At 46.3% G+C, this 42,097-nt stretch carries 32 protein-coding genes; 14 read left to right on the top strand and 18 right to left on the bottom strand.

The annotated features are described in order from the left end of the window. Positions 1–112: 112 nt before the first annotated feature. Positions 113–757, bottom strand: a complete 645-nt coding sequence (locus QUA54_RS27760; RefSeq protein WP_333417524.1) for a hypothetical protein — start codon at positions 755–757, stop codon at positions 113–115. A gap of 275 nt (positions 758–1,032) precedes the next feature. Then, positions 1,033–1,263, bottom strand: coding sequence for a DNA-directed RNA polymerase subunit omega (locus QUA54_RS27765; protein WP_172188796.1), 231 nt, complete (start codon positions 1,261–1,263; stop codon positions 1,033–1,035). Between the two features lie 80 nt (positions 1,264–1,343). Between QUA54_RS27765 and QUA54_RS27770 the strand changes: the two genes are divergently transcribed. The 3 genes from QUA54_RS27770 to QUA54_RS27780 all read left to right on the top strand — a co-directional run bounded on the left by QUA54_RS27770 (position 1,344) and on the right by QUA54_RS27780 (position 5,424). Continuing rightward, on the top strand, positions 1,344–2,036 hold the full coding sequence (locus QUA54_RS27770; RefSeq protein ID WP_333417526.1) for a GDSL-type esterase/lipase family protein: 693 nt from the start codon (positions 1,344–1,346) through the stop codon (positions 2,034–2,036). 156 nt (positions 2,037–2,192) lie between these two features. Continuing rightward, entirely contained in the window at positions 2,193–3,764 is a 1,572-nt protein-coding gene (locus tag QUA54_RS27775) for a GmrSD restriction endonuclease domain-containing protein (RefSeq protein WP_333417528.1), read from the top strand. A gap of 406 nt (positions 3,765–4,170) precedes the next feature. Continuing rightward, the gene (locus QUA54_RS27780) at positions 4,171–5,424 is read left to right on the top strand and encodes an S-layer homology domain-containing protein (protein WP_333417530.1); all 1,254 of its coding nucleotides are present in this window, start codon (positions 4,171–4,173) and stop codon (positions 5,422–5,424) included. A gap of 115 nt (positions 5,425–5,539) precedes the next feature. Here the strand turns inward: QUA54_RS27780 and QUA54_RS27785 are convergent, their stop codons facing one another. The 5 genes from QUA54_RS27785 to QUA54_RS27805 all read right to left on the bottom strand — a co-directional run bounded on the left by QUA54_RS27785 (position 5,540) and on the right by QUA54_RS27805 (position 10,225). After that, positions 5,540–6,049 carry a pentapeptide repeat-containing protein gene (locus QUA54_RS27785; protein ID WP_333417532.1) on the bottom strand — a complete coding sequence of 170 codons (510 nt, stop codon included), beginning with the start codon at positions 6,047–6,049 and terminating at the stop codon, positions 5,540–5,542. Positions 6,050–6,148: 99 nt separating this feature from the next. Continuing rightward, positions 6,149–7,495, bottom strand: coding sequence for an LCP family protein (locus QUA54_RS27790; RefSeq protein ID WP_333417534.1), 1,347 nt, complete (start codon positions 7,493–7,495; stop codon positions 6,149–6,151). A gap of 14 nt (positions 7,496–7,509) precedes the next feature. Then, entirely contained in the window at positions 7,510–7,857 is a 348-nt protein-coding gene (locus tag QUA54_RS27795; RefSeq protein ID WP_333417536.1) for a DUF6717 family protein, read from the bottom strand. Between the two features lie 516 nt (positions 7,858–8,373). Then, on the bottom strand, positions 8,374–9,549 hold the full coding sequence (locus QUA54_RS27800; protein ID WP_333417538.1) for an aminotransferase class V-fold PLP-dependent enzyme: 1,176 nt from the start codon (positions 9,547–9,549) through the stop codon (positions 8,374–8,376). 70 nt (positions 9,550–9,619) lie between these two features. Continuing rightward, positions 9,620–10,225 carry a molybdenum cofactor guanylyltransferase gene (locus tag QUA54_RS27805; protein WP_333417540.1) on the bottom strand — a complete coding sequence of 202 codons (606 nt, stop codon included), beginning with the start codon at positions 10,223–10,225 and terminating at the stop codon, positions 9,620–9,622. Here QUA54_RS27805 and QUA54_RS27810 point away from each other — a divergent pair. Continuing rightward, positions 10,214–10,411 (top strand): hypothetical protein, encoded by a 198-nt coding sequence (locus QUA54_RS27810; protein ID WP_333417542.1) that lies wholly within the window; start codon positions 10,214–10,216, stop codon positions 10,409–10,411. The two genes, QUA54_RS27805 and QUA54_RS27810, sit on opposite strands and share 12 nt — an antisense overlap. Positions 10,412–10,476: 65 nt before the next feature. Here QUA54_RS27810 and QUA54_RS27815 read toward each other — a convergent pair whose 3' ends face one another. Further along, complete coding sequence (locus QUA54_RS27815) at positions 10,477–11,541, bottom strand: anthranilate phosphoribosyltransferase family protein (protein ID WP_333417544.1); 1,065 nt, start codon at positions 11,539–11,541, stop codon at positions 10,477–10,479. Between the two features lie 196 nt (positions 11,542–11,737). Further along, positions 11,738–12,712 carry a LysR family transcriptional regulator gene (locus tag QUA54_RS27820; protein ID WP_333417546.1) on the bottom strand — a complete coding sequence of 325 codons (975 nt, stop codon included), beginning with the start codon at positions 12,710–12,712 and terminating at the stop codon, positions 11,738–11,740. A 612-nt stretch (positions 12,713–13,324) separates the two neighbouring features. Between QUA54_RS27820 and QUA54_RS27825 the strand changes: the two genes are divergently transcribed. From QUA54_RS27825 to QUA54_RS27835, 3 genes are all read left to right on the top strand, one after another. Continuing rightward, positions 13,325–16,711 (top strand): PAS domain S-box protein, encoded by a 3,387-nt coding sequence (locus QUA54_RS27825; protein WP_333417548.1) that lies wholly within the window; start codon positions 13,325–13,327, stop codon positions 16,709–16,711. Between the two features lie 296 nt (positions 16,712–17,007). Beyond that, a complete protein-coding gene (locus QUA54_RS27830) occupies positions 17,008–17,268 on the top strand; it encodes a hypothetical protein (RefSeq protein WP_333417549.1) in 261 nt (86 codons plus the stop codon). 468 nt (positions 17,269–17,736) lie between these two features. Next, complete coding sequence (locus tag QUA54_RS27835; protein ID WP_333417551.1) at positions 17,737–18,306, top strand: DUF3611 family protein; 570 nt, start codon at positions 17,737–17,739, stop codon at positions 18,304–18,306. Positions 18,307–18,836: 530 nt separating this feature from the next. Here the strand turns inward: QUA54_RS27835 and QUA54_RS27840 are convergent. Further along, the gene (locus QUA54_RS27840; protein WP_333417553.1) at positions 18,837–20,135 is read right to left on the bottom strand and encodes a HEAT repeat domain-containing protein; all 1,299 of its coding nucleotides are present in this window, start codon (positions 20,133–20,135) and stop codon (positions 18,837–18,839) included. A gap of 219 nt (positions 20,136–20,354) precedes the next feature. Between QUA54_RS27840 and QUA54_RS27845 the strand changes: the two genes are divergently transcribed. Then, the gene (locus tag QUA54_RS27845) at positions 20,355–21,224 is read left to right on the top strand and encodes a lipid kinase (protein WP_333417555.1); all 870 of its coding nucleotides are present in this window, start codon (positions 20,355–20,357) and stop codon (positions 21,222–21,224) included. A gap of 171 nt (positions 21,225–21,395) precedes the next feature. Here the strand turns inward: QUA54_RS27845 and QUA54_RS27850 are convergent, their stop codons facing one another. The 4 genes from QUA54_RS27850 to hemW form a co-directional block, all read right to left on the bottom strand. After that, a complete protein-coding gene (locus QUA54_RS27850) occupies positions 21,396–22,961 on the bottom strand; it encodes an FAD-dependent oxidoreductase (RefSeq protein ID WP_333417556.1) in 1,566 nt (521 codons plus the stop codon). Positions 22,962–23,228: 267 nt separating this feature from the next. Further along, on the bottom strand, positions 23,229–23,501 hold the full coding sequence (locus tag QUA54_RS27855; protein WP_172188826.1) for a DUF1830 domain-containing protein: 273 nt from the start codon (positions 23,499–23,501) through the stop codon (positions 23,229–23,231). Positions 23,502–23,603: 102 nt separating this feature from the next. Further along, complete coding sequence (locus tag QUA54_RS27860) at positions 23,604–23,864, bottom strand: hypothetical protein (protein ID WP_333417558.1); 261 nt, start codon at positions 23,862–23,864, stop codon at positions 23,604–23,606. Between the two features lie 227 nt (positions 23,865–24,091). Further along, positions 24,092–25,438, bottom strand: coding sequence for a radical SAM family heme chaperone HemW (gene hemW / locus QUA54_RS27865; RefSeq protein WP_333417560.1), 1,347 nt, complete (start codon positions 25,436–25,438; stop codon positions 24,092–24,094). 375 nt (positions 25,439–25,813) lie between these two features. Here hemW and QUA54_RS27870 point away from each other — a divergent pair, with 375 nt between their 5' ends. Next, a complete protein-coding gene (locus tag QUA54_RS27870) occupies positions 25,814–26,893 on the top strand; it encodes a PIN/TRAM domain-containing protein (RefSeq protein WP_333200585.1) in 1,080 nt (359 codons plus the stop codon). Positions 26,894–27,274: 381 nt separating this feature from the next. Further along, the gene (locus QUA54_RS27875) at positions 27,275–28,321 is read left to right on the top strand and encodes an NAD(P)-dependent alcohol dehydrogenase (protein ID WP_333417562.1); all 1,047 of its coding nucleotides are present in this window, start codon (positions 27,275–27,277) and stop codon (positions 28,319–28,321) included. Here the strand turns inward: QUA54_RS27875 and QUA54_RS27880 are convergent. The 4 genes from QUA54_RS27880 to QUA54_RS27895 all read right to left on the bottom strand — a co-directional run bounded on the left by QUA54_RS27880 (position 28,282) and on the right by QUA54_RS27895 (position 33,190). Then, the gene (locus QUA54_RS27880; protein ID WP_333417576.1) at positions 28,282–28,557 is read right to left on the bottom strand and encodes a Uma2 family endonuclease; all 276 of its coding nucleotides are present in this window, start codon (positions 28,555–28,557) and stop codon (positions 28,282–28,284) included. The two genes, QUA54_RS27875 and QUA54_RS27880, sit on opposite strands and share 40 nt — an antisense overlap. Positions 28,558–28,716: 159 nt before the next feature. Continuing rightward, positions 28,717–30,927: a Tex family protein gene (locus QUA54_RS27885; RefSeq protein WP_333417564.1), complete on the bottom strand. Its 2,211-nt coding sequence runs from the start codon at positions 30,925–30,927 to the stop codon at positions 28,717–28,719. Positions 30,928–31,286: 359 nt separating this feature from the next. Next, the gene (locus QUA54_RS27890; RefSeq protein WP_333417566.1) at positions 31,287–32,147 is read right to left on the bottom strand and encodes a class II fructose-bisphosphate aldolase; all 861 of its coding nucleotides are present in this window, start codon (positions 32,145–32,147) and stop codon (positions 31,287–31,289) included. Between the two features lie 188 nt (positions 32,148–32,335). Beyond that, positions 32,336–33,190, bottom strand: a complete 855-nt coding sequence (locus QUA54_RS27895; protein WP_333417568.1) for a phosphoadenylyl-sulfate reductase — start codon at positions 33,188–33,190, stop codon at positions 32,336–32,338. 866 nt (positions 33,191–34,056) lie between these two features. Here QUA54_RS27895 and QUA54_RS27900 point away from each other — a divergent pair. The 4 genes from QUA54_RS27900 to QUA54_RS27915 form a co-directional block, all read left to right on the top strand. Beyond that, on the top strand, positions 34,057–34,422 hold the full coding sequence (locus QUA54_RS27900) for a response regulator transcription factor (protein ID WP_172188840.1): 366 nt from the start codon (positions 34,057–34,059) through the stop codon (positions 34,420–34,422). Between the two features lie 258 nt (positions 34,423–34,680). Then, a complete protein-coding gene (locus QUA54_RS27905) occupies positions 34,681–35,178 on the top strand; it encodes a chemotaxis protein CheW (RefSeq protein ID WP_333417570.1) in 498 nt (165 codons plus the stop codon). A 90-nt stretch (positions 35,179–35,268) separates the two neighbouring features. Continuing rightward, positions 35,269–41,058 (top strand): PAS domain S-box protein, encoded by a 5,790-nt coding sequence (locus QUA54_RS27910; RefSeq protein ID WP_333417572.1) that lies wholly within the window; start codon positions 35,269–35,271, stop codon positions 41,056–41,058. Between the two features lie 203 nt (positions 41,059–41,261). Next, a partial coding sequence (locus QUA54_RS27915; RefSeq protein ID WP_333417574.1) for an Hpt domain-containing protein occupies positions 41,262–42,097 on the top strand: 836 nt, incomplete at its 3' end.

A 42,097-nucleotide genomic window follows, 5' to 3' on the forward strand; every position in this document is an offset into this window, starting at 1 on the left:
TTTGAGCCAAAATTCTCATGAAACTAATGATCGATCGAACCCTCGCTCGATTTATGAATGATTTGCGATCGCTATATTCCCGTAAAAAACCCGGTTTCTGTATCCATGAGTATTAAGGTGCCAGCAACTTCGCATCTCCCGGCTGCGGCTGCGGTATCTCCGGGGAATTCGATCGCCCTTGTGGTTTTTCCCCCGCCGTTGTGCGCCCACCCCCGGAACTTTCCGTAAAAACATCAACCAAAGCTTGAACCAAAGCATCCCGCTGCGCTCTATTTAACCTTTGAATAGCAGCACGATCCTGTTCCATTGGATTTGAGCGCAAAACGTCGTTTCCCGGATACACGCTTTCCACCAAATAATCGGGAGTCGCCCCCAAATAGTCAGCTAAACTCAACTTCCAATCAAATCGGTAATTGGGCGGGCGTCCTTTGACAAATACGTGATATCGAATCAACCGCCCGACTAAAGTATTGGTAGGATCGACTTTTCCAGTTTCCTTAGAAATGTAGTTATTCTCGATCGGCAAATCCGGCAATTTTTCATACACCAATTTCCACGCATCTTGCACCCTCACTTGCAATGGCGCAGATTGTTGAGCCACCTGCTGCACGGACGCAGACTCAGGACTCCGCAGCAGCGAAGGTTCCAAAGCCGACAGACTCAATTCGCCCGATTCCAATACCCAACTCAAAAGCGTGAAAATCGCCACACTCAAAGTAACGCACAGAAAACTTAAGCCCTGCTTTAATTTATTCACGGTTTTGACACTTTTAAACATAGAAAAATTTCATAATCTTACGACCAGCAAAGTCCTACTTTCTAAGTTTATGAATTAGGAAAAGAAATCTGGTTGGCAGCATCCTGATTTTATAAAAAGCGTTTTTTAGCAGTGCGAGCTTCCGGCTCAGTTGCTTATATAAAATAAACCGAGTTTTTCGCCTAGGCGCGCCAGTCTAGTTTAAAAAAGTTTTGGGTTTTGAGTTGACAAAAATTGCTGGCAACTCACCACTCAAAACCCAAAACTCCCGAAGTCTAGATATCTCCGATTATTTCCGGCTGAGTCAGTTCGTCCGACATCTCAAATATCGCCCGCATTACAGGTTTCATTTGATGGTCGTCCATATTGTCAAAATCTTCATAGCGACGGCGTTTTGCGCGGTTCGCCACCTGTACCGTAATCCGATAGCGGTTGGATGCAGCACCGATCAACTCTTCCGCCCGACGGGTTAGCTGAGTTGAATCGAAGGTTGGACGCTTAACCATGAGACTACCTACTTTATGTAATGTTACATTCTAGTCTAGTATGTCAAGATTCATAATTTATTAACTGAGTATCATTGCTTATGCAGGCAGCAACAGCCTATTCCTTTGGTCACTTGCATCGGGGAAATTCTCATCCCCTCAAATTGGTTGCTTTCGGTGACAGCTTAATCTACGGTTTCGGCGACGGTGTAGGCGGTGGCTGGGTAGAAAGACTGCGCCGACAGTGGATGTTACCGGAGAGTGCAGGACACGTTTTATACAATTTGGGCGTTCGGGGCGATCGCACCTATCAAGTCTCCCAGCGCATGGAAAACGAGTTTCGCCACCGTGGCGAACTCAGAAACCGCGTCCCGGATGCGATTATTCTTTCCGTCGGCCTCAACGATTCGGCAAGAGTGCAGTCGCCTACCGGGCGCAGCTACACTGAGTTTGAACATTTTAAAAATGTTTTGGATAATTTATTAGACACTTCCCAACAACTTTGTCCGGTGATATTTGTCGGGATGGTGCCGGTGGATGAAAGTAAAATGCCTTTTCAAGATTGTTTGTACTACAGTCATGCCGACCAATATCGGTATAAGGAAGCAACCAAATTAGCTTGTCAGTTGCGGGGAATTCCCTATTTAGATATTTTTGATAAATGGGTAAATCGGGGCAGTGATTGGTGGCGATCGCGCCTGATTGCAGACGGGCTGCATCCCAATGCAGCAGGGTATCAATCTTTATTTGAAGATGCAACGAGTTGGGAACCGCTAGCCTCTATTAGTCATTAGTCAGTAGCCATTAGTCATCAGTGCTAACTTTCGCGACATTCTGAAGGGGCGCTTAGCCTCTAGATTGAGCGAAATTCGCCTGACTTGCACCGCTCAAACGGAAGATTATCTAGCGAAAACTCAAGAAATACTAAAAAGTAACAATCGGTACTTAAAATGGTCAAATCATCCAAAAATTCCCCAGTTAGTCTAGATGCACTTATTCCCAGAGACGCATTTGAAATTAAAGATCAGCAAGAACGCAATATGGGAAGAAGTATCCTCACTATAGGTATTCGCGATCTAGAACAAAGTTCTTTTTTCTATCCGTTTTTGCGAAAACCGGATTTTCAAAGAGAAACTAATGAATGGGATGCAGCAAAAATATGCGAGTTTATTGAAAGTTTTTTAGATGGAGATTTAATCCCCGCAGTTATTCTTTGGCGAGGTAGTAGCCACTATTTTGTCGTTGATGGTTCTCATCGACTGAGTTCGTTACTTGCTTGGATTAATGATGATTATGGCGATGGTAAGATTTCTAAACAATTTTATGACGGTAACATCACTGACGAACAGAAAGAGGCGGCAAAAGAAACTCGAAAACTAATTAAAGAGAAAATAGGAGCTTACAAAGATTATCAATCATTGACTTCACAAGCAGGTCAAGTTAATCCTAAAATGCTGGAAAGAACCAGGAACTTAGGGGCCTCAGCGATTTCACTTCAATGGGTTGAAGGTGATGCTAGGAAAGCGGAGGAATCTTTTTTCAAAATCAACCAGAAAGCAGCCCCGATTAGCGAGACTGAGATGAGGTTGCTACTAGCACGTAAAACACCTAATGGTGTGGCTGCGCGTGCGATCGTGAGAAGTGGTAATGGTCATAAATATTGGTCGGAGTTCTCTGAAGAAAAACAGGATGAGATTGAAACAGTAGCGCAAGAAATACACGAACTTATATTTCAGCCCAAACTTTCAAATCCCATTAAAACCTTAGATGTACCAATTGTGGGGAATCTTTCATCTTCGGATAAGCTGGAATTGATTTTAGAATTTATAAATATTGTCAATAACATATCAACCGATAATCAGTTGGGAGAAGATTCAACAGGCGATAAAACTATTGAGCTACTAAAGCAGTGCAAAAAAGTGGCTCAAAGAATCAATAGCAAAGATCCTTCATCTCTGGGTTTACATCCATTGGTATACTTTTATACTCAACAAGGAAAGCCAAAAATTGGTTCCTTTTATGGGGTGGTTAGTTTAATTTTACATTTACAACAGACTAAATCTTGGTCTAAATTGATCGAGGTAAGAAAAGACTTTGAATGGGTAATTTGGAATTATGATATGGTTCCACAACTTGTTGCCAAGAAGAGTGACGCATTACAAGCTAGAGAGTTAGTGAGAGACTTCTACTTAGAAGTTATTAATAAGTTGTCAGGAGGTATAGATAAAAAGAATGTTATCACAGAAATAAGATCCGGCGATAAAAGATTTGCGACTCTGAAAATTCCAAAGAAAGCCGACACTGGGGAAATTCAGAGTAAAGAATTTTCGAGAGAAACCAAAGCATCTGCGTTTATCAGAGAGGCTCTACCAGGCTGGCCAGTTTGTAAAATTTGTAAAGGGTATCTGCCTTGCAGATTTAATAGTATCGATCATATTACAAGAAAAGCTGATGGGGGTTTAGGAACTTTAAAAAACGCACAATTAACTCACCCATACTGCAATACTACCTATAAAAATTGAAAAAAAACTTGTGTTCTATTTAATGTAGAGCCAAAATATTGCGATCGCCGACAGTTAAATTTTAGCGACAGGCAATTGCTTTTTTGTTAAATCAATCTCATACAATTTGGTATGCGCTCGCGATCGCATATCAAACCGCTTTGTCCGTAAATCCTATTAATTGCAGAGACAAGGTAGATAAGGGAGATAAGCAACATAAGGATTTTAAGGAATTTAAGCCTGTTAAAATCCACACTAAGAATAAAAATATTTATTTTAAAAAACCGTATCTTCCCCCCACAAAAAATAAAAACATTCAACAATGATTACATAAGTGAGGGAAAGAGCAAGTTCGGCAGGAATCAATCAGCCTATTAACAGCTTGCTTCTCCTCAATAAAAAACTTGTGTAAATTGGAGAATCAAAAATGTCTGTATTACATCGTATTAAATCCGGTACATCTGTTTTATTAACACTGGGAACAGTTGCCGCAACCGCAGCGCCGATGCTAGCTCCCGCGCCTTCTTTTGCTCAGACAGCTTTTTCGGATGTTAATAATAACTACTGGGCAAAAGATTTTATTCAAGATTTGTCAGAAAGAGGAATTATCAAAGGATTTCCCGATGGCAGTTTTCGCCCGGATGCACCAGTAACGCGGGCTGAATTCGCGGCAATGATCCGTTCTGTGAAAAAGGCAAAAACCCGGGCTGCTGTAGGGTTTGCCGATGTTCCGTCTAATTTTTGGGCAAGCGGGGCGATCGCAGAAGCTTACGAAATGGGATGGATGTCTGGCTATCCCGGCAATGTTTTCAGGCCGGCACAGCAGATTCCTCGCGTTCAAGTTGTAGTGGCTTTAAATAACGGCATGGGCTATGAGCCTACCTGCAATTTTCAAGATGTTCTCAGCTACTATAATGATGCTAGTGAGATTCAAAGTTATGCTGTCAAAAGCGTTGCTGCTGCTACTGAAAAACAGTTAGTTGTCAGCTATCCCAATCCTAAATCTCTCAAACCGAACAAATCAGCAACGCGAGCTGAAGTAGCTGCTTTTATCTATCAAACATTAGTGAGTACCAATCAAGCAAGAGCAATTAATTCTCCTTACATTGCTAAGATTGATGTTAGCGAGTCTGTTGCTGTGAAAATTCCCAGCGGGGCGACTATTCCAGTAGAGTACGCAAAAGGCAAGATTTTGCTCGGCCCCAATGACAAGTCTCCGATTACGCTGACTGTAGCTGCGGATATCACGGGCAATAATGGCCAAGTGCTCATACCGGAAGGCTCGAAAATTAGCGGCGAATTGCGATCGACTGCTTCGGGCGTTCAGTTTGTGGCTCAAGAATTAAGTATCATCAACGGCAGCAGAGTGCCTCTCAAGGCCACTTCGCAACTGATTACTAGGAAAGAAACTGTTACCAAGGGCGTTAATGTTGGTAATCTGGTTAAGAATACGGCGTTGGGTGCAGCAGCAGCGGCGGCGATCGCAGGTGTTACGGGCGATCGGGCGATCGCGACTGAAGAGGTGCTCGGCGGCGCGGGAATCGGGACTTTGATCGGGGTGTTTTTGGGGAGAGATAAAGTCGATTTGTATGCTGTTAATCCCGACACCGATTTAGATTTGCAGTTGGATTCCGAGTTGGTAGTTCGTACTACTACCACAGGCATTTGTAGCGCTCGATAAAGCCGATACTTGAAGCCCCTCGCCTTGCAGGAGAGGGGCTTTAATTTGTCTATTTTACCTGGCTACAGGTGCATCTAATCAAACAATTATTTAGAATTTTTTAACTTGTGAATTTCTACGGACATCCCAAACTTTCTCGGGTAGAAACTCTCGTTACGGGATTGACACCATCTGCTTTCTCGCACAGGATATTCACTTGATAAGCGTCGATAATCGCGTCAGTAAAATCAGCACCGGAAATTGCAGCATCATAAAACCGAGTTCGAGTCATAATTGCCTCGGAAAAATTAGCATTCGTCAAATTAGCGCCGTCGAATGTAACTCTATCTACCAAAGCACCGGAGAGGTTGGCACCTGACAAGTTGGCCTTCAGCAAAACTCCCTTAGTCAAAATCGCATTAGTTAAATCAGCACCTTGAAAATTTGTTCCCCGCATTTGGGCCGCGACAAATGTTCCCCCCGCTAAATCCGAGTTGGAAAAATCGCGATCGGACAAATTAATATTTGTGTAATTAATATTTGTTTTAGGCAGCGCAAATGCCGGAGTAGCACTCAGCAGCACCCACCCACAAGCCAACACTAAACTTAAAATCAGGCTCAGGAAAATTCGGAAAACACTTTTCATGATGATGGGAATGGGGAATTGGGCATAGTTGACTGTTAACTCCTGACTAATGACTAATGACTAATGACTAATGACTAATGACTAATGACTAATGACTAATTAAAATCGCTTTACCCAATCTTCGCCAACGCGAAGTGTCAAGTCAGAATTGATTTCACCGGTAGAAGATGCTTCAATTTTACCGCCGCCTAACTCTTTTTGCAGTAGATTCGCTGCCTCTAAATCGCCTTGCTGAACAATAATTTGACTTTGACGCTCCTTCTGGGGCGAATCCTGCACTACAGATACATTAAAAAAGCCCTTTTTTCTGAGAAATTCAGCAACGGTTTTTGCGGTTGCTGGTTTATTAGAAGCGTTTTGGACAGCTATTTTGAGGTTTTTGGGCAAAACAGACTCGGTTGGATTGCGAAATCGTCCTTGTGCAAAATCCGGCACGCTCTGGTTGAAATATTGTGTCATAATGCGATCGACCTTGAGCGCATCTAAAATCCAATAACTCCTCAAATCCCCTTGTTTTGAGCTAGAACTTCCAGGCAACATTACCATTTTAAAAGTATCTCGCTCTAATTGCAAACCGAAATTTGCCAGCGTCAATATTTCCTCATAATTGAGGTTTGTATCCACATATTTTTGCATCAATCGAACAATTTGTGGCAAGCGTACCAATACTGATGGACTTGTGAGGCGGTTCCGAATAACTTGAATTAAAGATTGCTGCCGCTGAATGCGACCAATATCTCCTAAACCGTCGTTGCGAAATCGAGCAAATTGTTCTGCTTGTTCTCCGTCGAGAGTTTGCCATCCCTGGGCTAAGTTTATTTTTAACTTTTGGGCAGTATCTGTATAGGACATCGCGCGAGGTACAAACACCTCAACTCCGCCCAACAAATCGACTAATTCCCGAAACGCACTGCTGCTGACTCGCACGTATCGTTCAATTCTCGTATTGTTCAGCATACTGCTAACCAATCGCGTCGCCAAAGCTGCTCCTCCCGTCGCATTGGCTTCGCTAATTTTGCTGAATCTAATTCCGGGAACATCGACTTTAGTATCTCGCGGAACAGATAGCAAACTAATAGATTTATCTCTAGGATTGAGGTGCAATAAGAGTATTGTATCGCTGCGACCCTCAAAAATCTTAGGGCCATTGGCTGCTGCTTCCGGCACGCGGTCAATTCCCAATATCAAGATATTAACTGGGCGCGATAAGCGGTATCCAGAGTTGGATGATGTATAGTTAAAGCCCGTAGCCTCTAGGACTCTACTGATAATTGGCGGTTCCACGGGAGCTAACAGGGCGCTAATTGCCCCGATTGCGGCGGAGATGGCGGCTGTGAAAACCAGGAAAAATAGCCCCAATATATACAGGAATAATTTAGGCTTTTTTCGAGATTCTCGATCGACTGGTTTAACAAAGTTTCTTTTAAAGATTGACAAGTTTTTCATTGACTTGCTGTTGATTATTGCATTTTTTCAGCTTTGCAGTAAAACTTGGGCGGTGCTTCTCGAAAATATTTGAGCAAAGCCGGACACAGCCAGCCTTCGAGATTTTTCGATTCCCACCGATACCAGTTACCGCCGTATTCTGCTTTCAACCACAGCATTTCTGCTTGATATCCGGGAAATGGATTGGCTGAAAATAAGAGTCGGAAACCTTGAGTGGCATTGGGAATGTCTGCGACAAGCGCGTTAATCATTTCCGGGACACCCTGAACAAATGGTTCTCGGACAAGTCCGACTCGCTCGTCGTCAAAAACCCAGGTGTAGTGTTCGCGATAGGGATAAATTACCATCATGGCATTGGACATGGTATTTTCCTCTTTTCATTTCATTTGTTTGGTCAGCGAAAAGGCAAGTCTTGATAAATTATATTCTGTTGCCCCGTAGTTGTGCACTATCCGATTTGACAACCCTGTTTTAACTTAGGAAATCTCGCGGGTTATTTACAAACTTTGTTCGGCGCGGGCGGACTTGTGAACTTTAGGCAGAGCGGGCTTTAGAGCTGTTTTTTTAGTTTTTTTTATTTTCGGTAAATGGTAGCAAAATTAAAGACGCTTAAACGTGATTCATTGCAGAATTTTTTCTTCTAATTGTGCCTAGTTTTATAACCCTTATTACCTTTGTAGTAATGACGAATATAGCGGTTTTCAAAAAACTGAGGTATGCCCTATGCCCTATGCCCTATGCCCTATGCCCATGAGTACCTCATCTTTCTGAGAAAGGCTATAGTTTTTATTCACCCAAACTATGAGGACGGACACCCTAACTACAAACCTTTAACTGTTTATAGTTGGGTGTTATGTTTGTTTTCGGGAATATCCAGCTCAAATTCTCGTCAGCTCAACCAGCGCCTTAGCTAAATATTGATACTGCGGCAAAGTATTGTATAACTGAGCCGAAATCCTCACCAACTGCTTACTAGCATCCGGCCAAGGAATCACCGGAACTTCTATTTTAAAAATCTCCCACAGCGCCTCTTGCAAAGGTGGAATTCCTCCCTTTGCAACCGCATCAGACTGGGAGTCTGCCAGTGGCACAACTGCCATCGAACCCACCATTTCATCGGGACATGGCAGTGGCAAACTTAATTTGTCAGCCAATATTTTTCTCCCCGCCAACGCCAAAGCATGATTTTTTGCCCTCAATTCCGGCCAGCCACCGCTCAACAAAGAACCCATAAAATCAATAGCTACAGGCACGCACAAATACGGGCTAGGATCGACTGTTCCCATCCAGTCAAATTCTAGTTGAAAGCGCGATTTATCAGCGCGGGGCGAGTTAGCACCGTGACTGATCGTAGTTGGGCGAATAGCATCTTGCTTGTCGCGCCGCACGTATAAAAATCCCGCACCTTTCGGGGCGCAGAGCCATTTGTGGCAATTTCCCGTATAGTAAGCCGCGCCAATTTCATCTAAATTCAGTGCTACCATTCCCGGCGCGTGAGCTCCGTCTACTAATACATCCACGCCACGGTTAGCCAACTCGCCAACTAACTGTTTGATGGGAAATATTAAACCTGTTTGGCTCACAACGTGGTCTAATAAGGCTAACTTTGTTTGCGGTGAAACGCGCTTAATTATTGCTTCAATAATTTGTTCTGGTGACTCAATGGGAAAGGGGACTTCTGCTACTATTACTTTAGCGCCTGTACGTTCGGCTACAAAATTAAGTGTGTTGCGGCAAGCGTTGTATTCCTGATTTGTAGTTAGCAATTCGTCGCCCGGAGAAAAAGAGAGCGATCGCAACACTGCATTTACTCCCGTCGTCGCATTCGGGACAAATGCCAAGTCATCCTCACTCGCACCGATAAATGCGGCTAACTGATTTCTCGCATTATCCAACAAAGGCTCAAATTCCCGCATTAAAAAGCGCAAAGGTTCTCTTTCCAGTTGTTCCCGAAAAGCGGTTTGCGCTTCCAGTACGGGAATCGGACAGGCTCCAAAAGAGCCGTGATTGAGGAAAGTTATATGGCGATCGAGCAACCAATATTCGTTAATCATTAGTAATTAGTCAGTAGTCAGTAGTCAGCAGTCAGTAGTCATTAGTCAGTTAACTGTTAACTGTCAACTGTCAACCGTTACTCATTTTACCTTTTAATTGCTCAAACTCTTCTAATGTATTGCAATTCGATAACATTACTGCTTCTCGTTCTCCGACAGGTAGAGGGATTGCGGGGATTTGATTTAGCCACACTTGAAAGGAACGTCCACCTCGGTCAATAAAACTTTGCAAACTGGGCAGAGATTGTTGGCGGTAGAAGCCGCACAAAGGTTCCCAGCGCGAATTTTGATAAGGCACAACTGCTAAAGTTGATGGGGGAAACTCGGTTAACTGACTCGCCCACTTCTGAATAATCTGGGCATCCAACAAAGGCAAATCGCAAGCTAACAGTAAAATCCACTCGGCGGCAATTTCTGTCAATCCCTGAGTCAATGCAACCAAGGGCCCGGAGCCCGGATTGTACTCTACCAGAAATTGGGATGTTTCGGTTAAGGTCGATCGATAGCGATCGGGCCAAGCAGTCAGAACATAAACTGCTGGCGTTATAACTGCGGCAACTTCCAACGCCCGCTGCAATAGGGATTTGCCCTCAATTTCCAGTAGAGCTTTATCCCTACCCATCCGCGAACTTTGACCGCCGGCAAGCACAATTACAGCAATTTGATGATTAGTCATTGGGAAGAAGGAAGAAGGAAGAGGGAAGAGGGAAGAAGGAAGAAGGAAGAGGGAAGAGGGAAGAAGGAAGAGGGAAGAAGGAAGAGGGAAGAAGGAAGAGGGAAGAGGGAAGAAGGAAGAAGGAAGAGGGAAGAGGGAAGAGGGAAGAAGGAAGAGGGAAGAAGGAAGAAAAATTTCTCTCGGTAGGGTGCTGTGTACAAAGCCTGCTCAATGTAGCGTACCCACTGCACACACAACCCGATCAATCATTTTCAACTCAAAACACTAACGGCTTTGCTAACTTCCTCAAGTTTTTGCACGACTTGACCGCCGATCAATAAATTTTCTGCCTCAATTAAACCCGAACTCATATCTAAACAAACTCCGCTGCGCCACAGATAAAAGCCGCCGTTCCAGATAGCGGACTGCATCAATTCCGATTGTTTACCCAGCAACACTTCCTGCATTTGTTTTAATAACTCAGAGGCTGATTCCAAGGCAGGATTTGTGCTGCTAAAACCGTAATCTCCGTGAGCTAACAGCACTCGCTCGAACTCCGCATCCGGCTTAGCAATGCCAATAATCGCAGTGCGATCGCGCGGCAAATCGCAGCTTCCCTCCAATCCCTTGACTGTGGTATAATTTTTGATTCCCCGGAACTCAAAGGCTTTTTGAAACATACCTTCTGTCGGCGGGTGGACGTAGCCGGAGATGACGTTAACGTCGCCAACATAGGGACACCACATCAACTCCATTGTCGAAAAAGGCGGCCGTTTGCCGATTTCGCGGCGGTAGGGAACTAAAGCGGCGGCTTGAGGAAAATGCTTGGGAAGGTAAACAAAACCTAAACCCGTACTGTCAAAAACTTGCTGAACTTTTTCTAAACGGAGTTTGCTCCAGTCAACTCCCAAACCGCGCCAAATTTCAATCAAGGGAATGCCTTCCTTGGTTGGCATGGTATCGCCCCCGTGCATGATGGTTGGGACGCCAGATGCTGCTAAAATTAGAGCTGTTAAAGGGCTAATTGGAGCTGTGCGCGATCGCCCGTCGTAAGCAACGCCAAACACGGCGACGGTAGAGACGGAAAACCCTTTTTCTCGGTTTGGGGGGGCAAGCACAGGCCCCAATTCTTCATAACCATCGAGCATTCCGGCTAATTCTTCGCCGGTGGGCCGTTTAATGCGGTGGGCAATCATAAAAGCTCCGATTTGAGTCGGTGTTGCTTCTCCCAGCAGCATCATCCGCGTGGCTGCTGCTGCTTCGGAGCGAGTTAAGTTTTCTCCTGTGTGTACTCCGCTGCCAATTTTTCGCAGCAATTCTCTAAATGCGTCACTCATAACTTTTGAAGTTGGTAATTGGTAGTTGGTAATTGGTAGTATTTAAACCGTTTTAAATTTAATTTTCAGAACTATCTATTCAAAATTATCGAATTATACCATTTCCCAAAAATAAGGCAATTGTTGGAAATATCCAAACCCTTATTTCATCAGTCATTCCCAATCTAAAATCTAAAATCTAAAATCTAAAATGGTATTAACTGCCTGATTTTTCTAGCTTGATGACATCAAAAGGCGGCACAAATTCCCGTACCAGATTCCAGAAATGGGCGATCGGCGGAATTTGCATTCGATCGTGTGTTGTCACCAACACCACTTCGCGAGTCCAAGGCGGATCGGCTACCGATTGACCGATCGCCGAAACCTTGGAATTTGAGCGCTCATGGGCGATCGACCGAACTGCTAAAGTGCGATCGGTTTTCGCCTCCACCAAAGCTGAATGCGGCAGCAAAGCAATCAATTCTCCCTGTCGCACCACACCGCGAAAAGCATCAAGAGTGTTGAGTTCCAAAACAGCATGAAGTTTAGCACCGATGCGTCCAAATTGTTCTTGCACCATCCGCTGCATTCCGTACCCATCCTTAAACACCACTTGCGGGTAACAAATCAATTCCGGCCAAGGTACTCGATCGTACTGGGCCAGGGGATGACCCGCCGCCATCAACACCTCGATCGGCTCATTGTAGAGCACCTCAACCAACATTTCCGGGGCTTGAGTAAAATAGCGGTTGTTCATCACCACCGCTATGTCCACCAAACCGTCTTTGAGGACTTTCAGAGCTCGATCGCTCCCCAGGGAAGTCACCCGCAACTGCACCTCTGGATAGTCGCGGCAAAACTTTTGCAGCACAGGCGGCAAATAAGCAGCGCAAACCGAGTGAATCGCAGCCACGCACAGTTCTGGCTGCTTTCCCGCCAGTAACTCTCCCAATTCTTCTGCTGCATTTCGCCAAGTCTGACAGATTTTGCGAGCGTGAGGCAGCAGGCGTTCCCCTCCCACAGTCAGCTTCGCGTGGGCCGTGCGGTGAAACAGCGACAAACCCACTTCTGCTTCGAGTCCCTGCACTTGACGGCTAATAGTCGATTGGGTAACGCCGCACTTCCGGGCAGCTTGCTGAAAGCTACCGGTTTCAGCAACTGAAAGAAATGCTTGAAGCTGCTCTAAGCGCATGGATGTTTAATTCGAGATGGTTTCAGAAATTTTACGGGAAGATAATCTGTGACATTAACCGATTTAGTAGAAGAATTTAGTAGACTTTGATACAGGTACAGATTAGTTTTGATTCCGGGGCGAGACGCGGGGATGCTTGGCTCTACGAATCAATTTCCTCGGGTAAGATTTATAAGTCCTCAAGTAGAGGTCGATTCTTCAATATAGAAGGGATTTCTGAATCTGCAAAATCATCAAAAAATGGATATAATAAAGATAAATTCATCGAATTTTGAAGGCTTGTAGCTCAAAGTTTAGAAGGAAATCCCCAGTCATAATCGCTTCATAAAATGCGCTAAATTGCTTGGTTTATCCCTATGCTTTGGACTTTAAAACTTGCCTTAAATTTCTTACCTCCTCGGGCATTATAATACCTGACTGTCCCTAAATCTCTCAATAAATGTACGAATATAGCAGGTCGGTTAAAACCTGCGGTGAACTTTCATCCCCGGACTAAAGCCACTCTTGTTTTCTGTTTTTTTTTGTATAAACTAGGAATTAGCGGGTCAGCAACACAAGTGCAAGTAGGATCGATCGCACAGGAAAGCCGAAATACTGCAATTTCTTAAGATTATGTCATTTAACCACAATTTTATTCCGCAAGGTGGATGTTGCCAGTGGCAACCCCAGTTGATGGGACTGCACGCGGTCAGCGATTTATTAATTGCCTTGGCTTATTATTCAATTCCAGCAATTCTGACATACTTTGCCCGGAAGCAGCGGGACGTGCCTTTGAGCAAGGGGTTTCTCCTATTGGGAGCCTGGTTTTTCTGCGGCGGGACAACTCACTTGATGCAAGTTTGGATGCTGGTGCATCCCAGCTACTGGCTGTCAAGTTCGATCGCCGCCGTTACCGCTATCATCTCTCTGTGGGCTGTAGCGTCCCTGATACCCTCGCTTTCTCAAGTGTTGGCTTTGGCTGGGGCGGCTTCTTTAGCAGGAAATACGGCGCTGGGAACTGAAAAGGTCGAAGGACGGCAAGCCGACTCTGCCATTAAAAATTCCCTCGCATTCCCCACAACCGAACTCCAGCAAATTAACGAGCAATTGCTCGCAGAAATAACGCAGCGCGAGCGAGTCGAGGAACTCCTGCTTGACACTGTAGACAAGCTGCAAGAAAGCCAAGAACGCTTCCGCGTTTTTCAGGAATTATCTCTAGACGGATTTAACGTGTTTCGCAGCATTCGCGACGAATCGACAATTGTGGATTTTGAATGGGAATACGTCAATCCCGCAGCCGCAAAAATTCAGCAGAGTACCCCTGAAGAATTAATCGGCAAGCGATTGCTAGAAGTGCGGCCCGGTCATAAAGATAGCGGTTTGTTCGATCGTTTCGTGCAAGTTGTAGAAACAGGAATTACCCTGGATACCGAGATTTATTACAACAGCGAAGGAATTGTCGGCTGGTTTCGGATGATGACTGTTAAATTGGGCGACGGCATTGCTATTTCTTTTAGCGATATTACTGGGCGCAAACAAGTAGAAGCCTCCCTGCGCAGCGCGCTGCAAAAACTCACTTCTCATTTTGAAAATACTCCTCTAGCGGTGATTGAGTGGGATGAAAACTTTCGGATCAGCGGGTGGTCGCCGGCAGCCCAGAAGATTTTTGGGTGGGAAAAAACTGAAGTTTTAGGCAAGCATTTTAGCGAATGGAACTTTATTTCTAAAGGCGATTTTGAAGAGGTAGAATCGGCAATTTATAGTTTAAAAAAACTAGGGACTCGCTGCAATGTAGTTCGCAACAGCAATTATAATAAGTGGGGCTCGTTCGTGCACTGCGAGTGGTACAATTCGGCTTTTTACAGCGATTCGGGACAGTTGGTATCGGTGCTGTCTCTGGTTTTGGACGTGACGGAACGCTTTAAATTTCTGGAAGTGCTGCGACAGTCTGAAGAGCGGTTTCGGATTGCGGCAGAAAGTGCCAGCGACTTGATTTACGAATGGGATATCGAGACCGGCATCGTGCTGTGGTTCGGTCACGTAGACAAACATTTGGAGTACGAAAAAGGCGGATTTCCGAGGACAAGAGCAGCTTGGAACAGTATCTTGCACCCGATCGACCGCGATCGAGTTTTGGCCGCGGTCGATCGGTATTTGAGTGCGCCAGACAGTTCTGCCGCCCCATTTTTTCAGGAATACCGCGTTCAGTCCCAGCGGGGCGGCGTGCTCCACTGGATCGATCGGGGCAAAGCAGTGCTTGACAAACAAGGCAATCCCTACAAATGGATCGGCGTGATTAGCGACATCAGCGATCGCAAAGAGGCCGAAGAACAGCGGAATCTAGCTTTGGCGCGGGAAAAGGCCGCCCGCCGCGAAGCCGAAGCCAGCGAACTGCTTTACCGCGTCCTCGCTGAAGCCATCCCGCAAATAGTTTGGACTGCCAGACCCGACGGCTGGGTGGACTACTTCAACCAGCGCTGGTTTGAATATACTGGCTTGACGCTGGAGGAAACTCAAGGCTGGGGGTGGCAGCTAACCCTGCATCCAGATGACGTGGAAGATTCTGTAGAACGCTGGAATACCTCCGTACAGACGGGGATGACTTACGAGGTGGAATACCGCTTTAAACGGGCATCTGACGGGGCTTACCGCTGGCATCTGGGCAGGGCATTGCCCGTGCGGGACGCTGAGGGGAAAATTCTTAAATGGTTCGGGACTTGTACGGATATTGACGATCGCCAGCGATCGGCCCAAACAGCCTATTTTCGCGCTAGAGCTTTGGCTTTGCTGTCGTCGGCTTCTCTGGATTACGAGGAGGCGCTGCAAGGTTTGGCAGATTTAACAGTACCGGCGCTGGGGGATTGGTGCTGCGTGCATTTGGTCGAGGCCGACGGCTCGATCCGCTTGCACGCAGTTGCTCACTCAGATCCGAGCAAAGTCGCTATGCTGTGGCAAATCGACCGGCGCTTGCCGCTAGACCCCCAGGGACGGCACGGAGTAGCAAAGGTGCTGCGGACTGGGGAGTCGAAGCTCTACGCAGAAATACCGGAATGGGTGATCGAGGCGATTGTGCCGGACAGGGAACTGCTGTCCGTGCTGCGATCCCAGGCGCTGTCGGCAATCTGCGTGCCGCTGATCGCTCGCGGGCGGACGCTGGGAGCGATTTCGCTGCTGTGCGGGGAGTCCGGCCGCCGCTGCGGGGAGGGGGATTTGCTGTTGCTGGAGGATTTGGCGCGGGATGCGGCGGTGGCGATCGACAATGCGCGGCTTTACCGGGAAGCAGCGGAGGCCAACCGGATTAAAGACCAGTTTTTGGGAACGCTTTCTCACGAGTTGCGGACGCCTCTGAACGCGATTTTGGGCTGGGCCCAAATGCTGCGGCAGCGCCAGATGAGTGCCGAAAAAACGGCTGTAGGTTTGGAGACTATTGAGCGAAACGCGCGGTTGCAGACTCAGATGATTGAGGATTTGCTGGACGTTTCCCGGATTGTGAGCGGCAAAGTGTGTTTGAAGCTGTTCCCGGTGGATTTGGTGCGGATTGTAGAAACGGCCGTGAAGGCGCTGAGCCCTGATGCTGAAGCTCGGGGAATTGAATTGGCGAGTTTTTGCGGCGAAGGGGTGGGCTTGGTGAGGGGCGATGCTACTCGTTTGCAGCAGGTGGTGTCTAATTTGCTCTCGAATGCGATTAAGTTTACGCCGCCATCCGGTCGCGTGGAAATAAGGCTCTCGCAGGATGGGGAACCGGGAGCAGCGGGTGGCGCTATGTTGTCTGGGCCGTCTCCGGTTCACTCTGTTTCGATCGTTGTCAGCGATACGGGAATTGGCATTAGCAAGGAGTTTTTGCCGTTTGTGTTCGATCGCTTCCGCCAAGCTGACAGCACTTCTACGCGCAATTACGGCGGGCTGGGACTGGGATTGGCGATCGTCCGCCATCTCGTGGAACTCCACGGCGGCAGTGTCTGGGCCGAAAGTCCTGGGGAAGGACTCGGCTCGACTTTCGGAGTGCGGCTGCCAATTTAGCAGAGCTAAAGTTTGGATTTTTAATAAGTTATTGAGTGCAAAATTCAATATTTAAGTTCTGCGTAAGGTGCTTATGGCGCACCCTAAATTTACAGCGATTTCCGCTGTTATGCAGTACAATTAATAACAATAAAATATCAGTGGGTAGTCACAGCTAATCAAAGCATATTCGCTCGATAATAGCTGCTCTTAGTCAGGATGATGAAATTGTTCATGCTTTCACGACTTTTGCAGTGACTTTAGCATTATTTTTTTTAGCATACAGTTCAATGCTGACTATTTTTCACCACCATTAAATGCTGTATTTGCTAACAATAACCAGTTTGGGGATTGCGATTGGTGCTTTGTGGGAAGTTGCCGAATGGACGGCTGGTATTGTTCTCTCAACCGAAGTGATTGAGAGCCTGAATGATACGATTATTAATTTGATTGTGGATAGTTTTGGAGCTGCAATAGCTGCCCTAACTAGCTTGTGGACGTGGCAAGAATGGATGCACCCCAGTGCGGCAGTTGGGAATCAAGCATCGATCGCCAATAGTCCGAGCGATCGCACTTAACTGAAAGCATTATCATAAGTTTTTCCTCAATCATCTTCCATCAGGTGGATATTTTTTTATGGCATTAGACAGATGACAAGGTTGGGCGAGTTAGATTAAATTAAGATAGAAGGCAGATCTTGAAATAATGTAGAAAAGGGCAAATAGACCTTTTACCTAAATCAAATTGTAAGATTTTCAATTCCCATTGTTGCAATTGTTGCAAGAAGTTGATGGTTCAGAACCGGGAGGATTTTAGGAAAATCAAATCAACCACAACGGCAGTGAGTGTGTTGAGTTAAACCTTTTATTTACCGGAGATTGCTCAAATCAGTTCCCAAACATCAGGCATCCTGCCTGTGCTGAACTGAGTTTTCTGGATAAGTCTCATAGCTAACCATAAGGCGATCGCTTGCGATAGGAAGACAAGCAGAACCTCTTTCTTACCTCGTTTATTTTGACGATCAATTCAGCAATAAGGTGTATATAATGAATCAACCAGAATCCTTGTCCCAACCGCTGACCCAAAGCGAATTCGTCGCAACTTTTCGCTTGTTCAGTCGATTTAGCTTCTGGATACAGTTATTCTTGGGTGCTGTTTCCGGCATTGTTTTATTATTTGCGATGTTGGGTCGCAACATGAGCGAACAAACCAATAATAATGCAGGTATTGGTTTCGGGGTATTTTTAGCGATAGTTGGTCTTTTATTGCTGTGCTTTAGAATTTATTGGGATTTTCGCTACAGGCTTTTAGGCAGACTTTTGCACGCGGAAAATTCCGAGGTATATCCCAGCAAAGAACATATTACTCACACCTTACGGATAGGATTAATTTCTAGTTTGGTGGGTGTATTAATCGCGTTTGTCGCTTCTGAAGAAACAGTTGCTGTAGTCCTAGCGAAAACTCTCAGTCAACCGCAAGCGATGGCAGCTTATGCGCCAGAAAATGTCATTCGTTCCCTAGATATTTTTGTGACTATGGCAAACGTCAATCTGATTGGCGCTCACTTTTTTGGAGCTGTTACTTCTCTTGGGTTGCTCAATTGGGTAGAAGAGTAATTGGCAGCATGAGCGATCGCTAAATGCCAACACAGCTCCTATGTCGTTAGGACTTACAAGGGCTGGCACATTTAACTAAGATTTGTAGTTTTGCACAATCTTGGCGAAAGAGAGCGAAGACTGTGCAGCTACAAGCTAAAAAAACTGGCTATTTGGATGAACATCTAATCTGGAATTGGTAGCGATCGCTCCTGCTAATGGTAATCGGCCCGCTCCACCGTTTTTAAATTTTAAAAATGTAATTATATTAATTATATTGAAAGATATTTCATCTATCTTGAAAGAGATAGATTTTGAATCATATCAACTCCGGTAGCATCGGAATTAATATTACCCAGAGTCAGGACACGGCAGTGCCGTGTCCCTACCCCAATTAATTGTAGGGACACGGCACTGCCGTGTCCTCAGTATCATTCCGATGCAACCGGAAACGATATCATGCCAAACAAAACTTAGGCTCATATTCTGAAAGTTCAGCTATATCCGTGGCATTCAGCTTCCTAAATCACCCTCCGCAAATCCTCTCGCTCTTAATTCTCCGGCCATTCTTGCAGGGCGATCGCAATTCCCTGTTTTAATCTTGGTTCAAGGCTCTCTTGGTTAACTAAAATTTCTAATTGCTGTCTGGCCTCAATAGCATTTAGCTGTTTGAGCGCAGCCGTGCAGTGCAGCCTGGTGCTGTTATCGGCATCTGCTAACAGTTGAATCAGCACATCTAGCGCTCTAATATCTCCTAATTGCCCTAGCCCTAAAGCTAAAGATTGTTTGATTGCCGCGGACTGCACGCCGGGATGATTGCTTTCGAGTAAATCGAGCATAATTTCAACAGCTTTGGCTTTTAATTCCGGCTTTTCCACTCGCCCTAAAACAGTGAGAATCTCTTGACAAATAGGAGAGTTTGTGTTAGTTAATTCGGCAATTAAGGTTTGCTGCAAATATTCTAAAGCAACTGCGGTTTCGCTCCAGCTTAGGGCGCGCACAGTTTCGATTTGCAATTCAACCGGAGTTGTGGGCGATCGCAGCAATTCAAATAAAGCAGCCGCAGCAGCATCGGTTTTCACTCGCCCGATCGCGATCGCCGCCAGCTTGCAAACTTCTAATCGGATGTCCGAAAGCAAAGGTTTGAGCAAGTTAACTAAATCTAATTCTGCATCTAAATAGGCGCGCGCGCCGAGAGCACGCACGGCTTCTTTTCTGACTGCTGTCGCCGGATCTTTGAGTGCTGCTACCAGTACCGGCGGGATGCGGGAGTCGCGAAAGCTGCTCAGGGCCTCGATTGCGGCGGCCCGCACCGCAACTTGAGAGTCTCCGACTACGCTCAACAGCGGTGCGATGGTTTCGGTGCGCCGAATTTGGGCTAGTGCTGCTGTTGCAAACTGTCGCGAGTCTTCTTGGAGTAGGAGAGTTGCGAGGGATTCTATGGCTGTCGGGCCGAAATTCCCTAGGGTTTCGGCGGCGATTTGGCTCAATTCTTCGTCGGAATTTTTGACCAATTCTACTAAAGCTTGAATCACTTCCGGGCGATCGAAGTTTCCGAGGATGCGGGCGGCAAACCACCGGGGCTCTGTGTCTGCGTCTGCGTCTTCGAGCACGGCAATTAAAGGTGCGATCGCGCCATTTCCCAGATTGGGCAATACTTTAGCAATTTCCCAACGGTCTTGAAAATCGCCCCATTCTAAGGCTTGTATTGCTAAACTGACAGCTCGATCTAAAATGTGTTGTTCCTGCGGCTTGCTGCCTTTGGCTGTCACTTGCTGCAAGCATTCGACTAACCCAGGCCAGTTTTGGCGATCGGCAGCGACTTGCCCTTGTTCTAAAAAATTAGACATAATTTTAGTTTTACTTCGATCGAGAAGCGAGATTGTTTGCTGCTAGCCTAGAGCCGGAGGTACTTTTTAGGAATCTTTGGCTACAATTATCCCTTTTTTGACATTTTTGTCAATCCATCATAATCGGTAAAATGAAACTAAAGCATTAATTTCATAAAGTTAAGCTATCAAGCTATACTTTTTGTAATTAAAAATCCTCAACCAATTAAAAATCAACAAATGAAGAGAGCTCTACTTTTAGTAAACCAGCACTCCCGAAAAGGGCAAAAGTTATCATCTCAAGCCACTGTAGAATTGCAAGCACTGGGTTTTGAGTTAATTGTAGAATCTACCGACCACGCCAGCGAAATTCCCGACACAATTCGGCGCTACGAAAATAAAGTCGAATTAGTAATAATCGGCGGTGGCGACGGCACTCTCAACGCTGCAATAGAAGGTTTGATAGACACCAAGTTACCCTTGGGTATTTTGCCGATGGGAACTGCTAACGACCTAGCTCGCACTCTGGGCATTCCTACAGATTTATCCGCAGCTTGTCAAGTAATTGCCAGCCAGAAAGTTCGGTTAATAGACTTGGGTTGGGTGAACGGCAAGCATTTTTTAAATGTGGCGAGTTTGGGATTGAGCGTGCAAATTAGCCAGCGGTTGACTAAAGACGTGAAGCAGCGCTGGGGAGTTTTCGCGTATGCTTTTACTGCTTTGCAGACAATTTTGTCAGCGCGACCGTTCAGAGCAGAAATTAAGGTAAACGACCAATTTTTTAATGTTAAAACTATTCAAATTGCCATTGGCAACGGTCGCTATTACGGCGGCGGCATGACAGTTGCCGAAGATGCCACAATCGACGACAAGCGACTGGATTTGTACAGTTTGGAAATAAAAAACTGGTGGGAAATCATTGCTTTGCTGCCAGCTATGAGGCAAGGAAATCATACCAGTTGGCCTAACGTTCGCGCTTTGCACGCTCAAGAATTTGAGGTTAATACTAGCAAACGCCGTCCGATTAATACCGACGGTGAAATCACCACTCACACGCCTGCAACATTCCGAGTGATTCCCCAAGCTTTAGCAGTTATAGCTCCTTCATAACTCATAACTAATATATCAGTTAACTGGTTCCCCGGCTGGAGCCGGGGAACCCATATCTAGAGGCTCTGCCTCGGTGCCGAAAATGGAGGCAGAGCCTCCGGATCTGCGTTACCAGGCTCCAGCCTGGTAACGAGTAATTTTCTTGTGCAACAGGCCGGAGAGCCTGTTCACTTAATAATCGCCTCCAGCGCCGTATTGCCACGCTTCAACTAATCGGTGAAAATAGTATTGCTGCTCCGGCGCTAAATTCTTCACCTGCGGTTCTACGGCTTTCCCCAAAGGCTGCAATCCCGTATAAAGTCCTAAATTTATATAATGAACCATCCAATCGAGCAAATTAGCTATTCCTACCTGCGGGATAATTTTCATCACTAATCCGGGATGGCTAGTTGCTGTTTTAAACAGAGTTTTTGACAAAGCCGGAAACAGTACGATATCCTGAAGAAACGGTTTGAGTACCGGTTCTCCCAACTCTTCCATTACCTGAAATACGGCAGCCAAAAGTTGATTGATTTGATTGGGGTCTATTCTTTGATTCATCGCAGCACTCATCGAACGCTGAAACAACCAGGTAACTGATAGATTCGGCTGGTAGGGTTGCAAAAGTGCGAGGGAATTGTTGCTGAGACTGTCGCTTGTCAAAGCTTCGTCAATTCCTAGAGTCAAGCGTTTGATGTGGCGCACCATAGCCCCGAAACCGCCGAAGCTGAGGGGAGATTGGCTACCGCTGCTGTCTCCGACTGGGAGTATGCGATCCCAAGGCGTTTTTAGAGGACTTTGGCGATAGCAGGGGAAGAATCCGTAGAGTGCTCTTTGGAATTTTAACTGTTCGAGTTCGACGTTTTGATATTGAGGAAGCAAGCGCAAATACTCTTCAAATAAGGTTTCTAAACTGAATCTTTCTGTGTCTGCGTCTATGTAGGTAAATAAGTAGGTGGTACGGCCGTCTCTGGCTGGAAATGCTTCCCAAAAATATTGGCACTGATTTTGCATTGGGGTGAAGGATGCAAATATGTCGCCGGTGTCGTTTTTGGGATATCCTTGAGCGCAACTGCCGACTACTAAACATACGGCGTCGGGTTTTTTGCCTTGTCTTGCTTGGCGGACAATGGGGGAGAAATGTCCCATTGCGTCTAATAATAATCGGCTTTTAAATAAGTTTTTAGCAGGTTGTGAAGCGGTATTTTCTGATTCAATAAGAACCCCATTTGGGTGAATTGTGGCTGTTTTAAATGGTGTATTTTCATATAAATTGCCTCCAGCTTCTAGGAATCGCTGCTTGAGGGTTTCTAGGAGGTAAACTGGGTCTATTCCGATGTTCAGTACGTCGCGCACCCAAATGTCGGGGGTGTTGGCAAAGCTGATGCGGGCTGGGTTGTATTCGGTGGCGATCGCCTTTTCTATCTCTTCAACAGATAGCAGATTTAGTTCTAAGAATGCGTCTAATTCTTTGCGAGAAATGTTCCATTCTTGCTCGCGGCCTCGCAGGATGCCACGTTCGAGTAGGGCTACTCGCCAACCCCGCACGGCTAAGGCTGTACCGATTAATATTCCTAGGGTTCCGCCGCCGATAACTATGTCGAAGTCGAGGGTTTCCAGGGGTTGTTGGCTGTGTTTGACTGCTTGGGGTGCTGGTGCGGTGTTTTGTTTGAGGTTTTCCCAGAGTCGATCGACTTTTCTCAGGCCTCCGAGGGCGTCTGCTGGCAGTTGGGAGAGGATTTGTTCGGTGATGGACATCGGGTTTTAGTATTAAACAGTGGCTGATTTTTTATAATTTAGCTTAGATCAAGGTTTCCGACAGTTTCAGGGCTTAAGCATGAGGTGGTGAGAAACCCGGTTTCTAACAATTTTGGGCTTAGTAACGAGAAATATACGAATCAACCGGGTTTCTGATGTCGCGAGTGCGATCGGGAACGGAGTTTTTTTATCATCACACAGAGAAACCCGGTTTCTCAAAAAAAAACCGGGTTTATACCCTTCGTCGGTAAGTCTGGGGAATTATCTTTAATCAGCCGTGCTTAACTCTTCAACTCGCAGCCGATCGCACAAAATTCCTTCGCACACAATAGCACCGCTCTCCGCACTCCTGCAAACTTCTAACTGAGCTTCCGGCAGCGCTTCAAACAAAAAACGTTCCCCGGGAAACACCGTCCGCTCAAAATACCAATTAGGAATATTTGTAATCCGAGCGATTTGCACTTGACTGGTAGTATTCAGATACCAACACAAAATGCGCGCATGACGTTCGGAAATTACCTCATTCAGTGTCAAATTCATATTTTTAACTTGTTTGTGAAACTGTGCGATCCATCGGCGACAGGCCTAAACTTAATATACCATATCACCCGTGACAACAAAATTTTTTTAACATTTCTTAGGTTAATTAATAAAGGCTCCAGGGGAAACTTTGGCGCATTCCACGTCTTTCCAAGAAGCTGCAAAAGCTGGCATTGCTAAAGTGCAAGATTTCCATTCTCCCCGAACAGGTGCGTTGAACAATTCACAGTGACCTACGGAACCTCTTTGCAGTTTATAGTGACCGCAAAAATTACACTTAGAAGTCGGATTGAAGCCACGATCGCTAATTACCTGATTGGGATTGCTGTGGATGTTGTTGCGTTCTAAAGTTAGAGTTTCCATTAAGGTATTTTTTAAATGTTGTCTCTTAAGTATGACAGCCAGATTCCAGTCGTGGCGTCTATCTCAAGGCTTAGTTCGCCTTTTAAGTTTTGTTTAGGGATCGATAAAAAACAGGTTATTTTTGACATTATAAAGCTAGGGAGCAATTTAATTTTCTTCCTGCCGAACTTGCAGACCGCGCTTTACTGCTGAGCAGCTTCCCTGGAGATGTACTTCCTTAGACAGAGCTAATTATCCTCGCCTAGCTTGCTAAACAAATCGGCTAGAATAGTATTAGAAAATAAAAAACCTTCGGGATCGCTCAACCTTAAATTGCCCGAAAGCGGCAGTTTCGCACCCTCGCCTAAAGTTGCAATCGCCCTATCCTCGGTCATAATTTCCACCCATCCTTGCCGCCAGTATGGTTGCAAACAATGCCAAATTTTATCAACCGTTTGCTGCGTAAACTTTTCAGTCAGCGCCGACAGGCTAACTCCTTCTGCTAAACGCAAACCTAGCATCAGCGTTTCTAACAAAACGTCATTTTCTGATACTTGTTGAAAATTTTGCTCAATTTCTCGATCCATCTCTGGCTGGGTTTCCCCTCCAAGTTTTGGGGTAGCAGGGGAATTGAGGCGAGACATCGATCGCACCCACTGATAATATTCTTGAGTTTTGCGAGGCCTTGTTAGCCTCCGGCCTTCCACGTAACTCGCAGCCCCCATTCCCAAGCCGTAATAAGGGCGATTTTCCCAATAAACGCGGTTGTGGCGACACTGATAGCCCGATCGAGCGTAATTAGAAATTTCGTAATGTTCGTATCCAGCACCGGTCAGAATTTCCCGCGCTAAACGGTACATTTGAGCAGCGGTTTCATCTGCTGGTAGCGGCTGCGCGCCTGCTTCAAAGTAGCGCCCGAAAGCAGTCCCCTGCTCAACAATTAAGTCGTAACTCGACAGGTGAGTCGGGCTAATTTCCACCGCCGATTTCAAGGAAGCTTCCCACTGTTCTAAAGTTTGGTGCGGCAGTCCCGAAATCAGGTCTAAACTGAAATTGACAATACCAGCCGATCGCACTATTTCTACTGCTTCAAAAATATCAGCGACAGAGTGCGATCGTCCGCAAGCTTGCAGCAATTCATCCTGAAAAGCTTGCACTCCCAAACTAACTCGATTTACTCCCGCCGCTGCATATCCCCGCAACTGTTCTAAAGTAAACGTACCCGGGTCTATTTCTATAGAAATTTCCGCCCCAGCAGCAATCCCAAATTTGCCGTCGAGAGTCTCTAAAATATTGCTCAACTGACTGACAGAAAGCAGCGAAGGCGTGCCACCACCAAAAAAAACTGTTTCCAGAGATGCCCCTAAATTTGGAGTTTCTTGAATTTCTTGACACAGTACAGCAACGTATTGCACGATTGTGCCGGAATTCTCGCCATTTTTGCGATCGCCCACCACAAAAACCGGAAAATCGCAGTAGTAACAGCGGCGGCGACAAAAAGGTACGTGCAGGTAAGCCGAACTGGGAATGCCGGAATTTGTCGCTTGCACACTTTTTTTTAATTCAAATGTTAAATAATCTATGGGAGGGTTCATTACATCTCAAGCCGAAAGCGCAAGTTCAAATCTAAAGTTTTAATTAAACCATTATGAATAATTATGTATATTATGACATTTTCTTACCAAAAAAGCCCTGCGAACGATCGGCTCTTTTAATTTAACCTCGTACCAGTTTCGATCTGCCACAATTCCCGAACAGCGCGCAGGGCGCTCTATTCGCACTTCGTGCCTGCTTTCGGCGGGGCGTGGTAAATGCCGAGCAACTCACTGGTTGAACCCCCAAAGGGTACAACCGCGAAATATAAGTTTATGAAAATCCCTGAGTAAATATAGCGATATCCGACCACAGCATAAAAACAAGTATCAGCACTGCAAAGATATAATGTGAATAAATTCATTAACCTAGAACTAATGCTAGACGCAATCATAATAATCTCATTCATAATCGCAGGCGGAGGCATAGGCTATTACGGAGTCGAACTCCTGCCGAGCAATCTGCTGCTGCAAGTTACAAATATACAAGGTTTAAGTTCTGTACTAGGCTCGTTTGGAGCATTAATCGGCTTCGTGCTGGGATTAGTGGCTCAAACCACCTACCGGCGCCTGGAAAAACAAGTTCGCGATATGCCAGTGGAGATGTTACTGACGCGGGCGATCGGCTTAATCATCGGACTGCTAGTAGCTAACTTAATGCTGGCTCCGCTGTTCCTGCTGCCAATTCCCCGCGAGTTCGGCTTCATCAAACCTCTAGTCGCAGTCTTGGGAAGCCTCATGTTCGGCTTCACAGGCGTCAGTTTGACCGACACCCACGGCCGCGCTTTCTTGCGGCTGATCAACCCGAAAACCTTAGACACTGTGTTGGTAGCCGAAGGTACTTTCAAACCAGCAAGTGCCAAAGTTGTCGATACTAGCTGCATTATTGACGGCCGGATTGAAAACCTGCTAGAAACAGGTTTCCTTGAAGGTCAAATTATCGTGCCGCAATTCGTGCTCCAAGAACTGCAACTGGTAGCTGATTCCGCCAACGATCAAAAGCGAGTGCGCGGGCGCCGCGGCTTAGATGTACTCAACCGCATCAAAGAAACATATCCAGAACGGATTCAAATTCACTCGGCTGACTACGAAGATCTTGCCACAGTCGATGCGAAATTAGTCCGCTTCGCTTTGGATATCGACGGCATTTTGCTCACCAACGATTACAACTTGTCGAAAGTAGCTACCGTCCAAAAACTGCCGGTTTTGAATATCAACGATTTGACTCATGCGGTGCGGCCAACTTATTTGCCGGGAGATACGATCGAACTAAAAATCCGCAAAGAAGGCAAAGAACCCTCTCAGGGAATCGGTTACTTGGATGACGGCACAATGGTTGTCGTGGAAGCAGGAAGCAGCTATGTCGGCGGCGAAGCCCGAGTCGTAGTCACCAGCGCCCTGCAAACCAGCGCCGGCCGCATGATCTTCGCCCGTCCTCAAGAGTCCGTTATTGTTTGAAACTGAGTAACAATGGCCAGGGCAATCAGAATCAAATATTGCGATCGCTGTTCCCAATCTGCCCCGACTCTCTACCGCGCCCGGTATGACGAGTCGGGGCAGTGGTTTTTTTTGTGTCTTAAATGTTGGGAATCGGTAAGTATAGCAACCGCCCCGGCGGTTAGGACGTAGCGATCTTTCATCACTCTCTGATAAATTGGCGATTTTTCGAGGATACAGCCCATGAAGATTCAAGGTTTCACCCTAAAGTGAAAAAAGAGGGATATAAGCCGAATGGCAGTCACAAATAGGGGAGCAAGGAGAGACGCAGAAAGAAAAGCGTTTTATTGATTTTCCATAGTATTATCTTATTAAAAATTGTGTAAGAAATTTATGAGAAAGATGAAAGCCGCTGTTTTTGTAGAAAAAGGGCGAATCGAGATTCAAGAAAAACCAATTCCTGAGATTGGGCCTACTGATGCACTGATGAAAATCACCACGACGACAATCTGTGGCACAGATGTTCATATACTCAAAGGTGAAGTACCCGTCCAGCCTGGACGGACACTAGGACATGAACCAGTTGGCGTCATTGCAGAACTCGGCGCAGGAGTTCACGGCTATGAAATAGGACAGCGTATTCTTGTTGGTGCTATAACTCCTTGTGGTCAGTGCAATTTCTGTCTTGACGGCTACCAAGCGCAGTGCGGCGGTAAGCCAATGGGTGGTTGGCGCTTCGGCAATACCATTGATGGTTCTCAGGCGGAATACATGCTAGTGCCGAACGCAATGGCAAATTTGACTCCCATACCTGACGAATTAACCGACGAACAGGTGCTCATGTGTCCCGATGTTATGAGTACGGGTTTCAGTGGTGCCGAAAGCGGAAATATCAAGATTGGTGATACAGTCGCCATATTTGCCCAAGGACCAATTGGTATGAGCGCAACTGTTGGTGCCAGACTCAGAGGTGCTTCCAAAATCATTGCCGTCAGCAGCAATCCAGCACGCCTGGAAATGTCCCAAATGCTTGGCTCCGACATTGTTTTAAACTATAAAGAGTGCAATCCAGTCGAAGCGATCCTGGATTTGACTGATGGTCGAGGTGTAGATGTAGCGATTGAAGCACTCGGTATTCAGGAAACCTTTGAAGCCTGTTTGCGTGTAGTTAAACCAGGCGGAATTGTATCGAGTCTAGGAGTCTATTCTGGAAAACTTTCCATTCCTGTAGATGCCTTTGCCGCCGGTATTGGAGATAAGAAAATTGTTACCACCCTGTGCCCCGGTGGAAAAGAACGTATGCGGCGGCTGATAAATGTCATACAGTCCACTCGTGCCGACCTGAGACCTATGATCACACACAGGTTTAAGCTAGATCAAATAAAAGAAGCGTATGAATTATTCGGCAATCAACGAGATGGTGTCATAAAAGTTGCCATAAACCCATAAATCCATGATTGAACGGCAGCATTTTTGTCTCGTTCATCACAAATCACCGCTACATCGGGATAGTAATAAAAATTAGGTGTATCGAGCATAACTTTCATATCTGCCATGTAAGGCATACAACCACTTCCCCGAAGATAGTTCCTCAAAAGTACAGATACGTTCCCCGTGATAATGGCATGAGGTTTGCTTGTCCCTGCCATTGCATAGATTTCACCTTGCCTGTACTCGTGTTTTATGGGGCAGACTTTCTCGGTTTATAAATAGTCTTCGGGGGAGATAGAGGTGTAGCTTTTACTTGCAGTCATCTAAATTTTAGGTTGGTGAGGATTAAACAATTATAGTCGTAGCTTGCGGGGCGGGACGCCATCGCCCTTTTTCAGCTTTCCCCCAAAGTTTCAACGACGGCGCGGGGCCGGAAGCCTCGCGCTATTGCCATTTTGCGGTTGCGGTTTTTCTTGCAGCTTCATCGTCAAACTAACCCGCTTTAACTTCTCATTCACCTCCAAAACCCGCACTTTCACAACTTGCCCGACTTTGACAATCTGTTTGGGGTCATCTACGAAGCGATCGGCTAATTGAGAAATATGAACCAAACCATCTTGGTGCACTCCCACATCAACAAAGGCTCCAAAGTTAGCTACATTCGTGATTATGCCTTCTAATTCCATCCCAACTTGCAAGTCGGAGATTTCTTTGATTCCTGCTTGGAAAGTGGCATATTTAAACTCGGCTCGCGGGTCTCTTCCCGGCTTTTCTAGTTCGGAAATAATGTCTCGGAGTGTTGGTTCTCCGACCTTTTCTGTGACATATTTCTTGATGTTTACCGTCTTGATTTTTTCCGATATTTGTGTTATTCCTGTCAGCGGCAAGTCTAAATCCTTGGCGATCGCCTGCACGACAGGATAACTTTCGGGATGAACTGCTGTATTGTCCAGCGGGTTTTCGCCGCCGCGAATGCGGAGAAATCCGGCTGCTTGCTCAAAAGCTTTGGGCCCGAGTTTGGGAACTTTCAGCAGTTGGCGGCGATTTTTAAACGCGCCGTTTTCGTTGCGGTAATTGACGATATTTTTGGCAACTGTTGCCGTCATTCCTGACACAAATGTCAGCAGTTCTTTGGAGGCTGTGTTTAAGTCAACTCCCACATAATTAACGCAGCTTTCGACTGTTTCGTCGAGTTTCTTTTTGAGCAGTTTTTGGTCAACGTCGTGCTGGTATTGACCGACTCCTATTGATTTCGGGTCTATTTTCACGAGTTCGGCGAGGGGGTCTTGCAAGCGCCGTCCAATGCTGACTGCGCCGCGGACGGTGATGTCGAGGTCGGGAAATTCGGCGATCGCCACCTCGCTTGCTGAATAAATCGATGCACCGGATTCATTCACCATGACTTTAATCGGTTTTCTGTCCATTTCTGCCAAAACTTCCGAAACAAATTCGTCTGTTTCTCGGGAAGCTGTACCGTTGCCGATCGCGATTAATTCAATTTTATATTTTTCAATTAAATGCTTGACAATTTTACCAGCTTGCTGTCGCTGAGCCGCTGCTTGGTGGGGAAAAATTGCTTGATATTCTAAAAATTGTCCGGTTTCATCGAGGGCGGAAACTTTGCAGCCCGTGCGAAATCCCGGATCGATCGCCAGTGTCGGTTTCATTCCCGCCGGCGCCGACAGCAGCAACTCGCGGAGGTTGGTTTCAAAAGTGGCGATCGACTCGATATCAGCGACGGCTTTGTTGTGCGATCGCACTTCTGTAATTAACGAAGTCTTCATCAGTCTGTTGAAGGCATCCTTCAAGGTCGATCGATAAAACTCTTTAACTTCCGGTATCCTAGTTCTAATTTCCTGAGCTTCCAAATAAGCCATTACTGCGGATTCATCAAAAGCCAGTTCCAAATCTAAAACCCCTTCCGTTTCCCCCCGAAACAGCGCTAACATATTGTGCGACTGAACGCTTCTCGCAGCAACTTGATAATTGCGGTACATTTCAAATTTAGTGCTTCCTTCCGGGAAATCCTCTTTAATTTTCGAGACAAAAACTCCGGTTTTCATTAAAAACTCTCGCAAATAAGCCCGCAATTCTGCTTTTTCCGAAACCGCTTCCGCCAAAATATCCGCAGCACCTTTGAGAGCTTCTTCTGATGTTTTTACTCCCTTTTCTTCCGAAATGTATTTAGCTGCTTCCGCCTCCAAATCTGCTGGTTTAGCCGTCGGTAAGTTCAGACCTTTAATAAAATTAGCCAGCGGTTCCAAACCTTTTTCCCTAGCAATTGTCGCTCGCGTCCGCCGCTTGGGCTTGTAAGGCAGATAAAGGTCTTCTAGTTCGTTTTTTTGCAAACACGATTCTATTTTCGCTTGCAATTCTTCAGTGAGTTTCCCCTGAGAGCTAATCGTCTCTAAAATCGATTTTTTGCGCTCTTCAATTTCAGTCAAATAGGTGAAGCGATCGGAGATATCCCGCAACTGAATTTCATTCAGTAAATCCGTGCGTTCTTTGCGGTAGCGGGCAATAAACGGAATAGTTGCTCCCTCGGCGAAAAGTTCCAGAGCATTATTGACTTGAGAGAGATTAATGGAAAGTTCTTGAGCAATCAGTTGAGGAATGTCGATCATAGTGAAGAAGTTCTGGTCAATTGCTGGCGGTTAATAAATTATTTATGATTTGTGGGAATTAAGAGGGAAATGAACTGCAGAGGATACAGAGCAGGAAATTAGATAAATAAGACTTTTAGAGAGTTTTATCGATTGTCCTAGCAGTGTTAACATGATGTTAGCATAAATGCAGTAATTTTTCAATATTGCCATAGAGACTACAGAAATCCTGACTGCAAATCTGTTTGCAGTCAGGATTTTAGTTTTTTTATTCAAAATAAGACTGAAATCATCACTACAAACAGCCTTTAAGATTTGACAAAAACTTGATTAATTTCCGCTGGTTTGTCGCTGGTACTCTTTGCGGTCAATTCGTCCGCCTAGGGAGATTGATGCAGATAAGCTTTACCGGCAGAACCGAAAAGTTGCAGTTTGTCAGAAATGACCGATCGCATGGCATCGATCGCCTTTTCCATTACTTCCAACAAATCTGGATCTGACAAAGAACTGCTAGTTTTTAAAACGTCCATATAAGCTTCGCGAACTTCCGTATTCACGTTAAATTTAGATACTCCTAATTTAATAGATTGATTGATCGTTGATTCCGGCAAACCGCTAGCACCGTGCAGCACTAACGGCACTGACACTGAAGCCCTGATTTTTGCCAAACGCGGGAAATCGAGTTTTGGTTCGCTGAAATATTTGCCGTGAACGTTGCCAATTGTTACTGCTAAAAAATCTACCTTAGTTTCTTTGATAAACTCTACTGCTTCCAATGGATCTGTCATTTTTGCAGCTTTTTCTTCGATTTTCAAACCGTCTTCAGTGCCGCTAATTCTGCCGATTTCTGCTTCAACTACCGCACCGTTAGCGTGGGATAATTTAGTCATTTCGCGCGTAAATATTAAGTTTTGTTCGTAGGGCAAAGGAGAACCGTCTGCCATAATTGATTTGATGCCGGCGTCTAGGGCGAGATGAATGTCTTTTTCTGAGGTGCTGTGATCTAAGTGTACTGCGATCGGCACTAAAGATTTGCGCGCTGCTTCCATGCAAAGCGCGACTAAAGGCGATTTTCCGTATTTGAGGGCGCTGGGGTGAAGTTGCAGCATAGCAGGACTTTGCAGCGCTTCCGCGGCATCGATGACGGCTTTTACTCCTTCGAGGTTGTAGACGTTAAAAGCGCCGATCGCATAAGCGTTTCTCCGGGCAGTGTTCAGCAATTCGCTAGTTGAGGCGAGCATAAGTACCTGGCTTAAAAACTGTTCTGAATGTCGATCATCCTATCAAAGTTCGGTTGCAAGCTCATCTTAATTTTTATTTTTTGTAATTGCGAATTCTTGCGTAAGGTGCGGATTGCGTACCCTACTATTTGTTGGGTACGCATTTATTCTCCGTTTGGCGCCCGTTGCACACCCTACGACTAATTCATTTACTGTTTCTGTGCGTTACCAGCGTGCAAACCGCACTCTTTTAGTGTCGCTTCTTCCCACCACCAGCGACCTTCGCGTTCGTGTTGGTTCGGCAATACCGGCTTCGTACAAGGTTCGCAACCAATGCTTACAAAACCGCGTTCGTGCAACTTGTTGTAAGGCACCTCCAAAGCGCGAATGTAATCCCAAACCTCTGCCGAAGACCAGTTTGCTAAGGGGTTGAATTTAATTAATTCACGATCGGGAGTTGAGAATGCAGTGTCAACTTCAATGACCGGAATACCGTTGCGGGTACTGGGACTTTGGTCTTTGCGCTGACCGGTAATCCAAGCATCGAGAGTATTCAGTTTGCGGCGCAGCGGCTTGACTTTCCGGACGCCGCAGCATTCTTTGTGACCGTCTTGATAAAAACTAAACAATCCCTTTTCATCTACTAGGGCTTGTACTTCTGCCGCATCGGGAAACATTACTTCTAATTTAATGCCGTAATGTTTTCTGACTTGCTCCAAAAACTGATAGGTTTCTGAGTGCAATCTGCCAGTATCTAGGGTAAAAACGCGGAAGTTTTTGGTAATCTTTGAGGCTAGATCGATCAGAACTACGTCCTCGGCACCGCTGAAAGAAATTGAGATATTTTCAAAGTTTTCTAGGGCAAATTTGAGAATTTCTCGCGGTGTTTTTTGACTGTATTCTGCTTCTAGGGCGGCAATGTTGAGATTGTTCTGGATGGCAACCATTATTTTCGGGTTATCGGTGTTCTTTTCCTCTAAACCTTTATTATAGCCGATCGCCGTCTCTCTATCACCGATGAATTTGACTGCATTTTGCAGCAGTCTTTTCGGCTGGACCCACAATCAAGCTCGAGGATGGCGATCGCCCGCTTCTTCAAGTTTTGGTGAACCCAACACTCCTCTACTTTAGAAGTAGCTCAAGGCTTATTTGACATGACATTGCTGCCGCCCTACGAGCCTCCCCCCGAACCTTTCGGGGGGTACGAGCGCAACAGCCAGAGCGATCGCTCCGTGCAGTATTTTTCAACTGCTGCAAATGATGTTAAATTTAGTATCATCTGCTACCAAAAAATAGTGATAAATTATCGGTTATACCACATTATAATTGATTTAAAAACTGTCGATAAATAACTTCAGAGTATGCTCAACTTGGCTCGATTTGCAATTTGATATATCCGGTTCGTCAACTGCTTGTCGGCTTACTAAAAAGCGAGGCAATTTGCGAGTAATCTCGAAGCTTGAATTTTGGGAATTGCGAATTGCGAATGGGAATTCCTAATTGCTAATGGATGAGGTCATTGTTCGCTGCGCGTTAACTTTCGCGAACCGAGGGAAAGCAATCGCAAGCTTGGAGGTTGTTTCGCTCATCGCGAGCAATTACAACTATATCGGTCGGAAAAAAGCTAAAATCCCATCCTATAAAATCAGATTTTTATATCCATATCGCTCGTTATAATAATAGCTGTTGGTTTCAAAAAAGCCAATTACCAATTACTACTTACAGATTAATTTATTCAGGGTGATTCCGTGAGCGAAGTAAATTTTTATCGCTTTTTATCGCTGACAGCCAACCTTCAGCCATGCGATCGGCTATATTGTCTTTAGAAGTACATTAATTTGTTCGCAAAGCGGAATAGTCTCACCGCCGATCGCGCCAGCTTCTGAATAAACATAGTCTGCTGTCAATAACAGCAAGGAAGTGTAGAATCATGTCAAAAGTTTTAGTAGTGGACGACGTAAAGACCGAACTAGAAATCATTTGCCGCATTCTTCAAGATGCCGGACTGGAAGTGATCCGCGCTAACGACGGCGAAGAGGCACTCGCCCTGATCCAAAAAAAGTGTCCTGCTCTGGTCGTTTTAGACGTAGTGATGCCGCGAATGAACGGGTTTGAATTGATCAGAGAATTGCGGGGCCATCGCGCAACTGCAAACTTGCCCGTAGTATTTTGTACTCATAAAAACACCGAGATCGATAAAGCTTGGGGAACCGATTTAGGCGCCGACGCTTACGTCAGCAAACCCTTTGAACCTCAGCAACTCGTCAACATCGTGCAGCGCCTGCTTTCGGCGTAAACAAAATATAAAGCGATCGCCAGCTTCTCAAAAAACATTATACCGACAAATCCCGTTTTTTTTAATAAACTGGGTTTTTGAAACCCCTAAAAGTTTTATGTTTAATGATAGCGACCTGCTTATTTGCAAAATCCGCGATTTATTTAGCGGAAACATTTTATGCACCAAAAATGATGCTGAAAAACTCGATCTGCGATCGGTTTTTAGACCAAAGCAAAACCATAATTTGTAAGCTACACTAAAAACAAAAAATAAGCAATGAAAACAACTGCTCCCCGGGTGGGCAATCAGACAAGTGGAACAAAGCAATTTCTCCTGTTCGGTCAAGGAGGCAGTCTGTTCGCCATAGAACTAGAGGCAGTGCGGGAAGTCCTTTCGCTCAAGGAACAACCGATTTCCCCGGTTCCCAACACCCTGCCATTTTTGCTGGGATTAACCAACTTGCGGGGCGAAATCTTAGCGGCAGCAGACTTCGGACGGTTTGCGGGCATCGAGCCGGTTGATACCTACCACCCAAGCAGCCGCATCTTAGTGGTAGAAGCGCCCGATCCGCGAGACGTGAGATTGTCGAGAATGCGTATAGGATTAGCCGTCTCCCGCGTCGAAGGAGTTTTATCTCTAAATCCAGATCGCACTGTCTCAGCGATAGATGTCAGTCCCGACTTAGCACCCTTTTTAAAAGGTCTGTACAATTCCGAAGGACGCTTGCTAATGATTGTCGATGTAGAAGCGATCGCCCATTCGGAACGCTGGTAAAAATCAAGAATACAGATAAATCAGCAACTGCTTTCCATCAATAAATTTAACTAACGATCGCCGGCATCCGATTTGCCCCTCCTTAATTTTATGATCGAACTTCTCTATACCTGGATCGCAACGACTTTCACCCTGACATTGCCTGACTTCTCGGCATCGGTAGTAGCTGGGGCTGCTAACTGCATCATTTGTGCGTGTTACTTTGCCATCGCCTGGCTGATCACTTTAGGTTTGTGGCGAAACCGTCAATTCGGGTTCGACATCTTCGCCACAGTCACAGCAGGCATATTTTGGAGCTGCGCTTTCGGTCACAGCGGCCACGCCGCCGAATACCTGGGACTGCCGCACTCCCCGGTTGTGCAAACAGTGTCGGATTGGATAACTGTAATTCCGGCGATCGCTTTTTTGAGTTTATCCAACCGCTACGACTTCTTAGTAGGTTCCACCCAAATCCTTAACTCTAAAAAAGAAACAGAACGAGCACTGAACGAAACTAACCAGCGATTTCACGCAATCTTCGACCAAGCTTTTCAAGTCATCGCATTATTGGAGCCAGACGGTACTCTGATCGAAGCAAATCAGACAGCGCTAAAATTGGGCGATTTCCAAGCATCAGAAGTGCTGGGGCTGAAATTTTGGCTCACACCTTTGTGGGCATCATCTCCAACCAACCAGCAGCGCCTAAAAACGAACATTAAACAAGTCTCGATCGGCAATTTAGTCCGGGAAGAATACGAAATCACCGGCCCCAACAACGATGTGACAGTAATGGACGTGTCGTTTAAGCCACTTTTCAATAAGACAGGAGAAGTATTTCAAATCCTCGCCGAAGGCCGCGACATTACCCACCGCAAACAGACAGAAGTGGCATTGCAGCAGCTAACCGCAGAACTAGAGCAGCGAGTGAATGAAAGAACCGAGCAGATCCTGCAAACAAACGCACAATTGGAACAGGAAATTCGCGATCGCACCGCAGTCCAAGAGCAATTAAAAGCCTCTGAACAATTCTTAAATAACATCCTCAACAGCATCTCAGACCCGATTTACGTCAAAGACGAACAGCACCGCTGGATAACATTAAACGATGCCTTTTGTCAACACATAGGTCACCGCAGATCGGAACTAATTGGCAAATCCTACGACGACTTCTTGCCCAAAGAGCAAGCAGACACATATAGAAAAACAGACGAATTAGTTTTCTTGACAAATACCAGCAGGGAAAGCCAAAAAATCCTCACAGACTCAGCAGGAAACACCTGCTATTTCTCCGCCAAAAAATCTACCTTTGTAGATGCCGACGGCAGAAAATTTCTCGTTTCCGCAATTAGAGATATCACCAAGCGCGTGCACATGGAAGAACAACTGCGGCACACGCTCGCAGAAGCAGAAAGCTCCCAAAACTTGCTGCGGACAGTCATTGACGCTACGCCAGACTGCATCTTCGTCAAAGATCGAAACTCGCGCTACACCCTAGTCAATGCAGGTTTCGCCGCCGCCTTCGGCAAAACTCAAGCCGAAATTATCGGCAAAGACGACGCAGAAATCGGCATATCGGTCGATCGAATCTTCGGCAGCTTCCAGGCCCAAACCGATTCCCAGAACCAAATCCAAAACTTCCGGGCAGGCAACCAGGTGGCGCCCGACTCCAACGACTTAGCCACCTTAGCCGACGGCAAAGTACACAGCTTCGACACGCTGAAATTGCCCCTCAAAGACGCAGAAGGCAACATTTTAGGAATGCTCGGCTTCGCGCGCGACATCACAGAGGGCCGCAAATCCGAACAAGAACTATTGCGGTTCAAAGCAATTTTAGAAACCACAACAGACTGGGTAGCCATAGCCGACACCCAACAGCGCACCATTTATCTCAACCGCGCCGCCAGAGAAATGTTGAAACTTGGCGACAACGCAGATGTAGCCGGAATCAACATTTCTGAGATGATATCCCCCAAAAGTATCGACACTATTGTCAACGTCGCCATCCCCGCAGCTTGTCGGGACGGGGTGTGGAGTGGCGAGACAGTTTGGCAGAGTTTAGACGGCGAAGAAGTACCAGTTTCTCAAGTAATAGTGGCCCACAAATCCGAGAATTCAGAAGTTGGATTTATTTCAACGATCGCCCGCAACATTAAAGAACGCAAGCGCGTAGAACAAGCCTTGGAGCAGAACTTGCAAATGCTCGACCTGGCGAGCGACGCTTTGATAGTTCGGGATATTGACGGCACGATTAATTATTGGAATCAAGGAGCCGAACGGATGTACGGCTGGACAAAAAAAGAAGCCTTGGGAAAACTCACCCATACTCTATGGCACACCATTTTTTCCCAGCCTTTAGCAGATATCTGGGTACAGTTAGAAGCGCAGGATTATTGGGAAGGAGAACTAATTCACACCACCAATTACGACACCCAAATCACCGTATTCAGCCGCTGGAATTTGCAGAGAGACGAACAGGGAAAACCCAAAGCAATTTTAGAAACTAACAACGACATCACGGGGCGCAAACAAGCCGAAATCGAAAAGCAAAGATTGATTTCTATCGTAGAAAGCAGCTCGGATTTTATGGGCACGGCTACCCTGGAGGGAGACGCAACGTACCTGAATGCCGCTGGTATTAAACTAGCCGGATTGCAAAATATTGAAGAAGTCAAAACCAAAACTATATATGACTTCCTAACACCAGAAGATGCTAAAAGCTTAAAAGAAGAAATCCTGCCGGCTACTGTGCGAGACGGTTTTTGGCAGGGCGAATTCCGCTTGAGGAACTTTCAAACCGGCCAAAACTTTCCGGTTGACTTCACCATATTTACAGTCAAACACCCAGAAACCGGCGAGCCTATGGGCCTAGCTACAGTTACTCGCGACATCAGCGATCGCAAACGCTCAGAAGAGATGCTGCGCGAGCGCGAAAGACTGTTCCGAGCCATTTTCGACCAATCGTTCCAATTCATAGCTCTGCTCAAACCGGACGGCACCGTTTTGGAAGCCAATCAAACAGCCCTCGCCGCAGCAGACTTGCTGCTCGAAGACATAGTAGGCACCCCGTTTTCGGAAATCCTGTGGTGGCAGATTTCCCCAGCAGCCAAGCAACAGATACGAGAAGCGATCGCCCTCGCCGCGGCCGGCGAGGTAGTCCGCTACGAAGTGGATGTGCTAGTCGCCGGCGGTGCCGTGGCGACCGTTGACTTCTCCATCAAACCCATCAAAGACGACAGCGGCAAAGTCTTGCTGCTAATTCCCGAAGGCCGCGACATCACCGATCGCAAAGCCCTAGAACGAGAATTAGTTTTGCGTCAAACCCGCTTTGACGCATTTTTCACAGCCGCCCCGGCCTCAATGTTTATTTTTGACGACCAGTTGCGCTTCGTGCAAGTCAACGAGAAATTAGCGCAAACCACCGGCACCTCAGTTGCGGAACACCTCGGTAAGACGGTGAGGGAAGTTCTACCTGAAATGGATACCCTACAGCCGATGTTGGAGCAGGTTCTCGCCACCAACCAACCGTTTTTAAATATTGAGGTGTCGGGTTCCACCTTCAACCAACCGGGCGTCGTGCGAGATTGGCTGGCGTCATACTTTCCTTTGCCCGGATCTGACGGCAAACCCATCGGCGTTGGGGGAGTAGCAGTAGAAATTACCGATCGCAAAAAAGCAGAAGTAGAGCGCGATCGATTTTTTATCCTTTCCCTAGACTTGGTTTGTATTATAGATTTTGAAGGGAAATTCAAGCGCCTCAATCCCGCTTGGGAAACAACCCTCGGCTACACCCTAGAAGAAGTGGAAAACCAACCTTTTATCAATTTTGTCCATCCAGACGATCGCGAAGAAACCACAGCCGAAGCGGGAAAAGTAACCGAGGGCGCCGAAGTACAGTTGTTTGAAAATCGCTACCGCTGCAAAGATGGTTCCTACAAGTGGCTGTCGTGGAAAGTGCGACCTGAAACCGAACAAAAGCTCATGTATGCAGTCGCTCGCGACATTACCGAAAGCAAACAGGCGATGGTGCAACTGCAACAAACAACAGCCCAATTAGCCCGTTCCGAAGACCAATTTCGGCAGCAAACCAATCTCTTGCAACTGTTAATAAACAGCATTGGCGACGGCATAATTGCGGCAGACGAAAATAGCAATTTTATTTTGTTCAACCCCGCCGCCGAAGATATCTTTGGGGCGGGTTCGACAGATACTCTTCCCAACGAATGGTCTGCAAAATACGGTTTATTCTTGCCCGATACCGTAACTCCCTATCCCCCAGCCGACATACCTTTAGCGCGCACGGTTCGAGGAGAAGCCTTTGACGACTTAGACCTTTTCACCCGCCACGCAGGCAAGCCAGAAGGCCTGTGGGTGAAAGTTAACGGCCGGCCGCTCAAAGACGAAACGGGGGCGCTTAAAGGTGGCGTAATAGTTTGCCGCAACGTCACCCAGGAAAAAGCATCCCAGCAGCGAATGCAGCAGTTGGCAGAGGCACAGGAACGCTTGGTGCAAGAACTCAAAACGAGGCAAAATGCTCTCGACGAATCGGCGATCGTCAGCGAAACTGACCCCAAAGGAACGATTACCTACGTCAACGACAGATTTATTGAAATATCCGGTTACAGCATGGGAGAACTCCTGCACCGCAACCACCGCCTGATCAATTCCGGCTACCATCCCAAATCATTTTTTCCAGAAATGTGGGTGACAATTTCTCGCGGTTTGGTGTGGAAAGGGGAAATCAAAAACCGACGCAAAGATGGCTCGTTTTACTGGGTAGATTCGACGATCTCCCCCATCTTTGATACCAGCGGCACAATCATAAAATATATCGCCATTCGCTTTGACATCACCGAGCGTAAAGAGGCAGAAGAACGGCTGGAAAAATTGGCAGCAGAACGCAAAGCTGAAGCTGATTCTCTGACGCAGCAAGTCCTCAAATTGTTGGGAGAAATTAAAGGTGCTGCTCAAGGCGACTTGACAGTCAGGGCGGAAGTGACTAACGACGTTTTAGGTGCTGTCGCCGACTCTTTCAACTTCTTAATCGGTTCTCTGCGGAAGGTGGTAACGGGAATTCAAACTTTAGCCGAAGAGGTAACATCTGCCACCGGCGAGTCAATTAACAATACCAGCCAACTCACCCAACAGGCGGAAGTTCAAGCCACAAAAATATCTGCCATCATGCGGGAAATCGAGCGGATTGTGCATTCGATCCGCGACGTGCGAGATGTTTCGGTGCGCGCCGAAACAGTTGCCCAGCAGTCTTCTCACACGGCTGAAGCAGGCGGTGTGGCGGTCGATCGAGCTGTCGAAGGCATTAACGGGCTCCGGTTGACGATCGCCTCTACCTCAAAAATGATGAAGCGTTTGGGCGAATCTTCGCAGCAAATTGGCAAAATTGTGACTTCGATTTCTCAACTTGCTTCGCAAACTAATTTATTAGCTCTGAATGCTACTATTGAGGCGGCGCGAGCCGGCGAACAAGGTTTAGGCTTTGCAGTTGTCGCCGAAGAAGTGCGGAAATTAGCAGAAAGATCGGCTGGCGCTACTGAGGAAATCTCCGAAATTGTCGCTACTATTCAAGAAGAAATCAGCCGCGTGATGAAGGCAATGGAATCGGGGACGCTGGAGGTAGTGGAAGGCACTAAGCTGGCAAGCGAAGCTAAAACTCACCTCAATGCCATCATCGAAGTTAGTCGAGAAATGAATGCTTTGGTGGAAAATATTACTCGCGCATCTGCTAAGCAAACTGTTTCGGCTGAGGAAGTTTCTAGTAGTATGCAGCAAGTCAATGAGATTGCTAATACAACTGCACAAAAAGGTGCGGATGTCAAGGCTTCTTTGGACGATCTGTCTGGTTCTGTCAGCAAATTGCAAAAGTCGGTGGCGAATTTCCGCAGTTAGTCAGTTGACTGTTGACTGTTATACGACTCACTAATAACTATCGTTGTTGTCGGGGCGGGTTGACAAATATCCTGAATGCGAATTTATAGATAATCGTTAACCCACCCTGGCAACAATTACAGTTACATAACGGGACATCATATATAAAAAAACTGCCAACAGACAACAGACAACAGTTAACTGTCAACAGACAAAAGACTAATATGAATGATGACGATTTAAACGAATTAATAGATGCTTATAATGCAGAATGCGAAGAGTTTCTCCAGTTAATGGAGACGAACCTGCTGGCGATGGAAGCTGCGGGGTTGAAAGAGCGAGAAGCGGCAGTTAAAGAAATGTTTCGGGCGGCTCACTCGATTAAAGGTGCCGGTTCGATGTTGGGCTTTCAAAACGTATCGGCGGCGGCTCACACGCTGGAGGACTGTTTTGTCATTTTGCGCGATCGCACAGACTTGTCGGCCCTGGAACCGACTACTGTGAGTGTTTTGCTGCAAGGCGTGGATGCTCTCAAAAAGATTGCCCTCGAATCAATTCAACACTCCGATGTCACAACTCCCGATCAAACAGAAAACTTGGAGGTGATCGCCCAAATTTTCGCTCAGTTCGAGGCCAAGTACGGCAAGTCAGAAGAGTCGCCAGTCCCCGCAGCCAGCCAGTCGCCCGCCCCGGAAACCCTGAAACTGATTTTTGAACACGAAGTGCCGCCACTCTTCAATCGCCTAGAAACCGAGCTTTCCCAAGCTTCCGAGGCAGATTTGGCAATAAGCGTCACCGCCCTTCATAAGGTTTACTACCAACTCTCGGGTTTGGCTGGAATGCTGCAATTGCCGGATTTTGGGAAAGTCGCCGCACCCCTGAGAGATTTGATCGACTCTCCAGACTTGACTCTAGAACGGTTGCAATCCGAGGGTTGGGCGATCGCCCAAAACTTGCAAACCGCACGCCAACAAATATTGGAAGGAAGGGCGATCGACATCCCCGAAATCTCCCCCTTCCCCACTCCCCCCGACTCCCCCACGCCCCCCGAAATCTCCCC

Origin of the sequence: Microcoleus sp. MOSTC5 (assembly GCF_036701825.1) — a bacterium.
GTDB lineage: Bacteria > Cyanobacteriota > Cyanobacteriia > Cyanobacteriales > Microcoleaceae > Microcoleus > Microcoleus asticus.

Coding starts and splice junctions, on each gene's coding strand:
- QUA54_RS27765 (WP_172188796.1), bottom strand. CDS start 1,263: ATGGTTAAGCGTCCAACCTTCGATTCAACTCAGCTAACCCGTCGGGCG.
- QUA54_RS27770 (WP_333417526.1), top strand. CDS start 1,344: ATGCAGGCAGCAACAGCCTATTCCTTTGGTCACTTGCATCGGGGAAAT.
- QUA54_RS27775 (WP_333417528.1), top strand. CDS start 2,193: ATGGTCAAATCATCCAAAAATTCCCCAGTTAGTCTAGATGCACTTATT.
- QUA54_RS27780 (WP_333417530.1), top strand. CDS start 4,171: ATGTCTGTATTACATCGTATTAAATCCGGTACATCTGTTTTATTAACA.
- QUA54_RS27785 (WP_333417532.1), bottom strand. CDS start 6,049: ATGAAAAGTGTTTTCCGAATTTTCCTGAGCCTGATTTTAAGTTTAGTG.
- QUA54_RS27790 (WP_333417534.1), bottom strand. CDS start 7,495: ATGAAAAACTTGTCAATCTTTAAAAGAAACTTTGTTAAACCAGTCGAT.
- QUA54_RS27795 (WP_333417536.1), bottom strand. CDS start 7,857: ATGTCCAATGCCATGATGGTAATTTATCCCTATCGCGAACACTACACC.
- QUA54_RS27800 (WP_333417538.1), bottom strand. CDS start 9,549: ATGATTAACGAATATTGGTTGCTCGATCGCCATATAACTTTCCTCAAT.
- QUA54_RS27810 (WP_333417542.1), top strand. CDS start 10,214: ATGATTAGTCATTGGGAAGAAGGAAGAAGGAAGAGGGAAGAGGGAAGA.
- QUA54_RS27805 (WP_333417540.1), bottom strand. CDS start 10,225: ATGACTAATCATCAAATTGCTGTAATTGTGCTTGCCGGCGGTCAAAGT.
- QUA54_RS27815 (WP_333417544.1), bottom strand. CDS start 11,541: ATGAGTGACGCATTTAGAGAATTGCTGCGAAAAATTGGCAGCGGAGTA.
- QUA54_RS27820 (WP_333417546.1), bottom strand. CDS start 12,712: ATGCGCTTAGAGCAGCTTCAAGCATTTCTTTCAGTTGCTGAAACCGGT.
- QUA54_RS27825 (WP_333417548.1), top strand. CDS start 13,325: ATGTCATTTAACCACAATTTTATTCCGCAAGGTGGATGTTGCCAGTGG.
- QUA54_RS27830 (WP_333417549.1), top strand. CDS start 17,008: ATGCTGTATTTGCTAACAATAACCAGTTTGGGGATTGCGATTGGTGCT.
- QUA54_RS27835 (WP_333417551.1), top strand. CDS start 17,737: ATGAATCAACCAGAATCCTTGTCCCAACCGCTGACCCAAAGCGAATTC.
- QUA54_RS27840 (WP_333417553.1), bottom strand. CDS start 20,135: ATGTCTAATTTTTTAGAACAAGGGCAAGTCGCTGCCGATCGCCAAAAC.
- QUA54_RS27845 (WP_333417555.1), top strand. CDS start 20,355: ATGAAGAGAGCTCTACTTTTAGTAAACCAGCACTCCCGAAAAGGGCAA.
- QUA54_RS27850 (WP_333417556.1), bottom strand. CDS start 22,961: ATGTCCATCACCGAACAAATCCTCTCCCAACTGCCAGCAGACGCCCTC.
- QUA54_RS27855 (WP_172188826.1), bottom strand. CDS start 23,501: ATGAATTTGACACTGAATGAGGTAATTTCCGAACGTCATGCGCGCATT.
- QUA54_RS27860 (WP_333417558.1), bottom strand. CDS start 23,864: ATGGAAACTCTAACTTTAGAACGCAACAACATCCACAGCAATCCCAAT.
- hemW (WP_333417560.1), bottom strand. CDS start 25,438: ATGAACCCTCCCATAGATTATTTAACATTTGAATTAAAAAAAAGTGTG.
- QUA54_RS27870 (WP_333200585.1), top strand. CDS start 25,814: ATGCTAGACGCAATCATAATAATCTCATTCATAATCGCAGGCGGAGGC.
- QUA54_RS27875 (WP_333417562.1), top strand. CDS start 27,275: ATGAAAGCCGCTGTTTTTGTAGAAAAAGGGCGAATCGAGATTCAAGAA.
- QUA54_RS27885 (WP_333417564.1), bottom strand. CDS start 30,927: ATGATCGACATTCCTCAACTGATTGCTCAAGAACTTTCCATTAATCTC.
- QUA54_RS27890 (WP_333417566.1), bottom strand. CDS start 32,147: ATGCTCGCCTCAACTAGCGAATTGCTGAACACTGCCCGGAGAAACGCT.
- QUA54_RS27900 (WP_172188840.1), top strand. CDS start 34,057: ATGTCAAAAGTTTTAGTAGTGGACGACGTAAAGACCGAACTAGAAATC.
- QUA54_RS27905 (WP_333417570.1), top strand. CDS start 34,681: ATGAAAACAACTGCTCCCCGGGTGGGCAATCAGACAAGTGGAACAAAG.
- QUA54_RS27910 (WP_333417572.1), top strand. CDS start 35,269: ATGATCGAACTTCTCTATACCTGGATCGCAACGACTTTCACCCTGACA.